General features: G+C 49.1%; 53 protein-coding genes and 1 tRNA gene (1 of these 54 running past the window's edge). 24 read left to right on the top strand and 30 right to left on the bottom strand.

What is annotated here, in order from left to right; all coding sequences use genetic code 11:
• From B5F28_RS12105 to B5F28_RS12100, 3 genes are all read right to left on the bottom strand, one after another.
• A protein-coding gene (locus B5F28_RS12105; RefSeq protein ID WP_247643483.1) for an AAA family ATPase crosses the window boundary here: on the bottom strand, nucleotides 1–826 show its beginning. 842 nt of this gene lie to the left of the window's left edge; 826 of the gene's 1,668 nt are visible here — the first part of the coding sequence; it begins with the start codon at nucleotides 824–826; the stop codon falls past the left edge of the window.
• A 3-nt stretch (nucleotides 827–829) separates the two neighbouring features.
• Entirely contained in the window at nucleotides 830–1,261 is a 432-nt protein-coding gene (locus B5F28_RS15175; protein WP_247643482.1) for a hypothetical protein, read from the bottom strand.
• Between the two features lie 90 nt (nucleotides 1,262–1,351).
• Complete coding sequence (locus B5F28_RS12100) at nucleotides 1,352–3,271, bottom strand: hypothetical protein (protein WP_143424746.1); 1,920 nt, start codon at nucleotides 3,269–3,271, stop codon at nucleotides 1,352–1,354.
• Nucleotides 3,272–3,707: 436 nt separating this feature from the next.
• On the opposite strand from B5F28_RS12100, the gene B5F28_RS12095 reads away from it, so the two are divergent.
• The 5 genes from B5F28_RS12095 to B5F28_RS12080 are packed head-to-tail and all read left to right on the top strand — an operon-like array spanning nucleotide 3,708 to nucleotide 10,798.
• A complete protein-coding gene (locus tag B5F28_RS12095) occupies nucleotides 3,708–5,240 on the top strand; it encodes a type I restriction-modification system subunit M (RefSeq protein ID WP_087296136.1) in 1,533 nt (510 codons plus the stop codon).
• Nucleotides 5,240–6,403 (top strand): restriction endonuclease subunit S, encoded by a 1,164-nt coding sequence (locus B5F28_RS12090; protein WP_087296135.1) that lies wholly within the window; start codon nucleotides 5,240–5,242, stop codon nucleotides 6,401–6,403. Before B5F28_RS12095 ends, B5F28_RS12090 begins: the two co-directional genes overlap by 1 nt.
• Nucleotides 6,404–6,414: 11 nt before the next feature.
• Entirely contained in the window at nucleotides 6,415–6,642 is a 228-nt protein-coding gene (locus B5F28_RS14555) for a hypothetical protein (RefSeq protein ID WP_143424744.1), read from the top strand.
• A 3-nt stretch (nucleotides 6,643–6,645) separates the two neighbouring features.
• A complete protein-coding gene (locus B5F28_RS12085; protein WP_087296134.1) occupies nucleotides 6,646–7,407 on the top strand; it encodes a DUF4393 domain-containing protein in 762 nt (253 codons plus the stop codon).
• A 13-nt stretch (nucleotides 7,408–7,420) separates the two neighbouring features.
• Nucleotides 7,421–10,798: a DEAD/DEAH box helicase family protein gene (locus tag B5F28_RS12080; protein WP_087296133.1), complete on the top strand. Its 3,378-nt coding sequence runs from the start codon at nucleotides 7,421–7,423 to the stop codon at nucleotides 10,796–10,798.
• A 473-nt stretch (nucleotides 10,799–11,271) separates the two neighbouring features.
• Here B5F28_RS12080 and B5F28_RS12075 read toward each other — a convergent pair whose 3' ends face one another.
• Complete coding sequence (locus B5F28_RS12075; protein ID WP_087296132.1) at nucleotides 11,272–11,487, bottom strand: helix-turn-helix domain-containing protein; 216 nt, start codon at nucleotides 11,485–11,487, stop codon at nucleotides 11,272–11,274.
• Between the two features lie 237 nt (nucleotides 11,488–11,724).
• Between B5F28_RS12075 and B5F28_RS14550 the strand changes: the two genes are divergently transcribed.
• From B5F28_RS14550 to B5F28_RS12045, 7 genes are all read left to right on the top strand, one after another.
• Nucleotides 11,725–11,940 carry a hypothetical protein gene (locus B5F28_RS14550; RefSeq protein WP_143424743.1) on the top strand — a complete coding sequence of 72 codons (216 nt, stop codon included), beginning with the start codon at nucleotides 11,725–11,727 and terminating at the stop codon, nucleotides 11,938–11,940.
• Between the two features lie 76 nt (nucleotides 11,941–12,016).
• A complete protein-coding gene (locus B5F28_RS12070) occupies nucleotides 12,017–12,256 on the top strand; it encodes a helix-turn-helix domain-containing protein (RefSeq protein ID WP_087296131.1) in 240 nt (79 codons plus the stop codon).
• Nucleotides 12,246–13,361: a tyrosine-type recombinase/integrase gene (locus B5F28_RS12065; protein ID WP_087296130.1), complete on the top strand. Its 1,116-nt coding sequence runs from the start codon at nucleotides 12,246–12,248 to the stop codon at nucleotides 13,359–13,361. The genes B5F28_RS12070 and B5F28_RS12065 overlap by 11 nt, the downstream gene beginning before the upstream one ends.
• A 22-nt stretch (nucleotides 13,362–13,383) precedes the next feature.
• On the top strand, nucleotides 13,384–13,671 hold the full coding sequence (locus B5F28_RS12060) for a hypothetical protein (RefSeq protein ID WP_087296129.1): 288 nt from the start codon (nucleotides 13,384–13,386) through the stop codon (nucleotides 13,669–13,671).
• A 120-nt stretch (nucleotides 13,672–13,791) separates the two neighbouring features.
• A complete protein-coding gene (locus B5F28_RS12055; RefSeq protein WP_087296128.1) occupies nucleotides 13,792–14,889 on the top strand; it encodes a PDDEXK family nuclease in 1,098 nt (365 codons plus the stop codon).
• Nucleotides 14,890–14,906: 17 nt separating this feature from the next.
• Nucleotides 14,907–15,206, top strand: a complete 300-nt coding sequence (locus B5F28_RS12050) for a DUF6809 family protein (RefSeq protein ID WP_087296127.1) — start codon at nucleotides 14,907–14,909, stop codon at nucleotides 15,204–15,206.
• 225 nt (nucleotides 15,207–15,431) lie between these two features.
• Entirely contained in the window at nucleotides 15,432–16,292 is an 861-nt protein-coding gene (locus B5F28_RS12045) for a hypothetical protein (RefSeq protein WP_087296126.1), read from the top strand.
• 352 nt (nucleotides 16,293–16,644) lie between these two features.
• Here B5F28_RS12045 and B5F28_RS12040 read toward each other — a convergent pair whose 3' ends face one another.
• The 7 genes from B5F28_RS12040 to B5F28_RS12010 form a co-directional block, all read right to left on the bottom strand.
• Nucleotides 16,645–17,535, bottom strand: coding sequence for a hypothetical protein (locus B5F28_RS12040; protein ID WP_087296125.1), 891 nt, complete (start codon nucleotides 17,533–17,535; stop codon nucleotides 16,645–16,647).
• Between the two features lie 20 nt (nucleotides 17,536–17,555).
• Complete coding sequence (gene kdpC / locus B5F28_RS12035; protein WP_087185157.1) at nucleotides 17,556–18,197, bottom strand: potassium-transporting ATPase subunit KdpC; 642 nt, start codon at nucleotides 18,195–18,197, stop codon at nucleotides 17,556–17,558.
• A gap of 18 nt (nucleotides 18,198–18,215) precedes the next feature.
• Nucleotides 18,216–20,276: a potassium-transporting ATPase subunit KdpB gene (gene kdpB, locus B5F28_RS12030; protein WP_087296124.1), complete on the bottom strand. Its 2,061-nt coding sequence runs from the start codon at nucleotides 20,274–20,276 to the stop codon at nucleotides 18,216–18,218.
• A gap of 12 nt (nucleotides 20,277–20,288) precedes the next feature.
• Nucleotides 20,289–22,031, bottom strand: a complete 1,743-nt coding sequence (locus B5F28_RS12025) for a potassium-transporting ATPase subunit KdpA (RefSeq protein ID WP_087296123.1) — start codon at nucleotides 22,029–22,031, stop codon at nucleotides 20,289–20,291.
• Between the two features lie 21 nt (nucleotides 22,032–22,052).
• Complete coding sequence (gene kdpF, locus B5F28_RS15440) at nucleotides 22,053–22,130, bottom strand: K(+)-transporting ATPase subunit F (protein WP_140401662.1); 78 nt, start codon at nucleotides 22,128–22,130, stop codon at nucleotides 22,053–22,055.
• A gap of 307 nt (nucleotides 22,131–22,437) precedes the next feature.
• Nucleotides 22,438–23,136, bottom strand: coding sequence for a response regulator (locus B5F28_RS12015; RefSeq protein WP_087296121.1), 699 nt, complete (start codon nucleotides 23,134–23,136; stop codon nucleotides 22,438–22,440).
• Entirely contained in the window at nucleotides 23,129–25,804 is a 2,676-nt protein-coding gene (locus B5F28_RS12010) for a sensor histidine kinase (protein ID WP_087296120.1), read from the bottom strand. Before B5F28_RS12010 ends, B5F28_RS12015 begins: the two co-directional genes overlap by 8 nt.
• A gap of 207 nt (nucleotides 25,805–26,011) precedes the next feature.
• On the opposite strand from B5F28_RS12010, the gene B5F28_RS12005 reads away from it, so the two are divergent.
• On the top strand, nucleotides 26,012–26,269 hold the full coding sequence (locus tag B5F28_RS12005; RefSeq protein WP_087296119.1) for a hypothetical protein: 258 nt from the start codon (nucleotides 26,012–26,014) through the stop codon (nucleotides 26,267–26,269).
• Nucleotides 26,270–26,364: 95 nt separating this feature from the next.
• Here the strand turns inward: B5F28_RS12005 and B5F28_RS12000 are convergent, their stop codons facing one another.
• From B5F28_RS12000 to B5F28_RS11970, 8 genes are all read right to left on the bottom strand, one after another.
• Nucleotides 26,365–27,162 (bottom strand): alpha/beta fold hydrolase, encoded by a 798-nt coding sequence (locus B5F28_RS12000; RefSeq protein ID WP_087296118.1) that lies wholly within the window; start codon nucleotides 27,160–27,162, stop codon nucleotides 26,365–26,367.
• Between the two features lie 107 nt (nucleotides 27,163–27,269).
• Nucleotides 27,270–29,381, bottom strand: a complete 2,112-nt coding sequence (locus tag B5F28_RS11995) for a heavy metal translocating P-type ATPase (RefSeq protein ID WP_087296117.1) — start codon at nucleotides 29,379–29,381, stop codon at nucleotides 27,270–27,272.
• A 58-nt stretch (nucleotides 29,382–29,439) separates the two neighbouring features.
• Nucleotides 29,440–29,712: a DUF6110 family protein gene (locus B5F28_RS11990; protein WP_058964341.1), complete on the bottom strand. Its 273-nt coding sequence runs from the start codon at nucleotides 29,710–29,712 to the stop codon at nucleotides 29,440–29,442.
• A gap of 171 nt (nucleotides 29,713–29,883) precedes the next feature.
• Nucleotides 29,884–30,804 carry a helix-turn-helix domain-containing protein gene (locus B5F28_RS11985; protein WP_087296116.1) on the bottom strand — a complete coding sequence of 307 codons (921 nt, stop codon included), beginning with the start codon at nucleotides 30,802–30,804 and terminating at the stop codon, nucleotides 29,884–29,886.
• Between the two features lie 42 nt (nucleotides 30,805–30,846).
• A complete protein-coding gene (locus tag B5F28_RS11980) occupies nucleotides 30,847–31,212 on the bottom strand; it encodes a metal-dependent transcriptional regulator (RefSeq protein WP_058964343.1) in 366 nt (121 codons plus the stop codon).
• Between the two features lie 217 nt (nucleotides 31,213–31,429).
• Nucleotides 31,430–31,606: a FeoB-associated Cys-rich membrane protein gene (locus B5F28_RS14540; RefSeq protein WP_140401656.1), complete on the bottom strand. Its 177-nt coding sequence runs from the start codon at nucleotides 31,604–31,606 to the stop codon at nucleotides 31,430–31,432.
• Nucleotides 31,606–33,612 (bottom strand): ferrous iron transporter B, encoded by a 2,007-nt coding sequence (gene feoB, locus B5F28_RS11975; RefSeq protein ID WP_058964344.1) that lies wholly within the window; start codon nucleotides 33,610–33,612, stop codon nucleotides 31,606–31,608. The genes B5F28_RS14540 and feoB overlap by 1 nt, the downstream gene beginning before the upstream one ends.
• A gap of 115 nt (nucleotides 33,613–33,727) precedes the next feature.
• On the bottom strand, nucleotides 33,728–33,940 hold the full coding sequence (locus B5F28_RS11970) for a FeoA family protein (protein ID WP_058964345.1): 213 nt from the start codon (nucleotides 33,938–33,940) through the stop codon (nucleotides 33,728–33,730).
• Between the two features lie 231 nt (nucleotides 33,941–34,171).
• Between B5F28_RS11970 and B5F28_RS11965 the strand changes: the two genes are divergently transcribed.
• Both B5F28_RS11965 and B5F28_RS11960 read left to right on the top strand, forming a co-directional pair.
• Complete coding sequence (locus B5F28_RS11965; RefSeq protein ID WP_087296114.1) at nucleotides 34,172–34,558, top strand: metal-dependent transcriptional regulator; 387 nt, start codon at nucleotides 34,172–34,174, stop codon at nucleotides 34,556–34,558.
• A 3-nt stretch (nucleotides 34,559–34,561) separates the two neighbouring features.
• Complete coding sequence (locus B5F28_RS11960; RefSeq protein WP_087296113.1) at nucleotides 34,562–35,251, top strand: SAM-dependent methyltransferase; 690 nt, start codon at nucleotides 34,562–34,564, stop codon at nucleotides 35,249–35,251.
• 71 nt (nucleotides 35,252–35,322) lie between these two features.
• Here the strand turns inward: B5F28_RS11960 and B5F28_RS11955 are convergent, their stop codons facing one another.
• Complete coding sequence (locus B5F28_RS11955; RefSeq protein ID WP_087296112.1) at nucleotides 35,323–35,745, bottom strand: flavodoxin; 423 nt, start codon at nucleotides 35,743–35,745, stop codon at nucleotides 35,323–35,325.
• A gap of 141 nt (nucleotides 35,746–35,886) precedes the next feature.
• Here B5F28_RS11955 and B5F28_RS11950 point away from each other — a divergent pair, with 141 nt between their 5' ends.
• From B5F28_RS11950 to B5F28_RS11925, 6 genes are all read left to right on the top strand, one after another.
• The gene (locus tag B5F28_RS11950; protein ID WP_087296111.1) at nucleotides 35,887–36,606 is read left to right on the top strand and encodes an L-2-amino-thiazoline-4-carboxylic acid hydrolase; all 720 of its coding nucleotides are present in this window, start codon (nucleotides 35,887–35,889) and stop codon (nucleotides 36,604–36,606) included.
• Nucleotides 36,607–36,668: 62 nt separating this feature from the next.
• Nucleotides 36,669–36,893, top strand: a complete 225-nt coding sequence (locus B5F28_RS11945; protein ID WP_058964355.1) for a hypothetical protein — start codon at nucleotides 36,669–36,671, stop codon at nucleotides 36,891–36,893.
• Nucleotides 36,894–37,113: 220 nt separating this feature from the next.
• A complete protein-coding gene (locus B5F28_RS11940) occupies nucleotides 37,114–37,629 on the top strand; it encodes a hypothetical protein (protein WP_087296110.1) in 516 nt (171 codons plus the stop codon).
• Between the two features lie 88 nt (nucleotides 37,630–37,717).
• Nucleotides 37,718–38,236, top strand: a complete 519-nt coding sequence (locus B5F28_RS11935) for an ABC transporter permease (protein WP_247643481.1) — start codon at nucleotides 37,718–37,720, stop codon at nucleotides 38,234–38,236.
• Nucleotides 38,237–38,459: 223 nt separating this feature from the next.
• Nucleotides 38,460–39,272, top strand: a complete 813-nt coding sequence (locus tag B5F28_RS11930; protein ID WP_087296109.1) for a class I SAM-dependent methyltransferase — start codon at nucleotides 38,460–38,462, stop codon at nucleotides 39,270–39,272.
• Between the two features lie 10 nt (nucleotides 39,273–39,282).
• Nucleotides 39,283–40,146: an alpha/beta hydrolase gene (locus B5F28_RS11925; RefSeq protein WP_087296108.1), complete on the top strand. Its 864-nt coding sequence runs from the start codon at nucleotides 39,283–39,285 to the stop codon at nucleotides 40,144–40,146.
• Nucleotides 40,147–40,576: 430 nt separating this feature from the next.
• Here B5F28_RS11925 and B5F28_RS11920 read toward each other — a convergent pair whose 3' ends face one another.
• From B5F28_RS11920 to B5F28_RS11885, 8 genes are all read right to left on the bottom strand, one after another.
• Nucleotides 40,577–40,960: a YbaN family protein gene (locus tag B5F28_RS11920; RefSeq protein ID WP_058964359.1), complete on the bottom strand. Its 384-nt coding sequence runs from the start codon at nucleotides 40,958–40,960 to the stop codon at nucleotides 40,577–40,579.
• A gap of 14 nt (nucleotides 40,961–40,974) precedes the next feature.
• Nucleotides 40,975–41,757 (bottom strand): ABC transporter ATP-binding protein, encoded by a 783-nt coding sequence (locus B5F28_RS11915; RefSeq protein WP_087296107.1) that lies wholly within the window; start codon nucleotides 41,755–41,757, stop codon nucleotides 40,975–40,977.
• Nucleotides 41,747–42,757, bottom strand: a complete 1,011-nt coding sequence (locus tag B5F28_RS11910; protein WP_087296106.1) for a FecCD family ABC transporter permease — start codon at nucleotides 42,755–42,757, stop codon at nucleotides 41,747–41,749. Before B5F28_RS11910 ends, B5F28_RS11915 begins: the two co-directional genes overlap by 11 nt.
• The gene (isdE, locus tag B5F28_RS11905; protein WP_087296105.1) at nucleotides 42,754–43,680 is read right to left on the bottom strand and encodes a heme ABC transporter substrate-binding protein IsdE; all 927 of its coding nucleotides are present in this window, start codon (nucleotides 43,678–43,680) and stop codon (nucleotides 42,754–42,756) included. The genes B5F28_RS11910 and isdE overlap by 4 nt, the downstream gene beginning before the upstream one ends.
• On the bottom strand, nucleotides 43,670–44,539 hold the full coding sequence (locus B5F28_RS11900) for a heme-binding Shp domain-containing protein (RefSeq protein ID WP_087296104.1): 870 nt from the start codon (nucleotides 44,537–44,539) through the stop codon (nucleotides 43,670–43,672). The genes isdE and B5F28_RS11900 overlap by 11 nt, the downstream gene beginning before the upstream one ends.
• A complete protein-coding gene (locus B5F28_RS11895) occupies nucleotides 44,536–47,703 on the bottom strand; it encodes an NEAT domain-containing protein (protein WP_087296103.1) in 3,168 nt (1,055 codons plus the stop codon). Before B5F28_RS11895 ends, B5F28_RS11900 begins: the two co-directional genes overlap by 4 nt.
• Before the next feature lie 84 nt (nucleotides 47,704–47,787).
• Nucleotides 47,788–48,732, bottom strand: a complete 945-nt coding sequence (locus B5F28_RS11890) for a hypothetical protein (protein ID WP_087296102.1) — start codon at nucleotides 48,730–48,732, stop codon at nucleotides 47,788–47,790.
• 72 nt (nucleotides 48,733–48,804) lie between these two features.
• On the bottom strand, nucleotides 48,805–49,272 hold the full coding sequence (locus tag B5F28_RS11885; protein ID WP_164474889.1) for a hypothetical protein: 468 nt from the start codon (nucleotides 49,270–49,272) through the stop codon (nucleotides 48,805–48,807).
• A gap of 537 nt (nucleotides 49,273–49,809) precedes the next feature.
• Here B5F28_RS11885 and B5F28_RS11880 point away from each other — a divergent pair.
• The 3 genes from B5F28_RS11880 to B5F28_RS11870 are packed head-to-tail and all read left to right on the top strand — an operon-like array spanning nucleotide 49,810 to nucleotide 54,038.
• Nucleotides 49,810–50,427, top strand: coding sequence for a TetR/AcrR family transcriptional regulator (locus B5F28_RS11880; RefSeq protein ID WP_087296101.1), 618 nt, complete (start codon nucleotides 49,810–49,812; stop codon nucleotides 50,425–50,427).
• 58 nt (nucleotides 50,428–50,485) lie between these two features.
• Entirely contained in the window at nucleotides 50,486–52,279 is a 1,794-nt protein-coding gene (locus B5F28_RS11875; protein WP_087296100.1) for an ABC transporter ATP-binding protein, read from the top strand.
• A gap of 16 nt (nucleotides 52,280–52,295) precedes the next feature.
• Entirely contained in the window at nucleotides 52,296–54,038 is a 1,743-nt protein-coding gene (locus B5F28_RS11870) for an ABC transporter ATP-binding protein (protein WP_087296099.1), read from the top strand.
• A 416-nt stretch (nucleotides 54,039–54,454) separates the two neighbouring features.
• Here B5F28_RS11870 and B5F28_RS11865 read toward each other — a convergent pair.
• Both B5F28_RS11865 and adhE read right to left on the bottom strand, forming a co-directional pair.
• Nucleotides 54,455–54,531 (bottom strand) — tRNA-Pro (locus B5F28_RS11865).
• Between the two features lie 216 nt (nucleotides 54,532–54,747).
• Nucleotides 54,748–57,378, bottom strand: coding sequence for a bifunctional acetaldehyde-CoA/alcohol dehydrogenase (adhE, locus tag B5F28_RS11860; protein ID WP_206423084.1), 2,631 nt, complete (start codon nucleotides 57,376–57,378; stop codon nucleotides 54,748–54,750).
• Nucleotides 57,379–57,671 lie beyond the last annotated feature (293 nt).

Here is a 57,671-nt window from a genome sequence, read left to right as displayed (position 1 = left end):
ACACATTCTTATTGACGGTTTCAAATGTATCTACGCCAAATTCTATAGAGGAGAAAAAGTCTGCAATGCTTTCCTGTGCAGATGTTTCTTTTTCGACTGTCTCCTGGGATTTTTGCGAATTCTCGTAATTCTTTCTGGCCCGCTCAACAAACCGTTTGAAAATGCCGTCCTTCAACTCAAACCCCATAGAGCCATCCGCATTGATTTTAGGGCGCAGGCCTTCCACAAAATCTGAATAGTCGTAGCTGGGATGGAATTGCACAAAATCCACCTGCTCCTTTTGTTCATCCGTGAGCATGGAAAAATCGTCGAAATAGCCATCGCTGATGATATCAGCGGCGATTTCTCTTGCAAGGTAAGTCTTACCGGTTCCCGGCGCACCACGGAAAATGATGTTTCTGGACTCAATCAGCTTGTCCGAATACGGATTGCGGTAACCATTGAAAACACGTTCCTTCTCCGATTGCTGCGGAGAGAGAGTTTCTGTGCTGTTTTGCTCAGAGACTTTTTCCTCCTTATCCTGCTTCTCTCGATAGGTAAGTACAAATCGGTCACCGGGTTCGCCAAACCGCTTCAGGCATTCCTGAACAAATACAATGGTGGAGAAAATGTTCCAGGAATATATCACAAATTTGCGATCATTGTCATAACTGTAGGTAAGATACTCAATTGAATTATGGTATTTTCGATATTCCTCTGCACTTGAAAAAATTCCTCGAATCACTCCACTATCCGGGCTGTACTGGCATACCGGAAAGTTTTCCTTTTCTTCCACGGACAACGCCCGGATTTGCTTTTCGTAAATCTGGAAGGCCAGCTTTGGCATCGTCTAATTGGAGTTCCTTCGCTCACCTTTGGCGTAGTTTCGCTTGATTGTTTGCCCGTTCGCACCTTGAAAATACACGCCAAGTGGGACAAAGTTATCCCCCAATCCTAAGCTGTCTTTGTCAAAGCACTCGTCCGTAGATGTGACTTGTTCAGCTGTGATCGTCAGCTCATACTTTTCCTGGTTGCCGGTAATGGTAAATCCTTTATTTTTGAGATAGTTTTTCGCTTCTATCGCATTGTAACCAGAAGTATCAATGGCAACTTCGTTTGCAAGATGGTTTGCAACGGCAATGACATACTTTGGCGGATAGAATTTTCCGTTCTCGCCCAGCAGGAAATACCGCATACTTTGGTTGTGATGGGGAACGCCGTTTTCATCAATAAATTCAATTGCTTTTAGAATGTCTTCCCGACTCACCTTTGGAATTGCCATTGTTGTCTCCTCCTATGTGATTCTGCCTCAAGAATATTTTCAGCCTTCTCAAACAAGATTGGATGCAATTACGTTTTACGATTCATCTTTTTAAGAATAGAAGGTGCAGAATTCATCGTTTATTTTGGTTATAACTAAAATCATTAATTTCAACAACGTTATGTAATCTTTTTTCTGCTCTTCTTCATCTTGTGGATAGGTGCTGTGTATATATTTGTTTCTCAAGTCCAATCCATCGCTGAACTCAGATTTGTTGAGCATATAATTCAAATAATCCCGCTCAGGCTCAGTGAACAACGTGCTTCCCACTCTAAGGTCGCCAGCCGAAATCATTTCTTCAACCACAGAAGAAAGAGCCTCAAAAGAAAAAGGAGGTGTATAGATACAAGTCACATCATTCTGGTAAAGGTCTTGTAATACCCATGCTTTATCAGGGTGTAATTCAATCGAACCATCAACAGATATGGAAATAACATCTCTTTCGTTTAACCACTGAATATAATTTTGCTGCCATTCTGCAAAATCAGACAGGCAGACTTTCTCGTGACTAAGTAGTTGACAAAATGTATCATACTTTGAGTTTGTTTTTTCGGTATAGGATAGTACCGATTGGTCGGAAAACAACGCCCACATTTCATTATTAATTTCTTTGCTGCTAGGATAGGCATATTTATTTGGGATCAAACTTGGTATATTTCCAATTATCATATGCTCAGAGGACATCTCAAATAGTTCGCGGTCTATTTTTCCATCTTCCACAAACATTCGGAACTGCTTCAGAACACCATCCATCTCACTTGCTAAGCTGCGGCACTTTTCTACATAAGTGGCAGAAGGAGCGGATGCTACCATAGAAAATCCATGCACGTCAAATTCTTCTGGCAAGTATGTTTCAAAAAACCACTTAAACACTTCTTCTAAATCAATATTGTGACTTTTCAAAAAATCGTAATACAATGCAGTCTGCGCAGCAGATGTCATATTCTTCATGTTAAAGCCCATGCCTTTTGGATAAAATTTAGCACCTCGCGGCATGAAATTCATTTCAAATACGCTGATTTCTGATTGAACGGAAACAAGCGAACTTCTAAACCATATATCGAACATTTCAAAAAGATACAAAAAATTATTCAAAATAGTTGGATAATCCAAATTGTTTTCAAGCCAATCAATATCGTATGTTAAGTGCCAGGTTGAGCCATCCCTCTTTTCTTCTTTCGTTTTTTCCTGTTTTGCAAAGCTAACACTAATTCCATATCCTGTAGTGGTTATGGTTTCTTTACGATTGCTCCAAAACTGTTTTAATGCGCGTTTCGCTTTAAGACGAAGCTTATTACTTATGGGACATTCTTTCGTACTTTGTCCTTTATATATTAATTCGAGTACATTAGGATGAACTCGTTCTGATTCCATGTATTTAAGAAAAACCGATTCAAATTCCGTAGGGCTGAATTCCTTTGGAATAAAATAATGCGATTTTGATCTCTCCAAATACACTGAGGTTAGGATTCTGACGGTCTCATCAGATGTGCGCAGAGCCTCTGCCAGTTGTGCGCCATAACGATAGACCAGTTTTTTATGCTCCAGTATTTTAGACAAAGTTGTATTGGGTGATTGTAAATAGATTTCAAAGATATTCGGCGAGATCCTATCAAACACATTAAATTGAACAAAGAGATCCCAAAAATCATCCATATAAAGAACCGAGACTATCGAGACAATTTCTATAAAATTACTGTCATTTATTTGAGGAAAAAATTTTCCAATGACAGATAAAAACATGTCAACAGTTTCTTTGTATTTTTTGCACTGTTCCTGTGTCCAACTTTTTAAAGCAAGATCCGAGTTGATAGCGTTCCGTATGTTGTATAATTCAATAATCTCGTTGATGTCCGTGTACTGCTTATCCAGTGTAAATGCATTCAGAATCGGTTCTGCCTTTTCTAATTGCCAAGCATTCCCTAGGTCGTTTTTTCCATAAAACTTAACACCGTCATAACGCTCTTTCAAAGTGGCATTTCCCATATTTTCACCCCAATTCTCTTTTTCAACTTGATTAGCGGATAATCATTCACCCTTACTACACATTCGCTTCGGCCCATAAATGGCTTCTTGCCTTCAAGAAAAGTCCTCACAGAACTCTATAAATTCACCTCTGAAATACCTTTATTATACAATAAAATGCACATTTTCACTAGAAAAACGCGCTTATTCGTTTTAGTCGCATATACACTTCACAAAGAACCGTTTTCAGCTTCCACCCAATGTGGGTATTCTACCTGTACCTCGGCCTATCATAAAGAGTAAAAATTCATTTGTTAATCGAAGCGCGATATATTATAATTAAACTTATAAAAACAATATGGATGAGCCTCTTTTGCGGACATTGCTCATGGTTCATTCAGTGGGGTTTTACTCCCAGCACAGGAAACGGAGGAACAAACGCATGATAACAGGCGTGATTAAAAATAAGGTTGACAAAATATGGACTGACATCTGGGCGGGCGGTATCACCAACCCCCTCACCGTCATTGAGCAGCTGACCTATCTCATGTTCATCCGTTCTCTGGATGAGAAAGAGCTGGAAACCGAAGAGTTTGAGAACATGACTGGCGAGAAGATGGACAAGATTTTCCCCCAGTCCGCTGTGGGGCAGTCCATGCGGTGGAGCAAATTCAAGAACAACGACCCCCGGGAGATTTACGATGTGATTTCCCGGCGGGTATTTCCTGCCATCAAGAGCATGAAGCACGGCCGCCTGCCGGACTTCAACGAGCAGGGCGAGATGGTGGAGGCCGGTGACGATTCCGCCAGCGACACGCAAAATGAGACCGCCTTCGCCCGCTACATGAGCGACGCCATGTTCCTGATTCCCACGCCCCAGGTGCTGCAAAAAATTATCACCGGGCTGGATGATTTGTATGAGCACGACATTGCCGACCGGGATATGCAGGGCGATTTGTACGAGTATATGCTGGGCAAGCTGGCCACCGCCGGGCAGAACGGCCAGTTCCGCACCCCCAAGCACATCCGGGAGATGATGGTGGAGCTGTTGCAGCCCACGCCGGACGATACCATCTGCGATCCGGCCTGTGGCACGGCGGGCTTTCTGGTCTCGGCCGCGGAATACATCCGCAAGCATTACGAGGACACCATGACCGCCGAGCAGTGGGAGCATTTTGCCGGGGACGCCTTCACCGGCTTTGACACCGACCGCACCATGCTGCGGATCTCTGCCATGAACCTGATGCTCCACTCCATCAGCCACCCGGAAATTGATTACAGCGACAGCGTTTCCAAGCAGAACCAGATCAGTGATCGATTCACCATCTGCCTGGCGAATCCTCCCTTTAAGGGGACCGTGGACGCGGAGAGCATCCACGACAACCTGAAGGCCGTGACCAACACCAAAAAGACCGAGCTGCTGTTCCTGGCGCTGTTTTTGCGGATGCTGAAAAAGGGCGGCCGCTGCGCCTGCATCGTGCCAGACGGTGTGCTGTTCGGCTCTTCCAAGGCGCACAAGGCCATCCGCAAGGAGCTTGTGGAGAACCATCAGCTGCGGGCGGTGATTTCCATGCCCTCCGGCATGTTCAAGCCCTATGCGGGCGTGTCCACGGCGGTGCTGGTGTTCACCAAGACCGGCGCGGGCGGCACCGAAAACGTCTGGTTCTACGACATGAAGGCTGATGGTTTTTCTCTGGACGACAAGCGCAGCGAGGTTGCGGAGAACGACATCCCCGACATCATCGAGCGGTTCCACCATCTGGACAAGGAAACCGACCGCCAGCGCACCGAGCAGAGCTTCTTTGTGCCGAAGCAGGAAATTGCGGACAATGACTATGACCTGTCCATCAACAAATACAAAAAGGTGGAGTATGTGCCGGTAGAGTACCCCTCGACCACGGAACTGATGGCCGACCTGCACGAGCTGGAAATGGAAATCACCGCCGGACTGGCGGAATTGGAGGGGATGCTGTGATGGCGAGATTGGGGGATGTTTGTGCTTTCTTTTCCGGGACTGGATTTCCAAATGCATTTCAAGGACGGCATTCAGGGAAATATCCCTTTTATAAAGTTGGTGACATATCAAAAAATGTACTGCTTGGAAACCGCGAATTAGTGGCTTGTGATAACTACATTGATGATGATATTGTCAAAGAAATCAAAGGCTTTATTCTCCCGCCACAAACTGTTGTTTTTGCAAAAATCGGGGAAGCTCTCAGATTGAATCGAAGAGCCATAACACAAAATTATTGTCTAATTGATAATAATGCGATGGGCATCAAGGCTAAAAACGATGTTTTAGATACACTTTATTTTTACTATTTTATGTGCAATGTTGATTTACAGCATTATTGTGAATCAACGACAGTTCCATCAGTTAGAAAAACACGTATAGCGGAAATAGACATTCCTCTCCCACCCCTTGACGAGCAGCGAAAAATTGCGGCGGTGCTGGACAAGGTCAGCGACCTGATTGCCAAACGCCGCCAGCAGCTGGACAAGCTGGATGAGTTGGTCAAGGCAAGGTTTGTGGAGATGTTCGGGGATGAGCATCATCTCGATAGTTGGAACTGCGTTTCAGTGGGAGATATAGCTGATATATGCGTCGGAGTGGTTATAAAACCAACTCAATATTATACCGATCAAAGCGGAACACCCGCATTTCGTTCTTTGAATGTTGGTGCTATGACTATAAAAAACACAGATTGGGTCTATTTTACGAAAGAGGGACATGAGAAAAACAAAAAGTCTATTGTCAGGGAAAATGATGTACTGGTTATTCGTTCAGGCGCCCCGGGAACAGCTTGTATAGTTACAAAAGAATTCGCAGGCTATAATGCAGTTGATATCATAATTGCACATCCAAATACAGAAAAAATCAATCCTGTTTTCCTTGCAATGTTTACAAATATGCCTCATGGAATGAACCAAATCCGAGAGAAAACCGGTGGGGCAGCACAACAACATTTTAATGTTGGCGGATATAAATCTTTAACTGTTATACTCCCGCCCATAGAATTGCAAGATCAATTCGCCGCCTTTGTGAAGCAAACTGAAAAGGCCAAAAAGACTATCAGACTTAGTCTTGATAATCTGGAAACACTGAAAAAGTCACTGATGCAGAAATATTTTGAGTGAGGTTAGATAAAATGCTCAGTTGGTTCTTACAACAAGATTCTACTATGAAAGCGGCAATTATTAGTAGCGGAGTGACTATTATTGTTGCTTTGATTGGCGGAATATTCAAACTAATGGAGTTTTGCGTTTCACATCAAAAGAAAAAAAGCGAAGCACAAAATTCGGTTGTTAATATTTCTCAAACAACTACAGGAAACAACAACACTTTTATCGGTGTTCAGAATAATAGAAAGGAATAAAATATGCCTGATACTACAAATATATCTCAGAATGCTGGATTGGGTGCAAAAAGGAACACTTTTATTGCAGAACAGCATAATTACACTGGGCTTTCTCCCACGGATGCGACTGAGATGGCATTTGCTATATTTAGGCAATATTTTCCGCAATTGCGTCAAGATGCCCTAAAAGAAGTACATGCGATTGTAGAAAATGAACTTCAAAAGATTCCTGCAACTGATATTCGATGTCCTTCCGCAAAAGTTGTTGTTCCACTTCTTCAAAACGCAAGCATAACAGAAGAGGCCAACCTACGAGAAATGTACGGAAAGTTGTTGGCTAGAGACATGAACCAAAAGACGAGTTCATCAATTCATCCGGCATATGTAGAAATTATAAATCAAATGAGCAGTGATGATGCTGAACTGTTTCGACGTATTGTTGAAATCGATAATAGCATCCCCGTTGCCGGAATTAAATTCGTATTTGAATCTCAGTACCTGATTAATGTAATGCCCCATTATTTCAGCCCACTCTTTAATGGTTTCGATCCTTGGAAAGCTTCTATTTGCCTAGAGAATTTGATTCGTCTCAATATTTTTCATTTTTTTGCAGGAACTGTTAATAGATACGATTATAACAAAATAAAACAAGATTCCTTTGTTATAGAGCAATTTGAATTCACAAAGAAAAACAATCCCTCCCGGCAGATTTCCATGCAATTATCAGAATATGTGATTCAAATGAATGATTTTGGTAGAGAATTCGCAAGATTGTGTTTTTAAGAGGTGTATTCTTGTGCCTAATTTTCTTTTTCTTGTAGAAAAAAGCGAATATTCCCTCTTCGCCCCGGCTTGTATGGAAGCCGAGAAAATCTATGCTTCCGCTCCGGCCATGTGTGCGGTGGGCTGCCGCAAGGCGCTGGAACTGGCTGTGAAATGGGTCTATGCGGCGGACAAGTCCATGAAAATGCCCTACAAGGACAATCTGCAATCCCTCATTCACGAGCCGACCTTCCGCTTTGCTGTGGACTCTGACACTTGGGGCAAGATGCCGTTTATCATCAAGCTGGGCAATCTGGCGGTACATACCGAGCGCAGCGTTCAGCCGAGCGATGCGCTTGCTTCCCTACGCGCTCTGTTTGAGTTTGTGCAGTGGATTGACTACTGTTATGGCGCGGATTATCAGGAGCGCACCTTTGACGAGAACCTTGTCCCCACCGCAAAAGTGGCGGTGGACACAAAAAAAATCAAGGAACAAGAAAGTCTGCTGGACCAGAAGGACGCCGAGATCGAGGCGCTGCGCAAGCAAATCGAGCAGATGTCCGCCCGCTACACCGCCGAAAAGGAGCAGCATCAGAAGGAGCGCACCTTCCAGCCGGAGGACCTCTCGGAATTCAAGACCCGCAAAATCTACATCGACGTGGACCTGAAGCTGATGGGCTGGAAATTTACCGGCCCGGATGCGGACGTACAGGAGGAGTATCGCGTGGAGGATATGGCCGGAGGACCCGGTCAGCCGGGCTTCTGCGACTATGTGTTGTTTGGAAAGGACGGTCTGCCCCTGGCGGTGGTGGAAGCCAAGCGCACCAGCAAGGACCCCAACATCGGGCGCAAACAGGCGGTTTTGTATGCGGATTGTCTGGAACGGAAGTTTGGCCGCCGCCCCATGATGTTCACCACCAACGGCTTTGAAACCTACTTCTGGGATGACCGGACCGCCCCGCAGCGGAAGGTCAGCGGCATTTTCAGCAAGGACGACCTGCAGAAGCTGATGAACCGCCGCACCGAGCGGATGGATTTGATGGGCGTTTCCATTGATGACAAAATCACTGACCGGTATTACCAGAAGGAAGCCATCCGGGCGGTGTGCGAACAGATTACGCAGGGGTTCCGCAAGCATCTACTGGTGATGGCCACCGGCACCGGCAAGACCAGAACCGCGTCCAGCCTGACCGATGTGCTCAGCCGCGGCAAATGGGTAACCAACATTCTATTCCTGGCTGACCGCACCGCACTGGTGAAGCAGGCAAAGGACGATTTCAAGAACTATCTGCCGGATATGTCCCTGTGCAACCTCTGCTCCAACAAGGACGACCGGAACGCCCGCATTGTGTTCTCCACCTATCCGACCATCCTCAACGCCATTGATGACACCAAATCCAAGGACGGGCGGCAGCTGTTTACTCCAGCGCACTTCGACCTGATTATCATTGACGAAAGCCACCGGAGCATCTTCAAAAAGTACCGGGCCATCTTTGAATATTTTGACGCCTTCATGGTGGGCCTGACCGCCACGCCGAAAACCGATGTGGATCGGAACACCTACGACTTTTTCGAGATGGAACACGGCGTGCCCACCTATGCTTATGATTATGAAACGGCAGTGCAGCAGGACCATGTGCTGGTGCACTATTACAACTACGAGGTCAAGACCCGTTTTCTGGAGGATGGCATCTCCTACGATGATTTGTCCGAAGAGGACAAAGAGCGATATGAGGATGATTTCATCGAGGACGGTCAGCTGCCGGACTTTATCCCCTCCGCTGCTCTCAATAAATTTGTGTTCAACGAAACCACTGTGGACATCGTGCTGCAGGACCTGATGGACCGGGGCATCAAGGTGGCGGGCGGCGACCGTCTGGGGAAAACCATCCTGTTTGCCCAGAACAAGCGACACGCGGAGTTTATTCTGGAGCGGTTCAATAAGCTGTACCCCCAGTACCGGGGCAGCTTCGCTCAGCGGGTGATTTGCGACGATGCCTACGCACAGACCATCATCGACGATTTCAAGCAGCCGGAAAAGGAACCGCACATTGCCGTATCGGTGGACATGATGGACACCGGCATCGACGTGCCGGAATGCGTCAATCTGGTGTTTTTCAAAAAGGTTCGGTCAAAGGCAAAGTTCTGGCAGATGATTGGCCGCGGCACCCGGCTGTGCAAAGGGCTGGCCTGCGTGGACCAGATCGACGGAACCTATACCGACAAGCGGCGCTTCCTGATTTTTGACTACTGCGGCAACTTCGAATACTTCCGGCAGCACAAAGAAGGTTACGAAACCAGAGAAACCAAAACGCTGTCGGAAAACATCTTCGGCAAGCAAATCAAAATCGCCATGGCTTTGCAGGAAAGCACCTTTGCCGGGGAGGATTATCAGGCATGGCGTAAGGAGATTGTCAATACCTGTCACCGGCAGATTCTGGCCCTCAGCCCTGACCTGATTGCGGTAAAACTTCGGATGAAGTCGGTGGAGAAATACAAAAAGCCGGAATCGCTTGTGTCCATCAGCGAGGGCGACAAGGGCGAGCTTCTGACGCAGATTGCACCGCTGGTGCGCTCTGAAGAAGCGGACGAGTTTGCAAAGCGTTTCGACAACTTCATGTATGGCCTGATACTGGCGCACATCGAACAGATGCCCGCGTTCAAGTATGCCAAAAAGCAGCTGTGTGACACCGCTTCCCTGCTGGAACGCAAAGCCAGCATTCCGCAGATTCAGGAAAAGCTGCCGCTGCTGCGAAAAATCCAGACCGATGCGTTCTGGGATGCCGGCGATGTTCTGTTGTTTGAGCGGGTCCGGGAAGAGCTACGGGAGCTGATTCGCTTTTTGGACGAAGGCGGCGGAGAGCAGAAGCGCATTGTCACCAAACTGACCGACCCGATCATCGACAGCCAGGAGGGCATCCAGTTGGATGTAGTCTATGACTTTGAGGATTACCGATTAAAGGTCAACCGGTATGTCAACGAGCATGGCGATACGCTGGCAATTCACAAACTGACGCACAACATTCCGTTGACGCTGGGCGATTATCAGGAACTGGAGCGGATATTGACCAGCGAGCTGGGCAGCAAAGAAGACTATGCCCGCGAGTTTGGCGATACGCCCTTTGGTTTGCTGATTCGTAAAATCGCCAAGCTGGACCATGAAGCGGCAATGCAGGCGTTTTCCTCCTTCATCAATGACCAGTCGTTGAATCAGCAGCAGATTGCGTTTGTGAACAAAATCATCCATCACATTGAACTGAACGGATACATGGAGAATGTGGCGGAGCTGACAAGGCCGCCCTTTGACAAGCCGGTCAGCTTCATCAAGCTGTTTGACGCAAAAACCAGAACCTCCTTGCTGGAAACAATCAATCAGGTTCGTGAAAACGCCGTTCAGATCACGGCATCATAAAAACAGAAAACCAGGCGCAGAGATTCACCTCAGCAGGTGGCTCTGTGTCTGGTTTTTATAGTTTAGCGTTTTTATCAAGGTCTTACATCCGAATTTCTTCTCTGCGATGAAAGACTATAAAGCAATTGACTTTCAAATCGAATCCCCCTCCTAGGTTTCCAGCCTAGGAGGGGGGCGTGCTTAATGATTATTCATCATCTGGCCAGGCGCTGTAAAGCGCCAGACCTATCAATGCGACTTCTAGCACGACAGAGAGCCACGTGGGTGTCACCGCTACCTACAGTACTGTTTCGGCAAACTACTCCAGCACAAGAGCGGTGACACCGAACCATCTCCACCTTTTGAGCTTCAAGGCCGGAGCCACCTCCTCATTTTAGATTTGGGCTAACCCATAGTAGAATTATGTATCAAAAGAGACTTCTCGTCAAGTCCGTTTGCTTCGTTTTTCTATTCGGATTAATCATAAACAAAACTTATGTGGAAGAATCTTCCACGTATTCCATTAAATCACCCGGTTGGCACTTCAACACTTGGCAGAGTTTATCAATAGACTTCTCTGTTAATCCGCCTTTTCCGTTCTTAATGGCAGTTAACGTGCTTTGCCCAAGCAGTCCTTCTTTTCGAATCCGATACGTTGTGTATCCTCGCTCTTTCAATAGAGCAAAAAGTTTGTCATATTTTATCGACATTCGCATACACCTTCTCTCATAGTTATAAATCAAGTATATATGCGAAATATACACCATGTCAAGTGCATATTTCGCATAAAAGTCAATTAGCAAAAGGAACAAATATTCAAGCCACAATATTCACTTTATTTGGTGCGTATTGTGGCTTGTTTTATGCACTGATTTTGGTGTATAATGAGATTGTCGAAAGGGACACACACCGCCCGGATAAACCTAATTCCAAAGGAGGAGAGACCAATGACCACACTTCATCACTATATTAACAATTTCATTTATCCGACTGACAATATCCCTGACCATCGAAGCCGCCGGTTTGGCTGTTGTCCTTGCCTGATGGCTGTGAGAGAGTTTGCTTCGTTCCAACAAAAAAGCCGCATTCGGGCTGCCACCCGAACACGGCAAGCGCAAAATGAATCCGACTCAAATCAAAGCCATTCTGCCCTTTCATCATAACATGCCGGTCTATGCAAAACAAGCCGGAAAGGGCGGTTCTCAGAAATTCACACCTGATATATAAAGGAGAACTGACATGAAAAAGGAAATCACCTTTGAAAAGAGCTACCTCACCGTAGCGGATATTAAGAGTTATCTGTGCATCAGCACCTCGGCGGCCTACGAACTGACCCATCGCAAGGACTTCCCGGTCTGCCGGCTGGGATCGTCTATCCGCATTCCCACCCAGCTGTTCCTGGCCTGGGTGGAAAAACACACCCGCGTCCCGGCCGATCTGGCCCCTGCCCAGAAGGAGGTGGCCTTCCATGTCGGGTAAACGCGCAAAGGGGGAGGGATCTGTCCACCGGCTTCCCAGCGGGAGCTGGCAGAGTCAAGTTATGGATGGCTACACCGATGAGGGCAAGCGCCATATCGTCAGCTTTACGGCCCCCACCCGAGCGGAGGCTTTGGCCCGGCTGCGGGAGTATCTTCTGAACAAGCAGGAAGTTATCGAGCAGGAAACGCCCGAAGTACCGCTATTCGCAGAGTATGCCCAGCGTTGGTACGAGGCCTACCGCTCTCAGGTAGAGGAGTCTACCTATGCCAACTATCGCTACACCTTGAAGCTGTTGAACGGCGCCTTCGGTAAGCTGCCGCTGAACGAAGTTAAGGTGGCACAGGTGAACCAGTTCGTCAACGGGCTGGCGGCCAAGGGATACTCTTCTTCTCAAATCAACAAGTGCCGGTCCATGCTGATTCAGATTCTGGATGTGGCCGAAGCGGATGACCTAGTGGTAAAGAATTACGCCCGGCGGGCTTTCCGTACCACCAAGCAGCTGAGCAAGGAGAAAAAGACTCACGCCAAGGACGCGTTCTCGGTGGAAGAAACCGAGCGGCTGCTCTCCGACCTACCGGATACTCTGCTGGGCAACAGCATTCGTCTGATGCTTATTTCCGGCCTGCGTTTGCAGGAACTGCTGGCCCTGACACCCCGGGATATTGCCGAGGATGGCAGCTGGGTCCGGGTGGACAAGGCAGTCAAGATGGTGGATGGCATCCCCAAGCTGGGCGACCCAAAAAGCTACACCAGCCGTCGCGTCATTCCCATCGCACCCAAGTACCGGGAAATTCCGCTTTGGCTGCGTGAAAACGGCGGACAGGCATTTCTCTGGTGCGCTCCTCGTCGGGAAAGCCTTCTGTATGCCACCTATACCGTGCGCCGCAAGTACTACCAGCTGATGGAAAACTATCCGGATGTGCGCCGCCTGTCGCCCCACTGCTGCCGCCACACCTATGTGACCCTTTTGCAGCGTCAGGGCGTACCCATGGAAACCATCGCCCGGCTCACCGGACATACCGACATCAAGACTACCGAGAACTATCTTCACATCTCCGATGATACATTGGCCAGCGCCGTGACAGCGCTGGAGAACCTGATTTGATTACAGAAAAGAGGTATAACTCATGAATAAGGAATACAACATCTCCATCAACATCACCCCTAAGGCATTTGAAGGCCTTGCCCGTCAGGGAATGCTCTGCCATCAGGGCATCTGTGAGCTGTGTGACGACGCCCTCGCCGCCACGCTTTCCAACGAAAAGGCCCGTGTCTGTGTGGCGCTGGCTCCGGACGCGGATAAAAACTATCTCAATATTGCGGTGGCCGACTGGGGCTGTGGCATGGAGCTCGCCGCCCTTACCAATGCGCTTCAGCTGGGCAGCGCTCCGCTGAGCAATGACCGCCTGAATTAACATGGATACGGACTCAACAACGCGCTGGCCTGCCTGTCCGGCGGCACCGGTGACTGGTGTATCTACACCCGCAGCCAGCCCGGCCCGTATTTCAAGGTCAGTGGCCCCTTTGACCTGAACATGACCGTCAAGATGGCCGAAACCATCGACCTGCCGGAAGGGCTGAATCTCCAGTGGCCCGATCCCTCCACGGTCATCCATGTGCGGGTACCGATGGCTATCGCCCGTACCTTGCAGCGGCAGGGTAACCGAAAGCTCAGCGACCTGGTCACTCTTCGGATGTGGCTGATTGAGCATCTGGGTGTTGCGTACCGGGGCTATCTGGAGCTGGACCCGGTCACGCTGGAGCCCAGCGCCAAAATTGCGGTGACTGTGGGCCAGAGCAGCCTGCTGGTGCCTCCCATCCCGGTCCCTATGATGATGGGTCGCACTGAAAAGCTGGAGGTGGAGCTGGGTGGCCAGGTGGTGCCGGTGACATACGTCCACGGCACCCTCGATAAATCGAAACAGGAACATCTGGTGCATGGCAGCAAAGCCCGGTACTACTATCAGTGCAGCCAGCCCACACAGGGCATTGATATCCGGCTGGGCAAGCGGGTAATTGCCACCGCCCAGTTGGGGGAAGTTTGGCATCGGGAAGATGGCAGCCCTCTTTGCCGGCACAACAGCTACAACGATTTTGTGGGAGAACTGATTCTCCCGGAGCTTCCCCGGGGCGTTCTGGCCACTCTCAACAACAAGACCGGCATCGACCGCAACGACCCGGATTGGGATGTGGTCTTTGAAGCGCTGGCAGATTTCCCGCCGCAAAAAAACGCCGCCGCACTCAGCGAGGATGAACTGAAAAAGAAGTGGATGAAAATCCTCAAGGCCGCCAATCCGGAGGACGATGTGACCAGTGAGATCTCCGTCTGGCCCACCGGCACCCGCGTGGATGTGGTGGACAAAGGGGAAAATGGAAAATACGATATCTATGAGCTGAAGACCCGAAAGGCGGAGCCGAAGGATCTGTACCAGCTGCGGATGTACTGGGACGGTCTGGTTCTGGAGGGAATTCAGCCCACCCGGGGAATTCTGCTGACAAACGGCTATTCTGACAGACTGCAGGAGATGGTGCGCATTCTGAATACCCTGCCCGCACCCAACTTTCCGGACGGACGGCCCAGCGCGCCCTACAACTTCTCGCTGGCCACCCACAAAGAAAAGCAGCTTCTGTGATAAAGGAGGAACTTCGCATGGTACTGGATGCTATCTACCGGGGAGAGTTGCTTCCCTGTGAAAATAACATGGAAGGAAACGGTCGGCACAAACAGGCGGGCAAGGAGATTGAACAGCTCCTGAAAGACCTGCGGAACAATCTGAGCGAGGATGATATGGCACTGGTGGACCAGATGCTGGAACAGACGCTGATTATCTGCGATACGGAATGCAGCGATGCATTTCAATACGGGTTTTCCACCGGACTGCTGCTGATGCAGGAGGTGCAGGAAATTCTCCGCAAGCGGGTTGATACAGCTGCACAGGGCATCTTCTGAAAAAAATTTTAAAAGATTGATTGATATCAGCAGATGTAATTCATATAATACAGGTAAGCAGGAATCCAACGCGAATTTTGGGCAACGAAAATACCCACTCTAAGTGCGCCCTTTGGAGCTTGCAATATTATGATAAAAAGCCATTCTGTGATTGCGGCGGCATTGTCGGACTGTCATGGAATGGCTTTTTTATATGATTTTTAAAAAGAAAAGGAGTAAAAAACAATGGCAAACAAATGCAGTGTCTCGATGAAAGTGTCTGGTCCCAGCGAAGAGCTGAAAACATTCATTTATGCCACGCTGAAACACCGGACCAATGGGCAGAAACAGTCTCTGAAGCTTTGCTTTACATTGGAAGCACTTGTGCCTTGTGATGTGGATGAAGACCCTTACGAATGCTGGGGCTGTTATGGAGATGTGCTGGACGATGTAACATTGCAGGATATGGAGTGGACAGAAGGATGCGAGTCTGTTGTATTTGAATTTCAAACCCTCAATGCCCCTCCGCTGCACTGGTTGTATAAGGTGGCCGCAATGTATCCGCGGCTCACAATTGACATGAGCGCAGTGGAATATTTGCTGGGCATCAACATGAGTGCGCATGCTGAGAATGGAAAAGTAACAGAGGATTGGGCAGATTCGCCTGAATGGGAGGATGTAGAAGCTCCTGATGAGGAAGAAGGACTGGTCTGCGGGATCCGTTCTGTTCCGGATGAGGAATTCCTGTATGAACTTGATGAAATGGATGCAATGGGCTTGTGGGATTTCGAAGCGGAAAAGGAAATGCCTGCTGAAGAAGATTCCGCTGATGCAGCGGATCTGGATTTCTTCCAGCAAGGAATCCGTGATACACCGGATAGCCCGGCGCTGGATTGGTACGGTTTCGCAGATAAGCCCACAGGTGTTTTTGTGTTCCGGAGCGGTACTCCCTGCGAGCTTATTGGCTATCGAGCTGCACAGGGTCTTCCTCCCCTTTCGATGATGGAACGAGCAAAGCTTTTATGTGGTATTGGTCCGGATCAGAATCACCTTCTGATCCATGACCGTTACACATCCCTGCAGGACTTTTGGTGTACGAGTTATTGATTCAAAGAAAACACTGTTCACAAATTGAAAGGACGATGCAAGCAGCATAAAGAGGGCCAGCGGGTGTGTAACCTCGCCGGCCCTCTTTTGTTCGGAGCATACCGTTATTGTTTACTCAGAGAACTTACATGTTTGCGTTATCGTCCATGCCAGCACGTTCTATCCAACGCGAATGGTTCAGGCGTTTTTATTTCGTTTTTCCAACAGATCCTGGCGGAAATTAAGGTCTTGCTGCCGTGTTTCTTTATTCCTTAATTTGCATGGAACAGAATCGGGCCACGATTTTTTATTCCTACTTTTACACAGCTTGAAGGGACGCATGTATCTCATGCGTCCCCCTTTGCTGTTTCTTTTAAAAATTAAGCGGAAACATAATTTTCAGCAGCGCACGCTGCGCATACTGATGGCTATCAAAATTGAAGTAACAAGGTCTTTTTTGATCATTATACAGTTTAAACTCGGATTCAGCAAAATCAACTGTGTACCCCTGATCCTGCAATGCTGCGTGCAAAGAAAGCTCCCATTCAACACGGTCGTTCAGGTGATTCTGACAAATCAGTTGATAAACCCACTCAAATTCCGCATAATCAAACCGATCTCTCAAAAAACCTGACCACAGCGCTTTCTTCTGATGAAAATCAAGCGCCTGGACACAATCGGAATATTTCAGCTTCTCCAGTATGCCGCCATAACAGAAGCAGCAATTTTGCCAAATGGTTGGAATCTTCTCCTGTTCCAAAAACGCATGATACTCCCATTCCAGCGCTGCAATCCCATTGTTCCAATCCGTTGATTGAAACAAACTTCTTAATGTCCTGGCCTGGTCTGGCGATTCGCAGACAATTCGCAAACAAAGCGCCTGCATCGTTTCCGATGCGCGGCCGGAAAGCGTTTTCTGCACACCATACAGCGTTGCGTCCTGTTTTTCCAAGGCAAGCCATACACTTTCCTGCGTTGAATCGGCATTGGTAAACGCATCAATTTTCCATCGCGGCATCAGCACCGCCAGTTCCGGGCCAAATACCTGCCAAAAATCCAGCTCTACGAATGCAACATCACGAAACAGTGCATAAAGTACATCACTTTCTCTCTGTCCGCCAACAATGATCTGCGGGCTGGCCTTTGTCCATGCGCTCATGTCAAATAGAAACGCAAGAAGCTCTTGTGCAACGGGCTTTTCAGGCCCAACCAGAGATGGAATCTCGAGCTGTTTCGCGTTCTGGAACGCATGCATCTCCATCATAATGGGCCGCTCCTTTCTTTTTACAGAGTTCCCATGGCCTGCGCGATTTCAATGTTTACCTTCAGCACATTCACCGTTTCCTCACCGAACACGCCAAACAGTTTTCCCATTGTATTGCGCTTCACAATTTCCTGCAGGCTTTCTTCGCTCAAACCGGAAGCCTGTGCAATGCGGGGAAGCTGAATCTGAGCGGATGCAGGAGAAATGTGCGGGTCCAGGCCGGAACCGGATGCGGTGAGAAGATCGGTCGGGATATCCTCGCGCTTGATTTCAGGATTTTTCTCAAGAAATGCCTCCATATCGGCTTCCACCCGCTCCACAAGCGCCGGATTGGAAGGCGCATAGTTGTTGGAACCGGAGGCAAGGCCGCCAAACTCTGTGCCGTCGTTATAGTATTTCCTGCCGTCTTCACTCTCGGTATAAACATTGTAGTGATAAGCAGACGGACGGCTCCACATATAGCAGTCCTGCGTGAATTCCTGGCCCACATGTTCCGCTCCAACCGCCATTCCGTTTACGGTAATCAGGCTGCCGCCCGCCTGGTGCGGGAAAATCACCGAAGACAAACCGGTGAGCAGACAGGGAAAAAGCAGACCACAGATCAGCATCAAAACAACTGTAACAAGAACCGCCTGACGCGTGCCGTGTAAAAATTCTTTCATAGGAGTTCGCATCCTTTCTTAGAGCCCAAGACCGATGGCAGTGAGCAGAGGGGCAATCAACGTATCGATGATTTTAATTCCCACAAACGGCGTAATCACGCCACCCAGGCCATAGATCAGCATGTTCCGGGCCAGCATTCTTCCGGAGGACATGGGCCGATATTTTACCCCCTTCATTGCCAGAGGAATCAAACAAGGGATAATGATTGCATTGAAGATCAGCGCAGACAGAATCGCACTGTTCGGTGTAGCCAGATTCATGATATTCAGCACCTTCAGCTGAGGGATGGAAATCATGAACATCGCAGGGATAATCGCAAAATACTTGGCAATATCGTTCGCGATTGAGAAGGTGGTCAGACTGCCGCGAGTGATCAGCAGCTGCTTGCCGATTTCAACCACTTCCAGAATTTTGGTCGGGTCGCTGTCAAGGTCCACCATATTGGCAGCTTCCTTGGCCGCGGTTGTACCGGAATTCATGGCCAGGCCCACATTTGCCTGTGCCAGCGCGGGAGCATCGTTGGTGCCGTCGCCGGTCATGGCAACAATCTTGCCTTCCGCCTGCTCCTTTTTGATCACATCGATTTTATCCTCCGGCTTGCACTCGGCAATGAAGCCGTCAACACCTGCTTCTTTTGCAATGGTAGCCGCGGTAAGCGGATTATCACCGGTGCACATGATGGTTTTGATGCCAATCGCACGCAGCCGCTCAAAACGCTCCACCATGCCGGGCTTCACCGTATCTTTCAGATAGATCACGCCCAGAATGCGGTCATTTTCACATACCGTCAGCGGCGTACCACCCAGACTGGAGATCTTATTCACCTGCTCATGCAGGTCTGAAGGAATCGTGCCGCCCAGCGCTTTCACATACTGCTCGATCGCTTCTGCCGCGCCCTTGCGAACCTTCGTGCCATTTGGCAGATCAACGCCGCTCATCCGCGTCTGCGCCGTAAACTCGATAAACTCCGAGCCAGCGGTCTCCTGGCTGTTATCCCCCAAATGCCGGGCCAGCTCCAACGTGGACTTGCCTTCCGGGGTATCGTCATGCAGGCTGGTCAGTGCTGCGCAACGGATCAGATTGCTGCGGTTCGCACCGCCTACCGGGAAGAAACCAGCGGCCAGACGGTTGCCATAAGTAATGGTGCCGGTTTTGTCCAGAATCATAGTATCCACGTCGCCGCAGGCTTCCACTGCCTTGCCGGACATGGCAATCACATTGAACCGGGTGACACGGTCCATACCCGCGATGCCAATGGCGGAGAGCAGACCGCCGATCGTGGTGGGAATCAGGCAAACCGCCAGCGCGATCAGAGTAGAAGTCTGCAGCTGAACGCCGGAATAAATGCCGATGGGATAAAGCGTAACGATAACGATCAGAAAAATGATCGTCAGGGAAACCAGCAGAGTATTCAGTGCGATCTCGTTGGGAGTCTTTTTACGGGAAGCTCCTTCCACCAGTGCGATCATACGATCCAGAAAACTGTTGCCGGCATCCGAAGTGATGCGGATTTTCAGCCAGTCCGACACAATGGTCGTGCCGCCGGTCACCGAGCAGAAGTCGCCGCCAGACTCACGAACCACTGGAGCGGACTCGCCGGTAATGGCGGATTCGTCCACAGATGCAATGCCTTCGATCACTTCACCATCGCCGGGAATCACTTCTCCGGCGCAGACCATGACCACATCACCTTTTTTCAGTTCGCTGGACAGCACCTCTTTTTCGGTGCCGTCCAGCATCAGCAGCCGGGCCTTTGTGTCCTTCTGGGTTTTCTTCAGGCTGGCCGCCTGCGCCTTTCCCCGGCCTTCGGCAACAGACTCGGCAAAGTTTGCAAACAGAACCGTGATAAACAGCACCACGCAAACGATGATATTATACAACCGCAGATTCGTACCGGTGCTCACATCGCCGAACAGCCCCGGGAATAAGGACAGTAGCAGCGTGATGAAGCAGCCCACCTCTACCACAAACATGACGGGATTTTTCCTCATGTATACGGGATTCAGTTTTGCAAAGGAGCCGATCAGCGCCTGCCGGAATATATCCGGCGTGACCAGCTTCTGATTTTTCTTGCTCATGGGGGTTCCTCCTTATGCCCAAAGGGTCAGATGCTCCGCGATGGGGCCCAGTGCAAGCACCGGGAAAAATGTAAGTGCTGCAAAGATATAGACCACAAACACCAGAATCACTGCAAAGCTCATCGTATCGGTATGCAGCGTACCGACGGATTCATTGACAAATCGCTTTTTCATCAGCGAGCCTGCGATCGCCAGCTGGATCACGATGGACAGATAACGGCCGAAGAACATTGCAAAACCGGTCGTGATATTCCAGAACAGGGTGTTATCCGCCAGGCCTTCAAACCCGGAGCCGTTGTTTGCGGCCGAGGAAGCATATTCGTACAGCACCTGCGAAAGCCCATGGAATCCAGGGTTTGTGATGCCCGCCTGACCCGCCTGTGTTCCCACCGCCAGTGCAGAAAATGCAAGGATCAGCAGCGGATGAATGATGATGCACAGAGCGGTGAGCTTCATCTCACGGCCCTCGATCTTTTTGCCCAGATATTCCGGGGTCCGGCCGATCATCAGGCCACAGATAAACACGGCCAAAATCGCATACAGAATCATGTTCATCAGGCCGACGCCCTTACCGCCAAACACCACATTCAGCATCATGTGCAGCATCGGGATCATACCGCCCAGAGGGGTGAGCGTGTCATGCATGTTGTTTACCGTGCCGGTGGTGAACGACGTGGTCGTCGTGGTAAACAAGGCGGACTGCGCAATGCCAAAGCGCACTTCTTTGCCCTCCATACTTCCCATGGACTGGCTCAAGCCTGCATCTGCCAGAGCGGGATTGCCCTGCGATTCCGCCCAGAAACACACGCTTAAACCAATCACAAAAAGAATCCCCATGGCAGCAAAGATGCTGCGGCCTTCCCGTCCATACACCCAAACGCTCAGGCTCTTATGTGCGGTCTTTTCCGGCTGTTCCTTCAGCTTCTTGCGGTCACGAACCATTTTGCCGAAGGTGATTACACAGGCACCGGGAAGCAGCATCATGGAATACAGTTCGATCAGATTGGAAAGGATTGTCGGGTTCTCGATGGGTGTGCTGGAGTTGGCCCCCAGGAAACCGCCGCCGTTGGTCCCCAAATGCTTGATGATTTCCAGGGCGGCAACGGGACCCATGGCGATCACCTGTTTGGTTCCTTCAATGGTATCCACAACAACATTTCCGGAAAAGTTCTGCGGAACGCCCTGCCATACCAGCAGAAGGCCGCCAACAATGGAAAACGGCAGCAGCACGCGGGTGATGATCCGTACCAGGTCCACGAAAAAGTTCCCCACATTGTCCTTGGATTTCCCAGCCAGACCACGGATGAACGCGATGCAGGCCGCGTAACCGGTGGCAGCGGAAACAAACATCATGAAGATGATCACCAGCATCTGCGACAGGTACGACAAACCGGATTCACCGGAATAGTGCTGCAGGTTGGTGTTGGTCATAAAACTGATAATGGTATTGAACGAAAGCGACTCCTTCATTCCCTCAATTCCATTGGGGTTAAACAGCGGAATGCTCTGAATACGAAGAATCATATATCCCAGCAGAATCATTACCGCATTGGTTCCCACCAGAGCGGCCGCATAGCGTTTCCAGCTCATCCCGCTGGCGGGATCTACGCCGCCAATTTTGAAGATAACGCCGTCCACACGGTCAAACACCGGATCGGCAAAGGTGTGTTTTCCGGCCGCAATATGATATACATAAGTACCCACCGGAACTACCATTATCAAATAAAGGATAATGGTCAAGATGATTTGCAGCATACTCAATTCCTCCTGCAAGCATTAAAAATTTTCCGGGTGTACCAAAGCATAGACCAAATAACCACCCAGGAACACAACAACTACACCAAGAACGATCATGGCTTCACTCCTCCTTATTCGCTCCGGTCTACCTGCTTCTGGCACCAGCCAATCAGCAAATAAATGAGGCCCACAGAGCCCGCTAAAACCGCGATCATAATAAGATCCATCATAACGGTATCCTCCTGTTTTCGTTTTTGCAAAATCATTTTACCAACTTCTTTGTGAAATTGGTCTTAGCGTTTCATGCACCGTATAAAGGTTCTGTTAAGACGATTTCGCCGCTTTGTAAAAGCGCTCTCCAGGCCTTTTGAAACAAAAAGGCAGCTCTGAAACCAGAACTGCCTTAAATCAATTTTTTACGATATCATTGCCGGATCATTCGATATCCAACGCCAATGTGAGTCTGAATGTATTTGGGATCGGATGGATTTTTCTCAATCTTCTTGCGCAGGGTTGCCATGAACACACGAAGCGAAGGGGTATCGGAAGCCAGCACGCTCCCCCACACCTCTTTCAAAATGTAGTTGTGTGTAAGCACTTTTCCCGTATTTTTCGCAAGTACGCACAACAGCTTATATTCAATGGGAGTAAGATGGACTTCGTTTCCTTCCATATATACGCAGCCGGCCGCATAATCAATCACAATTCCGCCATTGCGATATATGCTGCTCTGCGTCTGGGCTGCACCTTCCTCTGCACGGCTGCGTCGCAATGCCACCCGCAATCGAGCAAGCAGTTCATCGATGCTGAACGGTTTGGTCAGATAATCGTCCGCCCCGGCGTCCAGCGCCTCCACCTTATCCTGGTCCTCACTCCGGGCGCTTACCACGATAATCGGAACCATATTCCAGCCACGCACCTTATGGATGATTTCCACACCATCCATATCCGGCAGGCCCAAATCCAGTATAATCACATCCGGATTATAAGAAACCGCATCCAGCAATGCTTCTGCGCCATTTTTTGCTGTATGATATTGATATTCCTGGGTATCCAGAGTGGTTCGAATCAGATTGGTAATGGCTGGATCATCCTCCACTACCAGAATTTTCGGCTTATACACGATCTAAATTCACTTCCTCTAAAGGCAATGTAAAGGAGAATATTGCTCCATGCGGCTCATTATTCTCCACAAAAATCTCACCGCCATGCGCCTCCACAATGGACTGGCACAGGCTGAGCCCCAGGCCCAGGCCTCTCCTGCTATCGGCTTTTCCAATCCCGGCGGTATAGAACATGTCGAACAGATGCATCTTTGCCTCGTCCGAAATGCCCGGTCCATCGTCTGCAATGTGGATGCATACCATTCTGTCTTCTTTTTCAGCGGAAATGCAGATGTGAGACCCCTCCGGAGTGTACTTGATGGCATTATTCACAATATTGATAATTACCTGAACAATCAGCCGGGCATCCATTTTTGCCATCAGCAAATCATCTTCCAGGTTTACCCGAATATGATGTCTGGCAGCCTGGCGATCAACATGCGCAATTGCCTCCCGCAACACATCGTCAATCAGCTCTGCATTCATCTGCAGATGCATCGTGCCATTTTCGATTCTTGTAATGGACAGGAGATTTTCCGTCAGGTCCACCAACCACATGGAATCATCGTAAATCGACGCGTAGATTTCCTGCTTTTTCTCTTCCGTCAGCGCGATGCTCTTTTCCATCAAAACGCCTGCATTTCCGCTGATGCTGGTAAGCGGTGTGCGCAGATCATGGGAAATCGCTCGCAGCAGGTTGGACCGCAGCCTTTCCCGCTGCGTCTCCAGCGCGATTTTCTGTTTTTCATCCCGCAATCTCCTGCGTTCCAGAATAAGGCCGCATTCGTTCAGGATCGAAATCATCAGGTTTTTCTCGAAAACCTCCAGCGGCGGATAATACTTTGCCGGAACGCCAATCACGCCCATTACTTCCTGGTTTCCCCGGACAGAGAGATACAGATTATGCGCGTGCGAGAGCGTATTGGTGGTCGCGCCCGCATGCTTGTTATTCTTTATTACCCAGTCTGCAACCCCTTTTTCTTCCGGCGTCATTGCACTGAGTTGTTTGTTTGCTTCGCTTTGCGGCGATACCTGAAAAGAAAGCTCCTGTCCTTTCATCGCCAAAGCGTAGAGCACCGGCCGATCCAGGAGTGCACTCACCTGCTCTGCCGCAATCTGAATGATTTCCTGCTCATCACGCCCCTGCTGAAGCTTTTGATTGCTGTTGATCAGCAATTCCATATAATATGCCTTCTGGGCAGACTGGCGCGCCTGCTTTTTAACCCGGGTGGCCAGTGTACTGGAAATCACACTGGCCACCAGCATGATCAAAAACGTGACCGGGTAATCCGGATCATTTGCTGCCAATGTGAAGCGTGGTACCGTAAAGAAGAAGTTGAACGAGATAACACTGAGCAGCGATGCCAGCGCGCCATAGAGATGCCCGTTTGTCCAGATGGCCGTCAGCAGAACGCCCAAGATGTATACCGTAATGATATTCGCTTCCCGCAGCCCCAATGTATAGAAGCAAAAACTGATTCCGGTAGCTGCTGCCGTAATCAGAACAACCTTCAGCAAATCCGTCCAGCGAAATTTGTGATCTTCCAGATGAATGAAGGATGCTTTTTTCTTGTAGAGCGGCTGTGTGTCGGGAATGATATACACATCAATGTCACCGGCAAGTTTCGTCAGCTTATCCACCAGTGTTTTGCTTTTCAAAAAGGCCGTGGACTTGTGGTTGGTACGGCCCAGAACAATTTTTGTAATGCCGCTGACCTTTGCATATTCGGCAATCTGTACCGCCGGGTCATCTCCATAAACGGTGGCGATCTGTGCACCAAGCTGTTCTGCCAACCGCAGATTATCGCGCAACCGCTTGAGATTTTCTCCCTTCAGCTCCTTTGTCTCGGTCGTTTCTACAAACAACGCTGTAAAACTGCTATGGAACGCCTCTGCCATCCGTGCCGCTGTACGAATCACCTTTGCATTCGACGGTGAACTGGAAAGACAAATCAAAATATGCTCGCTTGCCTTCGCCGCAGTCTCGTTTCCTGTCCGCTGCGCATTCCGGCTCAATCGGTCAGCCGTACGGCGCAGCGCAATCTCACGCAGCGCTACCAAATTGTCCTTTGTAAAGAAGTGATTCAACGCACGGGAGGCCTGGTTCCTCTGGTAAACCTTACCCGTTTGAAGCCGAAGGATCAAATCGTCCGGCTCAATGTCCACCAGCTCCACCTGGTCAGCTGAATCGAACACCGAGTCGAGAATCCGTTCGTTGACGGCAACCTGCGTTATAGAAGCCACCAGATCATTTAACGACTCCAGATGCTGCACATTGACCGTCGTATATACATCGATTCCCGCTCTCAGCAGTTCTTCCACATCCTGGTATCGTTTTGTGTGGCGGCAACCTGCTGCATTGCTATGCGCCAATTCATCCACAAGCAGTAATTGAGGTCGTCTTTTCAATGCTGCATCCAAGTCAAACTCGTTCAGAACGATTCCTTTGTACTCTACTTTCAACGTGGGGAGTTGTTCCAATCCATCCAACAGCGCCAATGTATCCGGGCGGGTATGCTTTTCCACATAACCCACTGCAACATCCACACCCTGATCCTTCGCATGATGAGCGGCTTTCAGCATCGCATAGGTTTTCCCCACACCAGCAGCATAGCCAAAAAATATCTTCAAACGGCCTTGCCGCGGTTTATCTGCTTTTTCGTATTCCGACTCGTACCAATTATCCAATCTTCCATCGCCCGCTTCTCATTTTTGTCTTTATTGTACCATACTCTGCCTTGAAATAATGTAAAGAAGGCTCATCAGCGCATTAAGATTCCATTAAGATAACCGTCTTAACAAAATCTTAGCAAGCCAAAAAGTTTCCTAACGGCTTCTTTGACCTCTATGTGCTATAGTATGACCATGAAAAGCGTCGAAAGAGGTGCAGCTATTATGATGCAATCAAGCCATATTGCGGCAGAAAGAATTGATCCAACGCAGGAAAGCCAGCTTACAACGCATACCGTATTTTCTTCTCAAAGCCTCCTGTTTTCTTCTTTCACAGAAGGACTCTCTGCTTATTCCGCGAAACATCCTTTGGTGTTCTGGGCTGCTGCCCTGTGGGGAATGCCCATCGCACTTGTGTGTTTATTGGCAACCGCTGCTTTTTTCTTAAATATCGCACTTGCTAAATTGAATTTCTTCATTTGATTTTCATTTTCAGAAACTTATTGATTTCTTAAGGCAGAATCGTGCATTGCAAACGTGAACAGGGTGGTTCCTTTGGTAGGAACCACCCTGTTTGTTCAAAGAGAGTCACTCAAAAACTGGATGATTTTTCTCTTTATATCCGGGGCTTCATCGTATACGGCATGACTATATTGGTCGTAGATATAACTGGGACAGCCCAACTTTTCCATGATTTCGTAAGAGCCCTCTACTCCTATTGTCCGGTCTTTTTTATCTCCAAGCACCAGTACAGGACATTTGATTTGCCCCAATTGTTCGTACACATCAAAATGCAAAAGAGCCTTCACCAGAATACAGAAACGGGCGCAATCCTCCGCACTTCCGGCCTTTTCCAGTGAAGGGAGAAGACTTTTTACACTTTCCAGAAAAGACGTGGAGTACACAACCTGAAAAAAGTTTCGATTCAGTGCCACCACATCCTGCTTACCGGCCAGCTCCAGCCAGGTTTTCGCTACCCTTTCCATGGTTTTTGTGGGTCTGCTCATGGTAGAACACAGCACCAGCTTCTTCACCTTTTCAGGATGTCTGATCTCAAGGACCTGCGCGATCATCCCTCCCTGTGAAACGCCGTAAACATATGCAGAATCCAAATGGAGCAGCTCCATTGCCCGGGAAACATCCTCTGCCATATCTTCAACGTGATACCCCTCCTTCAGGGTCTTCTTGCGCTCGAACAGGTAGACAGAATATTGCGCCGAAAACAGCTGATATGCCTCGGCTACTGCTTCCCCCTGACCTTCCAGGCCAGTCAGACTGACTCCCGATATGATAATTACCGTTTCACTTCCGCTGCCAAAATGAATCACATTCATATATGTATCGTCCAAAGTGAGTTTTATCTCTGTTACGCTCATTTTGTCACCACACCTTCAGCGTTGTTCTGCTCTTACTATATCATACACGCGAAAGCCTGTCGAATGGTTTGATATCGCAGATATCGCCTGTGTCCACAGCCTTCATATTAACCGCCACTTATGATTGTATCCACATTTTTCTGTACTTTCGGCAATGGACTCATGCTTCTCAAACTTACACCCAATGTGGACAAATTATGTAACGTAGCGGAAGTCGCTGGCGGCAAAATGCCCATTACCCCCAATGCAATAAGTGCGCCATTAAATCCAATCACAAAACGATAGTTAGAATGTATCCGCCGCATCAGCTCCATCGCAACATGACGCAGCTCTACCAGCTCCCAAAGACTATCAGCAGCGATGGTAATATCTGCAATTTCTCGGGCTAATGCCGCACCATCGCTGATGGCAATTCCTGCATCCGCCTCGGAAAGCGCGGGAGAATCATTGATTCCATCCCCTACCATTAAAACCGTATGTCCTTCTTTGCGCAAGCGTGCGACAAACTCAGCCTTATCTGCAGGCAATACCTCTGCTCTGAACTCGTCCACACCTAACTGAGCTGCTATTGCAGCCGCTGTACGCTGGCTATCGCCAGTAAGCATCACCGTTTGCTTGACACCCATATTTCGCAGTACACGGAGTACATCGGCAGCCTCTTCTCGCAGGGGATCCGAGATACATAGTACAGCCGCCAGTTGCCCTCCTACTGCCAGGAACAGATGAGAGTATTCTTCTGGAAGCATCGCAAATCGTTCCTGCTCCCCTTCCGGAATTTTGCATCCCTCATCTTCAAAAACAAAATGTGCACTGCCGATCAATACACGCTTACCATCCACTGTACTCACAATGCCGTGAGCCACCAGATATTCTACTTTCGAATGAAATTCCTCATGGGTCAAGCCCTGTCGCTTTGCTTCTTCCACTACCGCGTTCGCCATGGAATGCGGGAAATGCTCTTCCAGACAGGCAGCAAGGCGAAGCATTTCATTTTCGTTATTCCCTCCAAAGGGAATAACCTTCGCTACCCGGGGACAAGCATGAGTGAGCGTGCCCGTTTTATCGAAAATGATGGTATCTGCTGCAGCAACCGCCTCCAGGAATTTTCCTCCCTTAACTGTAACATGAGCTTTGCCAGCCTCTCGCATAGCAGAGAGAACCGCCAAAGGCATTGCCAGCTTTAGCGCACAGGAAAAGTCCACCATCAAAACCGACAAGGCACGTGCTACATTGCGCGTTAAGGCAAAACTCAACAGGCTGCCGAAAAAAGTATACGGGACCAACTTATCCGCCAGATGAGTTGCCTTGCTTTCAGCTGCCGATTTCATCTGCTCGGATTGCTCAATCATATGCACGATCTGATCGTAACGGCTTTGTCCGGATGCTTGTTTTACTTCCAGAACGCATTCGCCTTCCTCCACCACAGTGCCCGCATAAACAGCACTCTCGGCTCGTTTGGCAACCGGTATGGACTCTCCGGTAAGCGAAGCCTGATTAACAGTTGCTTCCCCTTCCAGAACAATACCGTCCATAGGGATGACGCTACCTGCACGCACAACGATTGCATCTCCCGGCTGCACTTGGGACACCGGAACCAGTACTTCTCCCTGCGCCGTACGAAGCCAAACCCGATCAACATTGAGTGACATACATCGGGCCAGATCCTCCATGGATTTTTTTCGGGTCCATTCCTCGAGCAACTCTCCCACTTCAAGCAGGAACATCACTGCTCCGGCAGTACCAAAATCTCCTCGGAAAGCAGAAATCGAAATCGACAGAGCATCCAATAAATCCACTTTGACTCGCCGCTGTAATAGGCAGCGCAAACCACGTCGCACAAAAGGAATCATATGCCAGAGAATTCGAGCAATTCGTAATGGGGACGGCAAAAACAACGTGCAGGCTGCCTTCATCACAATTTTGCCCACTAATTTTTCTTCAAATTCCCGGTTCAAGGCACGACTGCTGTGAACTGGCAAACTTACACTCTTTTCTGCATCTTTCCAGGAAAAACGACGAATATCGTCCAAAACCGTCTGCCTGTCTCCACTATAATACGCAATTACAGAGCAGGTGCGTTCATGGACAGTGATCCTCTTTGCCCAGCCCCTACTCTGCAGCCAGGCTTCCAACTGATCTGCCTGTTCCAGAGTCATTCGCCTTTGCTGTAGTCTGATACGGATTCGGCCACGACTCTCGTGCAAGATTGTTGCATTCATGAGTTATCCTCCTTCATGAAAAAAGGGAGCCGCGTGGGGGCGGCTCCCTCTGCTGATGTCAGGCTTCCACGTCTTCCACTTTGGCTGCTGCATTCTCTTCAGCTTCCTTAGCGGCGCGTTCTTCATTGAGATCTTTGGCAGAGGCAAGAATGTCGGCTGCATTCTCCTGCACATTGGTAACCGTTTCCATCACGGAATCTTTCATGCGCAATCCTGCAGCAGTTGCATGCACATATACGTTTTTTGCATCTTTGCTTGCCAGAAGTTTGACTCCAAAAGAGCCAAACAGAGCACCGCCCACAAAGCAAGCCAGTTTAGAATACATCCCCATTTTAATTCTTCCTTTCTATTATTTCCGCTTATAGCCCGTGACCATGACCATGATCATGCAGATTACTGCACCCCAGGCCCAGAAACGATGTTGTTTCACCGCGATCACTCCTTTTGCATCAAGATGGTGTTGAGTGTCCAATTATTATACATGGGCCTTCTCTGCCTGTCATTATTGAAACGGACACCTTGTTATGGTTTTTGACATTTTTTTAAATTGTCCCGGCGTAACACCATAATGTTTTTTAAAAGCCGCACTGAATTGACTCATCCCCTCGTATCCGACTTCCTGTGCAATTTGGTAAATAGGCTGATCCGTACAGCAAATCAATTCTTCGGCTCTTTGCATACGTAATTCTATCAGCCAGCGGTGAATAGACATTCCATGTATGCGACGAAATTCCGCTTTCAAATAGGTAGGCGAAACAGAAAGTATTCTGCTTAATTGAATTATGGTAATCTTCTCAGATAAGTGCTCCTCCATATATCGTTTGGCATCCAATACAATTCGGCACATACATCTACTTTCTTCAGCCCGATCATTACTGCTTTCTCCGCAACTCCTTGCAGACATAACATACAGAAGTTCCAAAGATTTTAAAAAGCAATACTTTCCGGCCGCTTCCTCAGTCATTAAATTCAAAAGCTCAAACAGTGACTGTGTCCAGCTATTGTTAACGATTATTATACTCTCAGGCCACTCCCTCATTTCAGATTTTAATTGTTCCAGGTCTAATTTTAAAATATCGCAGAGAGAAAAAAATTGTTTGCTAATTCGGCAGTTATCGATTGCTACCAGAATTCCTTGCATGTTTTTGCTGATATTGATCGAAGTATACTCTGTCATATTAGTCAAAAGCAGAACATTTCCTTTTACCGCCCTGTACGGAATATCGTTCGCACGCTGTATGATGATTTCGCCTTCAGTGCAAAAGAGAGCTTCAACAAGCCTTGGAGTTTTCTCCATAGGAAAAGGGAGTACAATTTTATCGGATACTCCCGCCCCTTTAAACCGACAGATGTAAATCCCTGGTATATCATCGAGCCGGACTGCACTTGCCTGTATATCCTTCTTCAGACATTCAATTAACATACCCCGTCCTCATTTCCAAATAAGTGCAAAACACTCAGTCACTTAATCAGGATCTCTGACCAGCGATTGCAAAGCCAAAAAACTCTCTTCTCCAAGCCCATGTTCCATTTTGCATGCATCTCTGGAAGCGATTTCTTCATCAACTCCAACCATAACCAACAACTCATATAGTACTCGATGCTTGGCCTCCACTTTTTGCGCCAATTTTATCCCCTTCTCGGTCAGATAAATATTTTTGAGGTCATCCTGATATACCAGCCCCTCTTCCGAAAGAATTCTAATCGACATCAATGCCGTAGGCCGGGACACAGACAAACATTTAGCTATCTGACAACAACGAACCTTTCCCTTTTGTGACAGCTGGTAAATAGTTTTTACATAGTCTTCTGTGGCACGTTTGCTTTTCACAAAACCTCCCATCCTTCTGCTCTTTAATTTGTAGCCTCAGAATTCACCGGAAACCATGCGGTTAGTCCAAGGTGACGCTGAAGCAAATAACTGTCGATGCGAAATCTTGTTTTTTATATTTAAGATACAGATATGTTTTCCCTTCAAGTTTTTGTTGTGATCTTTCAAAAAAAGCTGCGGCTCCCCCTATTGGAGAACCGCAGCTTTTTGTCCTGTATTACTTATGTTTATGCTCGCCGCAGCTGCAATGGGAACCATTCTTTTTTGCATTGCATGCCGAACAGCCATCCGGACACCCAATACATTTCTTTCCGCTTTTTTTGGCTTTGTAAACATAAAAAGCTGCTGCTGCAACAATCACCAAAATGATTGCGATTAAAATGTAATCAATCATTACGCATTTGCTCCACTCAGCGCATATTCACGCTTCAGGTCCTTCTCAGTCTTCGTGCACAGATAAACCAGTACAGCAGCAAAAGCAACCACTGCAACCAAACCAGGGATAAAGCCTACGCCCACCGAACCAGTGGTAATCAGGGTACCGATTTGGTATACGAGATAGCCCACAGTATAACCGGTACCCAGCTGCAGACCGATGCCAGCCCAAAGCCACTTGGCGCTCTTCATCTCAGAATTCATGGCACCAATGGCGGCAAAGCAGGGAGGCGTGTACAGATTGAACATCAGATAGGCCAAGGCAGCAACCTTTGTAATAGCGATAACACCTGCTACCTCAGCGCCGGCACCTTCCATCATTTCCAGAGCATCGGTGTCGATAAGGTTCTCCAGACCAACAAAGCAAACAGCCAGAGTACCAACCACGTTCTCCTTAGCGATGAAACCAGTGACGGCCGCGGCAGCCAGCTGCCAGCTGAGGACACCGACAATGGGCACCAGCAGGTATGCAAAGGGATGGGCAATGGAAGCCAGAATAGAGCTATCAGCGGTCTCTGCTACCTGGAAGCTCCAGTTGAAGGTCTGCATGATCTGCACAGCGGTGTTGCACAGCAGAATGATGGTGGCGGCCTTTACGATGTAGGCCCAGCCCCGGGCACACATAGCTTTCAGGGCAAAGAGCAGAGAGGGAACTTTATACTCGGGCAGCTCGATGATGAAGAAAGACTTGCGGTTCTTGTAACCGGCAATTTTGTTGACCAGCAGAGCACCCAGGAAAATCAGAACGATGCCGGTGAAGTACATGGTAAAACTCACCCAGCCCGCATCGTCAAAGAATGCGCCGGCAAAAAGGGCGATCACGGGGATCTTTGCGCCGCAGGGCATGAAAGGAGTCAGCATAGCGGTAGCACGGCGCTCACGCTCGTTGCGGATGGTACGGCTGGCCATAACGCCGGGGATGGCACAACCAGTACCGATAACAAAGGGAATGACCGATTTGCCGGAAAGACCTACCTTTTTGAAGATGGGGTCCAGAACCACCGAAACGCGGGACATATAGCCGCAGTCCTCCAGCAGCGCGATCAGGAAATACATGATCATAACCAGAGGCAGGAAGCCCACGACAGCGCCCACACCGCCGATGATGCCGTCGGCCAGCAGCGCGGTCAGCAGAGGATTGGCGTCAGCCAGCAGCACCTCGCCGACGTAGCCCTGGAAGGTCTCGATCCAGGCCACCAGCGTGTCCGCAATCAGCGGACCCACCCAGACCTGCGAGATCTGAAACACCAGGAACATGACCACGGCAAAGATGGGAATGCCCAGGAACTTGTTGGTCAGCACGGCGTCAATGGCGTCCCCCGTGCCCTTGTCCTTGGTGAGGACCTTCCGCTTCTCCACCTGGGAGACCAGGGAATTGACAAACGCGAAACGCTTACGGTCGGCTTCCTCCACAACCTTCTTGTCAGTCAGATCAATGTCGCCCTGGACATAAGGAGCTCTTTGGATTTTACCGCTTTGTGCAACAGCGGCATCCACTACGGCCTTCAGCCCTTCCGCGGCGGTGGAGACGGTCTCTACCACGGGACAGCCCAGTTTGGCGGAGAGAGACGCTACATCAATGACGGTCTGCTTTTTTGCATTGATATCGCTCTTGTTCAGGGCGACCACCACGGGGATGCCCAATTCCAGCAGCTGAGTCGTGAAAAACAGGCTGCGGCTCAAGTTCGTGGCATCCACAATATTGATAATAACATCCGGATGCTCGTTCCGCACATAAGAACTGGTAATACTCTCTTCAGAAGTAAAGGGTGACATGGAGTAGGCACCGGGCAGATCCACCGCAATCAGTTCTTCGGTACCGCTGAAATACGCTTTCTTAATGGGATGTTCCTTCTTTTCTACCGTAACACCAGCCCAGTTGCCCACCTTTTCATTTCGCCCAGTCAGAGCGTTGTACATGGTGGTCTTGCCGGAGTTCGGGTTGCCGGTTAAGGCAATACGCATGGTAATTTCCTCCTCTATTCTGTTTTGCTGTTTTTTATCACAACACACGGCGGTTGTCTTATGCTAACCGACATGTGCAGCAACCTATGCCTTCTATGGACTGGGCGAGGCAATATCAGATTAGAATTGCCTCGGCCAGTTGATTATCGATATTGTAGCGCCCGTCTTTAATAGAAACAACGCAGCCACCTTTCAAGTGGGAGATCACCGTAATCGGCTCTCCTTCATAGCACCCAAGAGAAAATAAAAACGCGTTCAATTCCTCATCATCCGTATTAATTTGCCGGACGAAATACTCTTTTCCTTCCAAGGCATCTTTCAAAGTCATTCTTCTCACCTGTCATCAAAATATCAGTTAGCATAAAGCAACCAGTGTACGATAAAAAATGGTTAGCATCTTCTAACCGGTCTCCCAAATAATACATCATCCTTCTTACGTTGTCAAGGTGAAATCAAAACAAATTTCGACGAATCAAAACAACATGAATCAATTTGAATCTTGATGGCTGTTTGTGGTATAATAAAGGAATTAGATCAACACACAGACAGGGGGGTCCCTATGGCGATTCATGAATCCGGTCAAATGTATCTGGAGACGATTTATATTCTCTCAAAAACAAAAAGCCTTGTGCGCGCCATTGATGTTGGGGAGCATTTGGGATACTCTAAACCCAGCGTCAGCAGAGCTCTGTCCATTCTGAAGAAAGACGGATATGTTCTGGTGGATTCAGATGGTGCAATCAAATTGACGAAAACCGGTCTGGAGATTGCGCAAACGATGTACACGCGTCATACCGTCCTTTCTGAGATGCTGATGCGCTTAGGTGTAGATGAAAAAACAGCAACGGAAGATGCATGTCGAATCGAACATGTGATCAGTGCAGCATCCTTTTCTGCAATTCAGCAACACGTGAAGCAATCCTTGGGGAAAAAGGTGGAGGAATAGCCCATGCGCGTCACTCATTCCTTTTTACGTGAAACTATGATGGGTCCAAATGCCTGGACACTTGCCGAGGAGCTCACATGCAATTTGCCCATAAAAAAAGGAATGCGAATTCTGGATTTAGGATGCGGCCGAGGACTTTCATCCATATTTTTAGCTCAGAAATATGAGACCGACGTCTTTGCCGTAGATCTATGGATTTCTCCCACCGACAATTATGTCAGATTCCAGCAGATGGGCGTTGCGCAGCTGACAGTTCCACTGCAATTTGATGCTACCAGGCTTCCCTTTGCGGAAAACTTTTTTGACGCAGTGGTCGGCATAGATTCCTATCATTATTTCGGAAACAATGATGTCTACTTCGAAAAGGTTCTGAAGCCTACTTTAAAAAAGGGTGCTATAGTGGCGCTCGCTTTTCCCGGCCTAAAAAAAGAACTCCATGAGAACATTCCAGAAGAAATGAATCTACTATGGGATAACGACGCATTACAAATGTGGCATTCCATTGACTGGTGGAAGCCTAAATTTGAAGCACACCTTGAAAACTTCAGCATTGGCGAAATGGACTGTTTTTCTCGCGCGTGGGATGACTGGCTCACCTGTGATAACCCATACGTCGCTGAGGACCGTCTGATGCTTGAAGCAGATCGCGGGCGATTTATGAATTTAATAAAACTCACCGGTACCATTCGATAGAATGAAGCAGTAAAAGAAGTCGGGCAGCATAAATGCTGTCCGACTTCTTTTACTGTATTTGTTTAAGAAACTCAGATAAGGGATGCCCCCAGTTCGCGGCACGCTGACAGCGCATCATCATCCGGAGTTTCATTGCAAATCACGCTGCCGCACACCAGATTGGCTCCATCTTCGTTGCATCGAGACTCCCAGTTGCGCATCCATTCGCCGTCGCCCCAGCCGTAGGAACCAAACAGAGCGATATTCTTTCCGCGAATCTCCCCTTCACAATCAGAAAACATCGGCTCGAATTCACTTTCCTCAAGCTGTTCTGCTCCCATAGAGGGGCATCCGAACGCAACAGCATCGAAGGCGCTCATCTGAGCTGCCGAAAATTCACCAGCGGTTAAAACCGAAACTTCCGCGCCCTTATTTTTGGCGCCCTCCGCAACAGCCATCGCCATTGCTTCGGTATTACCCGTACCGCTCCAATAAACAACCGCAACTTTACTCATATCATATCAAATACAGCAGTTATAAAAAGCAACAAAGCAATTGATTATGACGCAAGAATGCAGTATAGTAAAATCAGTTAGCAATGGGCAACCACCAGTTGAAGATGTCGCGGTACTATACAGGGATACGGAGGCGGTAATATGCATGCGTATTATCAAAAAAGCAAGAATAAACTTCAGCGGGAAATGAACAATTATCTGAAACTCGTCAAGCCTGAACTGGAGGAGATTTTTCGAAAGCCCTATCCCCAGATTTTCGCTGAGGTTTGGGAGTATTACGAGCAGGAGATGCTGGAGCATTTCCCTTTTATCGGCGGCGACAGAAGCAGCGGCACAAAAAATCTAACTGGCTGTATGTTCTTTATTGCCATTGGTGTTGTGGGAAAACGATACGGTCTCTCCATCCAAGACTGGGGACGTTTGTCCACCACCCTCTATGAGCGGTACTTTGACAGAGTTCCCCGACTGTTGCGCCGGCTGATTGGCGGAGTGTTCAACCATTGCCCCGGTCTTGTCAACAATGCCTTGCGTCGAAAAGACAGAAAGAATGCGGAAAACGCCGCAAGAAATCCAGGAGGCTTTGTAACACAGACCATGCCCCCCACAGAAGAATACCCCGTCATCTATCACAACCAGGTTTGCCCCATCTATGAGTTTTGCAAAGCGAGAGACTACATGGAGTATCTGCCTTACATGTGCAATCTGGACTATGTAATGTTCCATGCCTTTGGTGTTGCTCTATACCGGGAAAAAACCTGTGCAACCGGAGATAACGTGTGCGACTTCAAGATGAAGCGGGGTGCAACGCCCCCTGCTGTGTGGCCTCCGCATATTTTAGATGAATCTGATCCACTGAAATGATAGCAGTAGTATAAAAAGTATCTTTCCTCGCGTTAGGAGTACCATAAAAGGAGAAAACCATTATGAAAAGATTGATTAAAGGCGGATTTTTGACACTGAGCGGTACGATTGGAATTACTGGAACGATGATGGTTGCGATGCAAACCCCAGCAAACGCATGGGTAACACCGCCGGGAAGAATGATTATAAGTATTTTGGAAAACGGGTTATCCCTTCCTGCAATTCTGTTTCTTGTACTGTTCGTTTGCGGATTGTTTTTTATCCTGACAGACAATATAACAGATTAACTGGTCTTCGCATATCGGAAGCTGAGTTATGCCGCAAAACAGTAGAACCAATCGACATCATCATGTCGGTTCTTCTTGTGAACGTTATGATTCCAGTTCTCCCCTGCTCCTCTATGCTTGCTGTCGGATTAATAAGCTACACTTGGGCGGCGAGATAAGAGATGGTACTTAACGCACAACTGTTTAGCAACAACTCTCTTGTAGATGAAAGGGGATGCATATGAACTGGATGCGCACTTTTTTAGATGGGTTCGCTATGGCAGCTTACTTTAACCTGCTTGCCGGGTTGACAGCACTGTATTGTCCCAGGCTGATGTTCCCTTGTTATCCCCCCGCCATCATCAAGGCGGCGAAAGAGCCGCCTACCGCGACAGAAAAACGTTCTTACTGGCTTTGGATCTGTTTCGGAGAACTTCTGCCCCTTCTTATTTATGGTGCGATTAGTACTTTGGATGGCGGGACAACAGGATTCTGGCATCTGACCCTGACCGGGTATATCCAGTGGATGATGGTCAATTTCTGTGATCTGCTCTTCCTGGATTTCTGGCTGATCCAAAAGAAGGCAAAACACCGGTTTGTCATTTCCGGTACGAAGGGACATCCTGATTATACGTTCAAAAACTGGATGAGGAATTACGCTCTGCCGGAGCACCTTCTTCAATGGCCGTTTTTGATGTGTCCCATCCTGGCAGTGGCTCAAGCGGGACTAGGGCTGCTTCTCAATATATTTTGGTGAACTGTAAGAATTGAGGCGCACAAGATATCCGGATGTACTGTTTTTTGACACCGTTCGGGAGGTCTTGGGCTTTTGCCGACGAGCGGCAATGATCATTCTGAAGATGGAAATGGAGATGATTCAAATACTACTGATCGAAGGCGTTTTCCTGTGTATCGTGTTTTGGGGCGTTTGCTGGCTTGGTACCGGGAGCGATGAGAAAAACATCCGTAATTTCTCGTCTTATCCGCGTGCAGTGCAGAAGATTGTATCCACCCGTCCGGAGCGGGCAAAAAAAATTCTGCAACGGAGTCCTGTGGCCGTCTTCACAAACAATCTGCTGCTGTTTAGCTTTCTACTGTTTGCGCTGGGAATTTTTACTCGCCAGGAAAACTTTGCAGGAAACTTTTTAAACGCCTTGCTTTTGGGGCAGGCGCTGAATCTGTTTGATTTATTAGTAATCGACCTAATCTGGTGGCGACACACCCAGCGAGTGCGGTTCACCGGCACGGAAAATCAGCCGGAGCTGTACGCTGATCCGGGAAAGCACATTTCATCTTTTCTGCGTGGAATTGTGATGTTTCTGCTTGTTGCGCTCATCGATGGCTGTTTGCTCTCTTTGTTTTGAGAGGAAAATCTTTATGATGCTTACAGCACTCGTTGGCTCTGTTCCACAGTAACTTTTACGATCAAGAGCGGTACCACCTTCTCTCCGGCTTACAAAGCGTAATCGGGTTGATCTGTCGCCTAATTCACGGCGGTGATGGACCGGACCGGCGGGCATTTGGCGCGGACGGATGAATATTCAAATTAATTACAGAATTCATCAAAACTTAAACAGGAGGATAACCATGTCTAAGTTGGGTATTGTTGAGGACACACTGTTTGTCCCTATGCTGGGAAGAATCTATGCCAGTGAGCATTGCCAGCAGATCTTATTCGACCAAAAGGCGCTGGAGCTGAAGGAAAAGCTGCCGTCCAGCCTGCTGAAGGCTGGACGGCAGAGCCAGTATACCTTGCTGGCCTCCGCCGTCCGATCCTCCAATATGGATCGAACCGTTCAGGCCTTTCTGGAGCGCAGTCCGGACGGCGTGATTGTTCAACTCGGCTGCGGCCTGGAGACAGCTTATTATCGCTGTGACAACGGGCATACACACTGGTATGCTGTGGATCTGCCTCATGTGATGGAATATCGACTGAAGCTGCTGCCGGAGCCGGAGAGGGAAACCTACCTTGCCGGGGACGCCTTTGCAGAGGACTGGATCAGACAAGTTCGCGCCGATGTACCAAATGCGCCGATTCTGGTCACCGCCGGGGGGCTGTTCCATTATTTTGAGGAGGCCAAGGTTGTAGGCCTGTTGCAAACACTGCAGCAATATGGAGAGATAACGCTTGTTTTTGATACTGTAAACAAAAGTGGCATGGCTATGATGCGAAAAAAATACATGAAGCAATTGGGCCATGCCGATGCGCAGATGTTTTTCTATGTAGATTCGGCAACGGAGCTGACCAAAAAAATCGGCGGTAAAGTCAAGGTTCTTGCGGAGGAAGCATACTATTACCACATCCCCAGGAATGGTCTGAAATTGTCTACAAAAATCAGCATGACAGTTTCTGATGCTTTGCGCATGGTGAAAATGATACAGCTGAAATTGTTAAAGTGAGGAAGCGACAATGAATATCGCAGAATTTCGTCAAAAATATCCAGAAGACACACTGGTATTACCCAGCGGAAAACCCTTTCCCTACCGCTACTATAAAAATCCTCAAGCAAAAGCGACCGTTGTTCTCCTGACTGGCGGAATCGGTTTGTCCGATCTGCTCTATCTGCATTTTGACCGACTGGCCAAAGATTTCTCTGTCCTTACTTTTGATTACCCCATCTGCTTTGCCGACAACAAGGAGCTTGCACAGGCCGTGGCTGCGCTTTTGCAGCACCTTGGCGAGAAAGCCTGGTTTGTAGGGCAATCTCTTGGCGGTGTTGTGGCGCAGATCATCGCCTCCCTTTATCCGGAAGTAGTGGACGGTTTGATACTTTCCAACACCTGCTCGCTTTCTAAGGATATGAGTCCTTCTGCATATGCACATTTAATGAATATGCTCAAAAGCCAAGAGAAGTTTAAAAAGCTTCTCTCCGTCCTTCCATTTTCTGCGGTAAAACACTCTATAAAACGAGTCGTTTTGAATCAAAAAAAAGACGGATTGACTTCACAAGAAAGAACGACCTTGGAAGCATTCTGTGCTATTATGATGGATTTGCTGACAAAGGAATATGAGCGTCACATGGTCGATCTTTTAATCGATACACAAAACCATTTTGGGATGACAAAAGAGACCTTTATCACGTGGAACAACAGGGTTTTGCTGATGTTATCTGCGGATGATGCCACGTTCACACAAGACTGCAAGGACGCCCTCATATCCGTGATGCCAAACCCTACCGTATGCACCAATCTTACCGGAGGACACCTTTCCCTGCTGTTTCGATTGGAAGAATATGTAGAATATATCACTGTGTATATTTCTGAGCGTACATAGAGAAAATTGTTGCACATTTCTCTGTCCATCCACAGCCCGTTTGCATGCGCCTGTATGCAGAGTTTCAACAAGCGACTTTCCTTTACATTGAAATATGGAATAACCGCTCGCTACTGTATTTAGAGAGTTTTTAACTGAATACTTATAGACAGAAAAGACCGCTGACTTTTGTACAACTGCACGTCAGCGGTCTTTTCATTCAATTGTGCAAAGAAAGCAAGCCTATTTGTCGGTTTCTTCACTGCTTTTTTCGGAAATGATTTGAGTGCACGCCCTGGAAAGAGAGGAAAGTACTCCACTCACAATGTGAAAACTGACGATTACACTAGACGTTCCGCTTCCTATATAAGTGTGTGATCCCCCCGAAGATATTGCCCTCGCCCCATACTGCTCCGGCCAAGGCTTTCTTCTTCACATTGCTATTTCTCCGTCATTCTGCCTCTTCCGGCATTGTTTTCACTCCAAAGAAGAAATACAGGACATGAAAGATCCAGACTGCGGACAACACAGCACACCCAATAAAAATCCCCTTTCCAAACATAATCAGAAAACCAATACTCATCAGTACAGTGACCGTAATAACAACCCGAATTTTGGCTTTCCGCGTCATCCCCCGTCCACTGACATAGTCCTCAAGATTATCCTTGTACAACTTTGTATTGCGAAACCATTGATCCAAACGTTCCGAGCTTTTTCCGAAGCAATAGGCCGCCAACATTAAAAACGGAAACGCTGGCAGCATCGGCATCACCGCTCCAACTGCTCCAAGGCCCAAACCGATGATCCCAACAGATATGTACAGCCACTTTCTCATAAATCACCTTTTCGTCAGATCGTCAGAACAATCCGATGCTCCTGCGCTTCTACTGTTTCCAGTTCTACACCATAGACTCGTTTCAAAACCGGTTTAGATATCACATCTTCCGGAACTCCTTGCGCTACCAGATCTCCTTGTGGAGACAACGCCACAATTTCATCGCTGTAGTTGACGGCCTGATTGATATCATGCAGAACCATAATAATCGTCATTCCAAGTTTTTCATTCAACTGACGCACCAAGCGTAGAATTTGCAGTTGATAACGCACATCCAAAAAGGTGGTTGGTTCATCCAGAAACAGCACCTTGGTTCCCTGTGCAAGTGCCATGGCGATCCATACGCGCTGCCTTTGACCGCCAGACAATGCATACACCGTTTTTTTTCGAAGTGAGGTTATCCCTGTAATTTTCATCGCCCGTTCAATCATTTTCTCGTCATTTTCCCGTGATTCGGCTTTGCCTAAATAACTGAAGGGGATTCTCCCATAAGCCACCAGCTGCTCCACAAGGATATCTCCGGGTGCGGTATTGTTTTGGTGTACAATGGCAACTTTACGTGCAAACTGCTTCAGACCGATCTGGTCAAGTTGCTGCCCATTCAGAAAAATTTTTCCACCGGTTGCTTTCAGATTTTTCGTCAAAATCTGGAACAGCGTGGATTTTCCACAGCCATTTCCTCCCAATATTGTGGTAATTTTCCCCTGTGGCAGCGAGAGATTGAGATCCCGGAAAATCTGCTTATTCCCATAAGAAAAATTCAAATGTCTTATTTCAAAGCAATCATTATTTTCCATGAATCATACCACTCCTTTGCAGCAGAATTACGAATGCAATACCACCCGCCACCGACATAATGATGGATGCACTGATTTCATACGGATAAGCAATACTCCGCCCCAGTGTATCTGCCAGCAAAAAGCAAAATGCTCCCAGAAGCATTGTGAAGGGAATCAGTTTACGGTGATCGCTTCCCACAATGATTCGCCCAATATGCGGCGCAATCAGTCCCAGAAAGCTCACCGTTCCCACAATAGCTGTGCATCCGCTTACCAAAAACACTGCTATCAGACTCACCAACATCCGAACTTTGTCAACCTGTATTCCCAGACCTCGAACCGTCTTATCTTCCAATGCCAGTAGATTGCACCACCGGCTGCACACAATAGCCAGAATCAATCCCAGAAGGCTGAAAAAGGCCAGTATCCGAACATCCTGCCAGGTTTTCATGGTGATATTCCCATTGACAATAGAAGCTACCGTCGATGTGGTTCCACTGCTTGTTGCACCAAATGCAGCAGACAATCCCCCGAACAAAGACTGTACTGCAACGCCCAGCAAAATAATACGCAACGGAGAAAGACTGCCTGTCCACGCCAGGCGATATACGACAACGAAGGCAAGAATTCCTCCCAGAAAGCTGAATGCCGGCACAAAACTATAAAGTTGTGGAACCAAGGCTGTTGCCAAAACTGCCGCAAACTCTGCCCCGCTGGCAACACCCAAAATTCCCGGATCTGCCAAAGGGTTACGCAAAACGGCCTGAAACAGCGTTCCCGCTGCCGCCAGAGTAGCTCCTGCCATCAGTGAAATGAGGATGCGCGGAAATCTCAGATCATATACAGCTGCCACATCAGGGTCGTATTCCACAAACAGACCATTCCAAAGCTGTGCAATTCCCAGGTGAATGCTGCCTGTATTGACCGCTGCAAAAAACAGGAACAGCAGTGCTGTTGCCAGTACTCCAAAACTGACACAAAACATTCCGGCTGACCTGACTTTCACCGTATGTCTCATCCTGTTTCGCCTCCTTCTAACTGCTTTATATCCAAATCAGACTGATAAAAAAGCTGATCCAGGTGTTCAAGCGCTTGCGGATATTCAAATGTCGCACTCATGCCAAACAATCCGGATGGCAGATCATACACCTGCCCTTTTTCCACAGCGCGAAAATGCTGCCAGATATCATTTGTTGCAAATTCTTCCGCAAACATTTCCATAACAGATTCCGGCAGAGCATGTGCCGTACGCAGAATAATGTCTGGGTCCCGGGCTAACATATCCTCTGTATTCACATTGATAAACTCGGCATCTTCCCCCGCATACACATTGATACCGCCGGCCATTTGAACCAGACTACCTACATAAGAATTCTCCGTAGCTACCACATAGGACCCTGGTAGCCCCATCAAAATCAATATTCTGGGCGCACTTTTATCCTGATGTTCTGAGGAATACTCTGCATAGTATTCCTCAAACTCTTCAATCATCGCTGCCGCCTGCTCCTCACGATCCAGCAGCAACCCCAATTCCTCAATCGACTTATACATTCCAAATACGCTTTTGAGGTTCAGGAAGGCATATTGAAACCCTGCCGCTTCGTATTTCGGCTGAAGATCACTGATCAGACTGGACGGGCTAAGAACCCAGGAGGGGGAAAGCTGCTTAAGAATCTCCAGGTCCGGGCTCATTGGTGACCCCAGTTCTACCGCTTGTGCATATCTCTCCGGGATAGTTGTCAAACTTGTTGTGGGCACCCCAACAAGATCCAAATCAAGCCGCTCACATATCTCCATGCATGCCACACTTGTAGCAGCGATTCTACCGCTCGTTCTATCTGTATCTGCAGCTGAACCGCCGCTTTGATCCACGCAGGACGAAAAAAGGAGCGTCGTCATCAATGCTGCCATAACCGGCAAAAATTTTCGCTTATTCCTCATTGTTCCAATCATCCAATTCAATTACGGAATCAAAGTCATCCTCTGCGGAATGTTCTGCAAAGTTTTCCTCTGGGTCTACCGGCCTTTTTTTGTAATGCACCAGCATCCAATATACGGCCAGCAGCAAGCCGCCTGCGAGAAAAGCCGCAACGAACACCACTACAAATAGTGTGAACCAGGCGCTGGCATCCAGAGAAATTGTTGTTTTCGTATTGTCTGCCGCAGTTTCAGATTCTTCGCCTCCGGCTGCCAGTACTGCGCTGCCTCCTGTTGTCAGCCCCTGTACTTCCTCCAAAAGCTGACTTCCCCCTTCATTCACTTGCTGCGTATCTTCTTCGCTCATCGGAACAAATCCGCCGGTATTTCCTTCCTCCCAATCATCAACGGTGATGTAGAAAATAACACTGCGTCCCATTGCCTCCACATAGCACTCTGCCCGCAGAATCGCATCCCGGCCCGGAACTTTGACACGGTAGTCTGCTGTATCTTCTCCTTGCGCCGTACATACAGCTTCTCCATCCGTCCAGGTGGAATCTCCTGGGGATTGAACCTGAATGTTTACAGAGGAGATATTACTCATCAGTCCAAATCGAAGGGATATATACTGATTCCCCGACTCATCTGTTTCCAGCATTGCCTGAGAAGTTACCACGCTCCCTACCATTGATTGCCCCAGCGCCTCGCTGGCTTCTCCCCCCGAATCCTCAATGACTCCTGTTTCGGGGTGGCGATAGCTGCCATGTGCTGTACCACTTTCAAAGGTCAGGCTGTCTGCCCAGGCTCGTACCGAAAATGTCACGAGCAGGCAGATCAGCAAGGCAATTCCAACAATACTTTTCGCCTGTTTGCTCAGTTTCATTTCATTCTCCTCTTATACCATACATATCCGGCTGCGCACCCGGCACCACAAAGAACGATCACCATACAAATCGCAGCCGGTATTGCAGCACTGCTGTGGAAAAGAATTTCGGATATCTCCTTTGCTGCATTGCCCACTGCAGAAATTGCTCCACCTGCTTCGTTTTCATCCAAATTTGCACCAGAATTGCTGTTGCTGCTTTCAACATATTCATCGGCCGGTTTCATTGACTCGAAATCCAGCAGAAGACGCGCTTTTACCTCTATGCTCATTGCATTGATGTACATTGTCATCAGCATAGGTGATTCCAGCGTATTGTTGTCAAATGCAAATGCAAAACTATCATAGTCGATGCCATCTTTGGTCAGTGCATTTTCTTTCTTCGTGGCTTGAATCCCATTATATTTTATATATTTGGGTCCGCCCCCTTCGATTCCAGCAACAGTATGTTGGATATAAATCGTCAGTGTGGCCTTTCCGTCTGTAACCACGATATCCGCATCAGGCAGCATATAATCCGCCATCATGCTGGCTTCGTCGCTGGCTTCTTTAACGGCCGTAACTGGAAGACGATATTCTCCATCCTCCAACTGTTCACTGGTGATCGCCTGCGTCGAGAAACTTCCGTTGCCTGCCTCAATCGTTCCACTGGTTGCACTCGGCGTCGGGGTAGGTGTTGCAGATACCTGTGCCGAGGTAGTGCTTCCCGAAGCGAAGTCCGACAGTACCACATAGAAGGTCTGTGTGCTCTTCATTACCGCATTTACATATGCCTGACACTTCAGTGTTTGATTTGAAGAGTTGGTTATCGCCTGTGTGGGCACAGTGACTGTTATGATCGTGGTAGGATAATTTCCGGCGCTGCTGATAAACGCGCTGTTCGCATCAAAATGGTAATACGGATCGCTGGTGGTATCCAGTGTCGCGGAATACTGTTTCCCCGCGTTATCAATAAATACAACATCCCTCAGCGGAGTACCTTCCGATGCATAATTGGGAATCGGATCGATTACATACAGCTTTAATTTTGCAGTATCGCCATCCACCGCTATGTCAGCGTAATTATAGAACAGCGGATCACACATGCTTTCACTGGAGAAATTGGTGCCATTACGCATAGAAGCTTTCGCTGTATAATTGCCATTCTCCAATGTACCATTTGGCACCGGTGTGGTGGTGGGTGCCGGGCTGGCAGTGGGAAGCGGACTGGCAGTAGGTGTTGGAGTGGTAGTGGGAGTCGGTGTTTGCTCAGAGTCAGTGCTTCCCGATGTAAAGTCAGACAACACCACATAGAAGGTCTGCGTAGTATTCATCACTGCATCTACATAAGCCTGGCATTTCAACGTCTGATTTTCAGATTCGCTCACCGCCTGTGTGGGTACATTAACCGTTATGATCGTAGTGGGGTAATTTCCGGCGCTGCTGATAAACGCGCTGTTCGCATCAAAATGGTAATATGGATCGCTGGTGGTATCCAGTGTCGCGGAATACTGTTTCCCCGCGTTATCAATAAATACAACATCCTTCAACGGAGTGCCTTCCGATGCGTAATTGGGAATCGGATCGATTACATACAGCTTTAATTTTGCAGTATCGCCATCTACCGCTATATCAGCATAGCTATAGAACAACGGATCACACATGCTTTCACTGGAGAAATTAGTGCCATTGCGCATCGACACCTTGGCCGTATAATTTCCATCCGACAGCATACCTCCTGGTGTAGCAGTAGGCTTAACAGTAGGTACTGGGGTGGCGGTAGGTGCAGTCGTCGGTTTAGGTGTCGCCGTAGGAGCCACAGTAGGTATGGGGGTGGGTGTCACTGTTGTCCCTTCCGTTTTCTTAAACATCCAGGTCGAGAATTTGTTGGTATAGATGTAAACCGCGTCGTTTTCTCGATCCAGATAGTATGTTCCATCCCTGAAATCCGTAACCGGCCGACCGTTTTCTGTGATTTCTTCAAACTCTGTTACCACATCATTATGCAATCGCCAAACCTGTAACTCCCCGTCTGCTTCCAACGGATAATCTAGTTTTACTTCCAGTACAATGTCTTCCTCGCTATTATCGCCATATTCAAACCTGTTCCAGTTGTCCTCCAACTGGGTGCCATCCTTGCTGTACTTCTTATATTGTAACGACAAGTCCAGAAAATCTGCTCCGCCTGCATCAACTCCGGCCCGTTCAGCCAGTTCCTGTGCTTCTTCCGAATCACTTGCCAGCTCTGATGCAGAAAACGCATAATGCTTTCCTGTATTTTGAGCCTCCTCTTGCTTATGAGCCAGCTGATCCAATCCGTAAATTGTCGCACCGGTCACGGTATCACCGGAAACAATGCCAATTTCCTGACTTGTATTGTATTCCTGCTCATTCCCCTGATACTCGATTACAAAGTTCAAGGTACCAGTATAATTTCCCTCCTGTGCTGCGGCCACATCTTCCGCCATCACGGAGATTCTGCCAGTGGATTGCTGACTGTATTCCGTCAGACGAGCCCACTGCAAGGAGTTGTAGCTGTTCAATTTCTGCCCTTGCTCTGTCGCAAGCACTGCAGTTGCAGCTGCTGTTACCCGGATGCTGCCTCCTTGCAAATCTTTCCCTCCACTTAGGGATACTGTATAATCCACAGCGGTATTGTGTACCGGACTCAGTTCCCCTAAGGTAGTAGCCGCCGGAATCGTCACGCTATAATCAGAGGTCTTCGGCGCAACCACGGCATTCAAATCCGTACCTTCCATCACAATTTCCCACTGCTCTTCCGCTGCATTGGGACTAATCGAGTCACTATCATCCGGATTAAATTCTTTTGCGACAGGTTCTTCCGTTTGTATCGGAGCCCCACCCTGCTCTTGCGGATTTTGTTTTTCAGATGCAGACGGCACAGATACTTCTTGCTTGGCCAGGTCCTCAGCACCCTGTTGTTCGTTCGAATCGGTCGGCTCCGGTACAACCGTTTGCTGCAAAGAATCCCTTTCATCGCTTTGCGCCGTTTTCACCGTTTCGGATGATGACCGCTGAGATTCCAAAGACTCATCTTCTTCCATTATCAAGGCTTCGCCACCGGAAACAGGCAGGTCCTGTTCCGCAGCAAAGGTCGGCAAAGCGTTTCCCCACGCGATCAGCCCCGCCAACATGATTGCTGTTATACGATGTAGCAATTTCATAAGCATCCTCGCCATCTTCACAATAAAAGTGGTGGATACCCGCCGACTGTGCAGCGGGTATCCACAGGTCATTAAACTGTTATATTATGCGGCAGCATAGTAATTAATGGTAAAGTTTGCGGTACCGGTATAATTGCCTGCCGCCGCACTCGCAACATCTGCAGCCTTCACGGTGATCTGACCGGTCAGAGTGCTCTCGGCAGAAGCCTGCTGCGTACCGAAGCTGTTGGTATAGGAAAGAGTATTACCCTCACTGGACAGTTTACCTTCAGCCTCCGCGGAAACCTCGATATAACTGCCCTCGGTCAGATTGTTTGCGGAAACCTGTACGGAGATATCCTTCACAGTATCCTGCTCAGTGCTCAGTTCGCCCAGTGCAACACTGGCAGGCACGGTGACGCTGTAGGTGGGCTGTGCCGCAACCTGTGCGGTGATTTCCATGCTCTGAGTACTGGTTTCAGTTGCATCAGACCCAGAAGAGGCGGCCTGAAGGTTAGTGATTTTAACCACGAAATTCTGAGTAGTATTCATGACTACATTCACGAACGCACTGCAGTCGAGCCCTTCTTCAAAGCTGTCCACAGCGGAGCGAGGGAGGGTAAATTTCACCGCCTGGGTAGACAACTCATCACCCGCATTGATCCCGAACAAAGCGCCAGTGGTATCGAATGTTTTCACCGCTTTTGTAGTGATGTCAGATTCGCCGTTATAGGTATCTTCTCCAATGGTGATCGTCACATCTTTAATCGTTCCGTCAGTGCCCTGATCCGAGAAAGCAGGAACCGGATACGCCACATAAACAGTCAGCTCCGCATTGGCATCCGTGAGCACAACATCCGCTTCATGCGCAAAAATAGGATCGCACATGCTATAGTTGGCAGGATTTGAGGCATTGTGGAAATGTACTGTGCCCTTGTAATCCCCATTTGCAAGGCCGGCATCGGCTGCAAATGCACTGATGCTGCTCATGCTGGCCAACATACCGATAGCCAGCACGGAACTAGCCAGGCGTTTGAAGTTAAATTTCATTGTGTCTACACTCCTTTTGATTTGATGGTGGATTTGCGTTTATGATTCAGCGCATTCGCGCAAAACCCATATTCATGTTACCTTCAGAATACAGTTGACCGTTGCCCCATTTCGAGGGGAATAGGTCTCATCCATGGAAAAGGTATCGTACTGTATCGTCAGCTCATACTCACCTGCTTCCAAAGCTCTATCCAGCGTAATGTCATACAAATGATCCCCCGGACGTATGAGCTTGGACTGATAGATTTGCTCTTCTCCGATTAAAAATGTGATCTGGAAATACACTTCGTTTTCTTCCGGGTTAGTCAGTTCTATTTGAACATTCCTTGTATCGGCCGGAATTGAAATTGTAGAGTACCCCGGAATTTCAATCCCTTTTTCAGTGCTTTCCTCGGTTGTTTGCCAGCTCTGCGCCTGTTCAAATTCCGGCACAAAACTTGTAACCTCTTTGGGTCTGGTGTTTTGGTATATTGCTGCAGCTGCCAAAATCACCGCAACACCAATAAGCACAATGACTTTTGCTCTACATTTTATCCACATATATATTTCCTCTTTTCAGTTAGTATTAGCTAACTATGTGTTCAAAATAAACCGCCCCTTTTGCAGACGGTTTCACTGTACGTATACATTTTTTCAATAGTTAGTTTAAGCTAACTATCATCTGAAAAAGAAGCGGCTCACGCCGTTTTCTCAATCATCCTGTTATTTGACTAAAGAATAACACCGTTATTTGCCCATGTCAACACTCTGTCGCTTTTATTATCATAAAGCGATATAATACCACAATATTAAAAAATTTTGTTTCTCTTTAAAATACAGTCCAATTTACACAACTACCAAATTATTCCATCACACTTATGTCGATAGTGACAAGTACCATGCCATACAATCGTATCAAAATCGGCTCTCTGGAAAAGCAAAATTCATTTCGTTACTTCATCAATATCTCCAACTGTTCACCTGAATCTAAAAGAAATATTTCCATAGCACTTGCAGAATGTTTTCGGTCGTCTTGACAGCATATTAAAAGAGATGTATTATAGCAGTGTTACATAACGGTGTTATAAGGAGAATATTATGGAAGAAAAATCAACTGCCACTCTTGAGAGCATCCAGGAGGCTGCTATGCAAGAATTTCTAGAAAAAGGCTTTCAAGGTGCCTCCCTGCGCCAGATTGTGAAAAACGCCGGTGTAACCACTGGTGCTTTCTATGGATATTTCTCCAGCAAAGAAGCTCTTTTCAACGCCCTTGTAGAGCCCCACGCCGTTGCCCTTATGGGAAAGTTTATGGAAGCCCAGTCCTCTTTTGCCGAGTTGCCTGAAGAAGAACAGGCTACTTGCATGGGGAATGCGTCTGGAGCCTGTGTAAGGTGGATGGTGGATTATATCTGTCAGCATCGGGAACCGGTTAAACTGCTGCTCTGCAGATCAGAGGGAACCAGTTATGAACACTTTGTCCACAACATGGTAGAAGTGGAGGTGGAGTATACGCTCCGCTACATGGATGTTCTCCGACGTTTGGGGCAAACTCTTCCGGAACTGAGTCAGTCTCTCTGCCATATCATCGCCAGCGGAATGTTCAATGGACTTTTTGAGATCGTCGTACATGATATGCCGAAAGAACAGGCTCTGCGGGATGTAGAACAGTTCCGCACTTTCTACACGGGTGGATGGCTGAAATTGATGGGGGGATGACCCCTATCTTTTTTGAATATTAGTTAGTTATTGCTAACTTGCAGAAGGAGGTTTTTTCATGAAGCAGAAGAAAAAGAGTGATGTTGCGGTCCTGCTGGACTACGCAGGCAGTCACAAGGGGCTGACCTTCCTGGGGCTGACCCTGTCGGCGGTGTCCATGCTGTTGAGCATGGCACCCTACATCTGCATCTGGCTGGTGGCTCGGGATCTGATCGCCGTAGCGCCGGACTGGACCCGGGCGCAGGACATCGCACAATACGGCTGGCTGGCGTTTGCCTTTGCGGTGGCCGGCATCGTCCTGTACTTTGCAGGATTGATGTGTACCCATCTGGCGGCCTTCCGCACAGCAGCCAACATCCGCAAGCGAGGTGTTGCCCATGTGATGAAAGCCCCGCTGGGCTTCTTCGACTCCAATGCCTCCGGCCTCATCCGGGGACGGCTGGATGCGGCGGCGGCCGATACGGAGACCTTGCTTGCCCACAATCTGGCGGACATCGTAGGCACCATCACCCTGTTCGTGTCCATGCTGGTGCTGATGTTCGCCTTTGATTGGCGGATGGGCGCGGCCTGCCTGCTGGCGGCGGTGATTTCCATGATTGCCATGTTCTCCATGATGGGCGGCAAAAACGCCAAACTGATGGCAGAGTATCAGGCAGCCCAGGATCGCATGACCAAGGCAGGCACCGAGTATGTCCGGGGCATTCCGGTGGTCAAGATTTTCCAGCAGACCGTTTATTCCTTCAAAGCCTTTCAGGAGGCCATTGAGGATTACAGTTCCAAAGCGGAGCACTATCAGGGCGATGTGTGCCGTGTGCCCCAGTCCATCAATCTGACCTTTACCGAGGGCGCTTTTGTGTTCCTGGTGCCTGCGGCTCTTTTCCTGGCTCCCGGAGCTCTGGCCGGCGGTGACTTTGCGGGATTTATTGCAAACTTCGCCTTTTACGCAGTGTTCTCCGCCATCATTTCCACCGCGCTTGCCAAAATCATGTTTGCCGCATCCGGTATGATGCTGGCCAGTACTGCGCTGGGGCGCATTGACCAGGTCATGTGTGCCCCTGAACTGAAAGCACCCGAACACCCCCAAGCCCCTAAGAACAGCCGTGTGGAATTCGAAGATGTGAACTTTATTTATGATGGATCGCAAACCCCTGCCCTTTCCCATGTGTCCTTCACTGCGGAGCCGGGGCAGACCATAGCCCTGGTAGGCCCCTCTGGCGGCGGCAAAACCACCGCCGCCAGCCTGATTCCCCGCTTCTGGGATGCCACCTCCGGCGTGGTGAAGGTGGGCGACGTGGATGTGCGGCTGATCGACCCCCATGTGCTCATGGATCAGATTGCCTTTGTGTTCCAGAACAGCCGCCTATTCAAAGCCTCCATTTTGGAGAATGTCCGGGCTGCCCGTCCCAACGCCACCCGGGAGCAGGTGCTCTCGGCGTTGAAGGCCGCCCAGTGTGAGGACATTCTGGAGAAACTGCCCCAAGGCATGGACACCCTGATCGGCTCCGAGGGGACTTATCTTTCCGGCGGCGAGCAGCAGCGCATCGCCCTGGCCCGGGCCATCCTGAAGGATGCACCCATCGTGGTTCTCGATGAAGCCACCGCCTTTGCTGACCCTGAGAACGAGGCGTTAATCCAAAAGGCGTTTACCGAGTTGACCCGTGGCCGCACCGTTATCATGATTGCCCACCGTCTGTCTACTGTGGTCGGTGCGGACAAGATTCTGGTGCTGGAGGAGGGACGCATCGTGGAGCAGGGCTCCCATCAGGAGCTGACTGCCGCCGGCGGCCTCTATGCTCGGATGTGGGCGGATTACAACCAGGCGGTCCAGTGGAAAATCACCAGCGAACAGTGAGAGAGGGGTGAAGAATATGTTCAGCAAAAAGGTTCAGAGGAAATACGCCCTCACCGACCAGGGCGTAAAAAATGTCAAAAAGGGCGCATTCTGGACGGTCATCGTCAACCTTGTCGTCATGGGCGGCATGAGCATCCTGTATCTGCTGATGTACGGCCTGATGGGAACCTTCACAGACGACCAGCCGCTGCCCAACGCAGCCCTCCCGCTCGGGCTGGTGGCTGTGTTCCTGATTCTTTCCTTTGTGACTCATCTGCAGCAATATTATGCCACCTATGGACTGGTCTACAACGAGGTAAAATCCACCCGTCTCAGTCTGGCAGAAAGACTGCGCAAACTGCCTTTAGGTTACTTCGGCAAGCGTGATCTCGCAGATCTGACCGAAACCATTATGGGCGATGTAAACCGCATGGAGCATGTCTGGTCTCATGTGCTGAGCTATCTGTACGGTGCTTATATCTCCACTGCGATTATCGCGGTGTGCCTGCTGGTGTATGACTGGCGGCTGGCCATCGCCTGCCTATGGGGTGTACCGGTGGCTTTCGGCCTGTTGTTCGGTACTCGGAGGATTTCCGCCCGGAACTCCGAACGAACGAAAAAAGCTGCGATTCGTGTCTCCGACGGAATTCAGGAAGCTCTGGAAAATGTCCGCGAGATCCGTGCCACCAATCAGGAGGAGCGCTACCTTGATGGACTCAATACGAAGATTGACGCCCATGAGAAGGTCACCATCCAGGGTGAGCTGGGTACCGGCATCTTTGTCAATGCGGCCAGCGTTATCATGCGTTTGGGGGTAGCCACCACAATCCTGGTGGGAGCTGATTTGATTCTCTCCGGGCAGATTGACTTTATGCTGCTGTTTTTGTTTCTTCTGACTATCACCCGCGTGTATGCACCTTTTGACCAGAGCCTGGCTCTGATCGCTGAGATGTTTGTATCTCAAATATCCGCCGACCGCATGAACGAGATCCACGACATCCCAACAGCTGATGGTACAGTGGTATTTCAGCCCAAGGGCCACGATATTGAGTTCGACCACGTGGGCTTTGCCTATGACAAGAAAAAAGTGCTGGATGGGGTGAGCTTTACCGCTCGAGAAGGCGAAGTGACTGCCTTGGTAGGTCCCTCCGGATCCGGCAAAAGTACCTGTGCGCGACTGGCTGCCCGGCTGTGGGATACAACAGAGGGAACCATCAAGGTAGGCGGCGTGGACATTTCTACGGTGGATCCAGAAGCATTGCTGACCGATTACTCTATGGTGTTCCAGGACGTGGTGCTCTTTGACGACACAGTGATGGAAAACATTCGTTTGGGCAAGCGAGGTGCCTCCGATGAAGAAGTACGAGCCGCAGCAGCAGCAGCAAACTGTGAAGAATTCATCTGTCGCCTGCCCCAGGGGTATGATACTCCCATCGGGGAAAATGGTACAAAACTCTCTGGCGGAGAGCGGCAGCGCATCTCCATTGCCCGAGCTCTTTTGAAGAATGCCCCCATCGTCCTGCTGGATGAGGCTACCGCCAGCCTGGATGTAGAAAACGAGACAAAGGTGCAGAGTGCACTCTCCCGCCTTTTGGCAGGCAAAACCGTTTTGGTTATTGCTCACCGAATGCGAACTGTGGCAGGAGCCGATCACATTGTAGTTCTGGAAAATGGCCACGTAGCTGAGCAAGGCACACCTGCAGAACTGCTAAAGCACGGAGGACTCTACCGTCGTATGGTGGAACTTCAAAACGAGAGTGCCCATTGGCAACTGAGCTAATTATTTCGTCTATTCAAGTACAGTCAGCCTTTTCTTTGGCAACATATCATCCTCTGACCGTTTTACCGTGGTTTTGGTTGAGGATATCATCCTGTGACAATTCGATACCGACCATCTCTGCAATAAATACAGAGGAGAACACCTGTGGCTTTCCCCTTGCTCGGGAGTGCCGAGATATTCAATCTCCATTTGCAAAAAACAGGCGATGCGGCGCATTTTATGGCCTTTTGATAACAAAACCGGCACAGACCGCACGACGCAATGAATCCATTCATTATTGATTCATTATGCCCCCCCAAACAGGGACAAAACGACCAGGAAAAGAAAGGTTTTGCGGGCGGTTCCGAGGTTCGGAACCGCCCGCAAAACCGCATTACAGCAACAAAAAAAGCCACCAGCCTTTCGGCTGATGGCTTTGGTCCGAGTGGCGAGAGTCGAACTCACGGCCTCTTGAACCCCATTCAAGCGCGCTACCAAACTGCGCTACACCCGGACGTCTGGCCCGGTGTTCTCACCGGCGACATTATTTATTATAGCGCATCGCTCGACAGATGTCAACTCTTTTTTCAAAGATTTTTTAAAAATTTTTAACGCGTTCGATTTATTCTCTTTTCTCCCCTGTTGTGGGCTTTGATCCAAAATACGCTCTGACGGAACATACAAAAAGAGGCAGCCTTGCGGCTGCCTCTTTTTGTGTTTATGCGATCGATTAGTTGCCGTAGTAAGCCTTCAGGTACAGCTCCTTGATCTCGCTGACCAGGGGGTACACCGGGTTGGCGGTGGTGCACTGGTCCTCGAAGGCCTTGTAGGACAGCTCGTCCACCTTGGCCAGGAACTCTTCCTCAGAGATGCCGCAATCGCGGATGGTCATGGGACGATCGGTAGCCTTCATCAGGTTGCGAACGGCCTCGATCAGGCTGTTCACAGCGGTCTGAGTCTCGGTGCCTACGTTGCACAGGCCGCAGCGCCAAGCCAGCTTAGCGTAACGCTCGTCGGCGATGTACTCCTTGTACTTGGGGAACGCAGCGAACTTGCTGGGACGGGTCGCATTGTAAGCGATCACGTAGGGCAGCAGGATGGCGTTGGCACGACCATGGGGGATGTGGAACTCACCGCCCAGCTTATGAGCCATGGAGTGGTTCAGGCCCAGGAAGGCGTTGGTGAAGGCCATACCGGCGATGCAGGAAGCGTTGTGCATCTTCTCGCGGGCCAGGTTGTCACCGTTGTAGGAAGCCTTCAGGTAGTGGAATACCATCTCGGTGGCCTGCAGAGCCAGACCATCGGTGTAGTCGCTGGCCATAACGGAAACGTAAGCCTCGATGGCGTGGGTCAGAACGTCCAGACCTGTGTCGGCAACGATGCTCTTGGGCATGCTGCGGGTGAACTGAGGATCGATGATGGCCACGTCGGGAGTCAGAGCGTAGTCGGCCAGAGGATACTTGATGTTACCGTTCTTCTTATCGGTGATAACGGAGAAGCTGGTAACCTCAGAACCGGTACCGGAAGTGGTGGGGATAGCGACCAGCTTGGTCTTGGCGCCCAGCTTGGGGAACTTGAAAGCGCGCTTACGGATATCCAGGAAGCGCTGACGCAGACCGTCGAAGCTGGTTTCGGGATGCTCGTAGAACAGCCACATGCCCTTGGCAGCGTCGATGGCGCTACCGCCGCCGATGGCGATGATCACGTCGGGGTTAAAGGCGCGCATGGCGTCCACACCACGCATGATGCACTCTACGCTGGGATCGCTCTCAACGTCGGAGTAGATCTCGCTGTGGCAGTACTGCTCACGCTTACGCAGGTAATGCAGGATCTTGTCCACATTGCCCAGCTGAACCATCACGGGGTCGGTTACGATGAAGGCGCGGCTGATGCCCTCCATCTTCTCCAGGTACTGGATGGAATCTTCCTCGAAATAGATCTTCGGGGGAACCTTGAACCACTGCATATTAACTCTCCGTTTCGCGATGCGCTTTTTGTTGACCAGGTTGACGGTGGTAACGTTCTGGCTCACGGAGTTCTTACCGTAGCTGCCGCAGCCCAGGGTCAGAGAAGGAGTATTGGTGTTGTAGATATCACCGATAGCACCCTGAGAAGAGGGGCTGTTCACGATGATACGACCAACGCGCATTGCAATGCCGTAATCATCGGCAACCTTCATGTCGCCGGTGTGGATAACAGCAGAGTGGCCCAGACCGCCCAGCTCCAGCATCTTGTTGGCGTAGGCGAAGCCCTGCTCGTTGTCCTTGGCTACGAAGTAGGCCAGAACGGGGCTCAGCTTCTCCTTGCTCAGGGGGTACTGCTCAGAGGGTTCGGGCAGAGGAGCGATCAGGATCTTGGTCTTCTCGGGAACCTTCAGACCAGCCTGCTCGGCGATCCAGTTGGCAGACTTACCAACAACGGGAGCGAACACGCCCTTGTTGGGGTCGGGGAACATGTACTTGGTCAGCTTCTCAACTTCTTCGGGGTTCAGGAAGTAGCAGTTGTTCTTCTTCATGTACTCCTCGAAGTCCTTGGTCAGCTCCTTGGCAACGATAACAGCCTGCTCGGAAGCACAGATCATGCCGTTGTCGAAGGTCTTGGACATCATCAGGTCGGTGCAGGCGCGATGCAGGTCTGCAGTCTTCTCAATGAAGCAGGGCACGTTGCCGGCGCCAACGCCCAGAGCGGGCTTGCCGCAGGAGTAAGCAGCCTTAACCATGCCAGGGCCACCGGTGGCCAGGATGGTGGCAACACCGGGATGATTCATCAGAGCGCCGGTAGCCTCAATGCTGGGCTTGTCGATCCACTGGATGCAGTTCTCGGGGGCGCCGGCCTTAACGGCAGCTTCGTAAACGATGCGGGCGGCCTCGGCGCTGCACTTCTGAGCGGAGGGATGGAAGCCGAAGATAATGGGGTTGCGGGTCTTAACCGCGATCAGACATTTGAACAGGGTGGTGGAGGTGGGGTTGGTGGTAGGAGTGACACCGCAGATTACGCCCACGGGCTCAGCAACTTCTACGTAGCCCTCCATGTCGTTCTCTTCCAGGATGCCAGCGGTCTTTTCCTTCTTGATGTTGTGCCAGATGTACTCGGTGGCAAACATGTTCTTGATAACTTTATCTTCATACACGCCGCGGCCGGTCTCTTCCACAGCCATGCGTGCCAGTTCCTGGTGCTTGTCCAGGCCAGCCAGAGCCATCTCATGAACGATGTGGTCGATGGTCTCCTGATCGTAGCTCAAAAACTCCTGAAGAGCCTTCTGGGCCTTTTCAACCAGGCCGTCGATCATTACCTGAACTTCGGACTTGCCGTTCTCTACAGTTTCAACGGTTTCAACCTTAGCTTTCTTCTGTTCTGCCATTGGTTCTGCCATCCTTTCAAACGATTGATTCAAAACAACCGGGGCTGCAGTTTCCTGTTCCGCCCCACTGACAACATGATATCATATTGTTAATTGAATAACAATGCGCCAGTTCTCCAAACATTGTTAGATGGATAACAATGTTTTGGTCAAACTATACAACACCTCTTTCCCGGGATGCTTTTCTGCTCCTGCCCATACAGTTTTTCTTTTCCCCACTCCTATTACAATAAATTTGGACAGGAAAGCCGTGCAGCCAGTCCGGCTTTCCTTCCATCTCGTGCCTAAGCTAC

Origin of the sequence: Gemmiger sp. An194 (assembly GCF_002160145.1) — a bacterium.
In the GTDB taxonomy this organism is placed as follows: Bacteria; Bacillota; Clostridia; order Oscillospirales; family Ruminococcaceae; genus Allofournierella.
Note: the sequence above shows the minus strand (reverse complement) of the source record. Positions and strands in the feature narration are given on the sequence as shown.

Coding starts and splice junctions, on each gene's coding strand:
- B5F28_RS12090 (WP_087296135.1), top strand. CDS start 5,240: ATGGCGAGATTGGGGGATGTTTGTGCTTTCTTTTCCGGGACTGGATTT.
- B5F28_RS12075 (WP_087296132.1), bottom strand. CDS start 11,487: ATGTCGATAAAATATGACAAACTTTTTGCTCTATTGAAAGAGCGAGGA.
- B5F28_RS11985 (WP_087296116.1), bottom strand. CDS start 30,804: ATGTTAATTGAATGTCTGAAGAAGGATATACAGGCAAGTGCAGTCCGG.
- B5F28_RS11885 (WP_164474889.1), bottom strand. CDS start 49,272: ATGTGGATAAAATGTAGAGCAAAAGTCATTGTGCTTATTGGTGTTGCG.
- B5F28_RS11950 (WP_087296111.1), top strand. CDS start 35,887: ATGCATGCGTATTATCAAAAAAGCAAGAATAAACTTCAGCGGGAAATG.
- B5F28_RS11945 (WP_058964355.1), top strand. CDS start 36,669: ATGAAAAGATTGATTAAAGGCGGATTTTTGACACTGAGCGGTACGATT.
- B5F28_RS11970 (WP_058964345.1), bottom strand. CDS start 33,940: ATGACTTTGAAAGATGCCTTGGAAGGAAAAGAGTATTTCGTCCGGCAA.
- B5F28_RS11915 (WP_087296107.1), bottom strand. CDS start 41,757: ATGGAAAATAATGATTGCTTTGAAATAAGACATTTGAATTTTTCTTAT.
- B5F28_RS11960 (WP_087296113.1), top strand. CDS start 34,562: ATGCGCGTCACTCATTCCTTTTTACGTGAAACTATGATGGGTCCAAAT.
- B5F28_RS12085 (WP_087296134.1), top strand. CDS start 6,646: ATGCCTGATACTACAAATATATCTCAGAATGCTGGATTGGGTGCAAAA.
- adhE (WP_206423084.1), bottom strand. CDS start 57,378: ATGGCAGAACAGAAGAAAGCTAAGGTTGAAACCGTTGAAACTGTAGAG.
- kdpB (WP_087296124.1), bottom strand. CDS start 20,276: ATGAGCAAGAAAAATCAGAAGCTGGTCACGCCGGATATATTCCGGCAG.
- B5F28_RS11930 (WP_087296109.1), top strand. CDS start 38,460: ATGTCTAAGTTGGGTATTGTTGAGGACACACTGTTTGTCCCTATGCTG.
- B5F28_RS12005 (WP_087296119.1), top strand. CDS start 26,012: ATGATGCAATCAAGCCATATTGCGGCAGAAAGAATTGATCCAACGCAG.
- B5F28_RS12055 (WP_087296128.1), top strand. CDS start 13,792: ATGACCGTCAAGATGGCCGAAACCATCGACCTGCCGGAAGGGCTGAAT.
- feoB (WP_058964344.1), bottom strand. CDS start 33,612: ATGCGTATTGCCTTAACCGGCAACCCGAACTCCGGCAAGACCACCATG.
- B5F28_RS11875 (WP_087296100.1), top strand. CDS start 50,486: ATGAAGCAGAAGAAAAAGAGTGATGTTGCGGTCCTGCTGGACTACGCA.
- B5F28_RS12060 (WP_087296129.1), top strand. CDS start 13,384: ATGAATAAGGAATACAACATCTCCATCAACATCACCCCTAAGGCATTT.
- B5F28_RS12065 (WP_087296130.1), top strand. CDS start 12,246: ATGTCGGGTAAACGCGCAAAGGGGGAGGGATCTGTCCACCGGCTTCCC.
- B5F28_RS12095 (WP_087296136.1), top strand. CDS start 3,708: ATGATAACAGGCGTGATTAAAAATAAGGTTGACAAAATATGGACTGAC.
- B5F28_RS15175 (WP_247643482.1), bottom strand. CDS start 1,261: ATGGCAATTCCAAAGGTGAGTCGGGAAGACATTCTAAAAGCAATTGAA.
- kdpF (WP_140401662.1), bottom strand. CDS start 22,130: ATGATCGTTCTTGGTGTAGTTGTTGTGTTCCTGGGTGGTTATTTGGTC.
- isdE (WP_087296105.1), bottom strand. CDS start 43,680: ATGAGGAATAAGCGAAAATTTTTGCCGGTTATGGCAGCATTGATGACG.
- kdpC (WP_087185157.1), bottom strand. CDS start 18,197: ATGAAAGAATTTTTACACGGCACGCGTCAGGCGGTTCTTGTTACAGTT.
- B5F28_RS12045 (WP_087296126.1), top strand. CDS start 15,432: ATGGCAAACAAATGCAGTGTCTCGATGAAAGTGTCTGGTCCCAGCGAA.
- B5F28_RS11965 (WP_087296114.1), top strand. CDS start 34,172: ATGGCGATTCATGAATCCGGTCAAATGTATCTGGAGACGATTTATATT.
- B5F28_RS11995 (WP_087296117.1), bottom strand. CDS start 29,381: ATGAATGCAACAATCTTGCACGAGAGTCGTGGCCGAATCCGTATCAGA.
- B5F28_RS11925 (WP_087296108.1), top strand. CDS start 39,283: ATGAATATCGCAGAATTTCGTCAAAAATATCCAGAAGACACACTGGTA.
- B5F28_RS14540 (WP_140401656.1), bottom strand. CDS start 31,606: ATGATTGATTACATTTTAATCGCAATCATTTTGGTGATTGTTGCAGCA.
- B5F28_RS11900 (WP_087296104.1), bottom strand. CDS start 44,539: ATGAAACTGAGCAAACAGGCGAAAAGTATTGTTGGAATTGCCTTGCTG.
- B5F28_RS11895 (WP_087296103.1), bottom strand. CDS start 47,703: ATGAAATTGCTACATCGTATAACAGCAATCATGTTGGCGGGGCTGATC.
- B5F28_RS12040 (WP_087296125.1), bottom strand. CDS start 17,535: ATGATGGAGATGCATGCGTTCCAGAACGCGAAACAGCTCGAGATTCCA.
- B5F28_RS12000 (WP_087296118.1), bottom strand. CDS start 27,162: ATGAGCGTAACAGAGATAAAACTCACTTTGGACGATACATATATGAAT.
- B5F28_RS11870 (WP_087296099.1), top strand. CDS start 52,296: ATGTTCAGCAAAAAGGTTCAGAGGAAATACGCCCTCACCGACCAGGGC.
- B5F28_RS11920 (WP_058964359.1), bottom strand. CDS start 40,960: ATGAGAAAGTGGCTGTACATATCTGTTGGGATCATCGGTTTGGGCCTT.
- B5F28_RS11910 (WP_087296106.1), bottom strand. CDS start 42,757: ATGAGACATACGGTGAAAGTCAGGTCAGCCGGAATGTTTTGTGTCAGT.
- B5F28_RS11880 (WP_087296101.1), top strand. CDS start 49,810: ATGGAAGAAAAATCAACTGCCACTCTTGAGAGCATCCAGGAGGCTGCT.
- B5F28_RS12050 (WP_087296127.1), top strand. CDS start 14,907: ATGGTACTGGATGCTATCTACCGGGGAGAGTTGCTTCCCTGTGAAAAT.
- B5F28_RS14550 (WP_143424743.1), top strand. CDS start 11,725: ATGACCACACTTCATCACTATATTAACAATTTCATTTATCCGACTGAC.
- B5F28_RS11940 (WP_087296110.1), top strand. CDS start 37,114: ATGAACTGGATGCGCACTTTTTTAGATGGGTTCGCTATGGCAGCTTAC.
- B5F28_RS12025 (WP_087296123.1), bottom strand. CDS start 22,031: ATGCTGCAAATCATCTTGACCATTATCCTTTATTTGATAATGGTAGTT.
- B5F28_RS11890 (WP_087296102.1), bottom strand. CDS start 48,732: ATGAAATTTAACTTCAAACGCCTGGCTAGTTCCGTGCTGGCTATCGGT.
- B5F28_RS12070 (WP_087296131.1), top strand. CDS start 12,017: ATGAAAAAGGAAATCACCTTTGAAAAGAGCTACCTCACCGTAGCGGAT.
- B5F28_RS14555 (WP_143424744.1), top strand. CDS start 6,415: ATGCTCAGTTGGTTCTTACAACAAGATTCTACTATGAAAGCGGCAATT.
- B5F28_RS11955 (WP_087296112.1), bottom strand. CDS start 35,745: ATGAGTAAAGTTGCGGTTGTTTATTGGAGCGGTACGGGTAATACCGAA.
- B5F28_RS11990 (WP_058964341.1), bottom strand. CDS start 29,712: ATGGGGATGTATTCTAAACTGGCTTGCTTTGTGGGCGGTGCTCTGTTT.
- B5F28_RS11935 (WP_247643481.1), top strand. CDS start 37,718: ATGATCATTCTGAAGATGGAAATGGAGATGATTCAAATACTACTGATC.